General features: G+C 43.4%; 46 protein-coding genes and 1 other RNA gene (2 of these 47 running past the window's edge). 29 read left to right on the forward strand and 18 right to left on the reverse strand.

Annotated features, from left to right (window positions below):
• The 3 genes from ACXAFQ_RS13705 to ACXAFQ_RS13715 form a co-directional block, all read right to left on the reverse strand.
• Positions 1-764 carry the 5' portion of a trypsin-like peptidase domain-containing protein gene (locus ACXAFQ_RS13705; protein WP_474823650.1) on the reverse strand. It extends 238 nt beyond the left edge of the window, so the window shows 764 of its 1,002 coding nt (coding positions 1-764); its start codon is at positions 762-764; its stop codon lies off the left edge, out of view.
• Between the two features lie 239 nt (positions 765-1,003).
• Positions 1,004-2,374, reverse strand: coding sequence for a DegQ family serine endoprotease (locus tag ACXAFQ_RS13710; protein ID WP_474823338.1), 1,371 nt, complete (start codon positions 2,372-2,374; stop codon positions 1,004-1,006).
• 82 nt (positions 2,375-2,456) lie between these two features.
• A complete protein-coding gene (locus ACXAFQ_RS13715; protein WP_474823342.1) occupies positions 2,457-2,897 on the reverse strand; it encodes a ZapG family protein in 441 nt (146 codons plus the stop codon).
• A 391-nt stretch (positions 2,898-3,288) separates the two neighbouring features.
• Between ACXAFQ_RS13715 and zapE the strand changes: the two genes are divergently transcribed.
• The 6 genes from zapE (at position 3,289) to ACXAFQ_RS13745 (ending at position 9,496) form a co-directional block, all read left to right on the forward strand.
• Complete coding sequence (gene zapE, locus ACXAFQ_RS13720) at positions 3,289-4,389, forward strand: cell division protein ZapE (RefSeq protein WP_070123923.1); 1,101 nt, start codon at positions 3,289-3,291, stop codon at positions 4,387-4,389.
• Positions 4,390-4,713: 324 nt separating this feature from the next.
• Positions 4,714-5,436 (forward strand): YebC/PmpR family DNA-binding transcriptional regulator, encoded by a 723-nt coding sequence (locus tag ACXAFQ_RS13725; protein ID WP_474823349.1) that lies wholly within the window; start codon positions 4,714-4,716, stop codon positions 5,434-5,436.
• 127 nt (positions 5,437-5,563) lie between these two features.
• The gene (locus ACXAFQ_RS13730; RefSeq protein ID WP_474823353.1) at positions 5,564-6,106 is read left to right on the forward strand and encodes a hypothetical protein; all 543 of its coding nucleotides are present in this window, start codon (positions 5,564-5,566) and stop codon (positions 6,104-6,106) included.
• Positions 6,103-7,536, forward strand: coding sequence for a PepSY-associated TM helix domain-containing protein (locus tag ACXAFQ_RS13735; RefSeq protein WP_474823357.1), 1,434 nt, complete (start codon positions 6,103-6,105; stop codon positions 7,534-7,536). Before ACXAFQ_RS13730 ends, ACXAFQ_RS13735 begins: the two co-directional genes overlap by 4 nt.
• A 39-nt stretch (positions 7,537-7,575) precedes the next feature.
• Positions 7,576-7,925: RNase P RNA component class A (gene rnpB / locus ACXAFQ_RS13740), an RNA gene on the forward strand.
• A 233-nt stretch (positions 7,926-8,158) separates the two neighbouring features.
• Entirely contained in the window at positions 8,159-9,496 is a 1,338-nt protein-coding gene (locus ACXAFQ_RS13745; protein WP_474823361.1) for a PKD domain-containing protein, read from the forward strand.
• Between the two features lie 173 nt (positions 9,497-9,669).
• Here ACXAFQ_RS13745 and ACXAFQ_RS13750 read toward each other — a convergent pair whose 3' ends face one another.
• A complete protein-coding gene (locus tag ACXAFQ_RS13750; protein ID WP_474823364.1) occupies positions 9,670-11,013 on the reverse strand; it encodes an O-antigen ligase family protein in 1,344 nt (447 codons plus the stop codon).
• Entirely contained in the window at positions 11,010-11,711 is a 702-nt protein-coding gene (locus ACXAFQ_RS13755; protein ID WP_474823369.1) for a hypothetical protein, read from the reverse strand. Before ACXAFQ_RS13755 ends, ACXAFQ_RS13750 begins: the two co-directional genes overlap by 4 nt.
• 635 nt (positions 11,712-12,346) lie before the next feature.
• Here ACXAFQ_RS13755 and ACXAFQ_RS13760 point away from each other — a divergent pair.
• The 12 genes from ACXAFQ_RS13760 (at position 12,347) to ACXAFQ_RS13815 (ending at position 28,422) form a co-directional block, all read left to right on the forward strand.
• Complete coding sequence (locus tag ACXAFQ_RS13760; RefSeq protein ID WP_474823373.1) at positions 12,347-13,744, forward strand: undecaprenyl-phosphate glucose phosphotransferase; 1,398 nt, start codon at positions 12,347-12,349, stop codon at positions 13,742-13,744.
• On the forward strand, positions 13,745-16,381 hold the full coding sequence (locus tag ACXAFQ_RS13765; RefSeq protein ID WP_474823377.1) for an AMP-binding protein: 2,637 nt from the start codon (positions 13,745-13,747) through the stop codon (positions 16,379-16,381).
• Between the two features lie 6 nt (positions 16,382-16,387).
• Entirely contained in the window at positions 16,388-18,331 is a 1,944-nt protein-coding gene (locus ACXAFQ_RS13770; protein ID WP_474823382.1) for an acyltransferase family protein, read from the forward strand.
• Positions 18,332-18,432: 101 nt separating this feature from the next.
• Positions 18,433-19,842 carry a right-handed parallel beta-helix repeat-containing protein gene (locus ACXAFQ_RS13775; RefSeq protein ID WP_474823386.1) on the forward strand — a complete coding sequence of 470 codons (1,410 nt, stop codon included), beginning with the start codon at positions 18,433-18,435 and terminating at the stop codon, positions 19,840-19,842.
• Positions 19,843-19,856: 14 nt separating this feature from the next.
• Entirely contained in the window at positions 19,857-21,020 is a 1,164-nt protein-coding gene (locus ACXAFQ_RS13780) for a hypothetical protein (protein WP_474823391.1), read from the forward strand.
• The gene (locus ACXAFQ_RS13785) at positions 21,017-21,544 is read left to right on the forward strand and encodes a polysaccharide biosynthesis/export family protein (protein WP_474823395.1); all 528 of its coding nucleotides are present in this window, start codon (positions 21,017-21,019) and stop codon (positions 21,542-21,544) included. The genes ACXAFQ_RS13780 and ACXAFQ_RS13785 overlap by 4 nt, the downstream gene beginning before the upstream one ends.
• A 14-nt stretch (positions 21,545-21,558) precedes the next feature.
• On the forward strand, positions 21,559-23,763 hold the full coding sequence (locus ACXAFQ_RS13790) for a GumC family protein (protein WP_474823399.1): 2,205 nt from the start codon (positions 21,559-21,561) through the stop codon (positions 23,761-23,763).
• 214 nt (positions 23,764-23,977) lie between these two features.
• On the forward strand, positions 23,978-24,991 hold the full coding sequence (locus ACXAFQ_RS13795) for a hypothetical protein (protein ID WP_474823402.1): 1,014 nt from the start codon (positions 23,978-23,980) through the stop codon (positions 24,989-24,991).
• Positions 24,992-25,924, forward strand: a complete 933-nt coding sequence (locus ACXAFQ_RS13800) for a glycosyltransferase family 2 protein (RefSeq protein ID WP_474823405.1) — start codon at positions 24,992-24,994, stop codon at positions 25,922-25,924.
• On the forward strand, positions 25,914-26,369 hold the full coding sequence (locus ACXAFQ_RS13805) for an acyltransferase (RefSeq protein ID WP_474823410.1): 456 nt from the start codon (positions 25,914-25,916) through the stop codon (positions 26,367-26,369). The genes ACXAFQ_RS13800 and ACXAFQ_RS13805 overlap by 11 nt, the downstream gene beginning before the upstream one ends.
• A gap of 17 nt (positions 26,370-26,386) precedes the next feature.
• On the forward strand, positions 26,387-27,874 hold the full coding sequence (locus tag ACXAFQ_RS13810) for an oligosaccharide flippase family protein (RefSeq protein WP_474823415.1): 1,488 nt from the start codon (positions 26,387-26,389) through the stop codon (positions 27,872-27,874).
• On the forward strand, positions 27,874-28,422 hold the full coding sequence (locus ACXAFQ_RS13815; protein WP_474823419.1) for an acyltransferase: 549 nt from the start codon (positions 27,874-27,876) through the stop codon (positions 28,420-28,422). Before ACXAFQ_RS13810 ends, ACXAFQ_RS13815 begins: the two co-directional genes overlap by 1 nt.
• Here the strand turns inward: ACXAFQ_RS13815 and ACXAFQ_RS13820 are convergent.
• Both ACXAFQ_RS13820 and ACXAFQ_RS13825 read right to left on the reverse strand, forming a co-directional pair.
• Positions 28,419-28,916 carry a glycosyltransferase gene (locus ACXAFQ_RS13820; RefSeq protein WP_474823421.1) on the reverse strand — a complete coding sequence of 166 codons (498 nt, stop codon included), beginning with the start codon at positions 28,914-28,916 and terminating at the stop codon, positions 28,419-28,421. The two genes, ACXAFQ_RS13815 and ACXAFQ_RS13820, sit on opposite strands and share 4 nt — an antisense overlap.
• A complete protein-coding gene (locus tag ACXAFQ_RS13825; RefSeq protein WP_474823426.1) occupies positions 28,916-29,362 on the reverse strand; it encodes a hypothetical protein in 447 nt (148 codons plus the stop codon). The genes ACXAFQ_RS13820 and ACXAFQ_RS13825 overlap by 1 nt, the downstream gene beginning before the upstream one ends.
• A gap of 103 nt (positions 29,363-29,465) precedes the next feature.
• On the opposite strand from ACXAFQ_RS13825, the gene ACXAFQ_RS13830 reads away from it, so the two are divergent.
• Together ACXAFQ_RS13830 and ACXAFQ_RS13835 are read left to right on the forward strand one after the other, a co-directional pair.
• Positions 29,466-30,290, forward strand: coding sequence for a glycosyltransferase family 2 protein (locus ACXAFQ_RS13830; RefSeq protein WP_474823430.1), 825 nt, complete (start codon positions 29,466-29,468; stop codon positions 30,288-30,290).
• Positions 30,291-30,308: 18 nt separating this feature from the next.
• Positions 30,309-31,409 carry an acyltransferase family protein gene (locus tag ACXAFQ_RS13835; RefSeq protein ID WP_474823433.1) on the forward strand — a complete coding sequence of 367 codons (1,101 nt, stop codon included), beginning with the start codon at positions 30,309-30,311 and terminating at the stop codon, positions 31,407-31,409.
• A 9-nt stretch (positions 31,410-31,418) separates the two neighbouring features.
• Here ACXAFQ_RS13835 and rfbB read toward each other — a convergent pair whose 3' ends face one another.
• From rfbB to rfbA, 4 genes are read right to left on the reverse strand one after another with little or no spacing between them, the layout of a single operon-like run.
• Positions 31,419-32,504 carry a dTDP-glucose 4,6-dehydratase gene (gene rfbB, locus ACXAFQ_RS13840; RefSeq protein ID WP_474823437.1) on the reverse strand — a complete coding sequence of 362 codons (1,086 nt, stop codon included), beginning with the start codon at positions 32,502-32,504 and terminating at the stop codon, positions 31,419-31,421.
• A complete protein-coding gene (gene rfbD, locus ACXAFQ_RS13845) occupies positions 32,501-33,379 on the reverse strand; it encodes a dTDP-4-dehydrorhamnose reductase (RefSeq protein WP_474823442.1) in 879 nt (292 codons plus the stop codon). The genes rfbB and rfbD overlap by 4 nt, the downstream gene beginning before the upstream one ends.
• Before the next feature lie 9 nt (positions 33,380-33,388).
• Positions 33,389-33,934: a dTDP-4-dehydrorhamnose 3,5-epimerase gene (gene rfbC / locus ACXAFQ_RS13850; protein ID WP_474823447.1), complete on the reverse strand. Its 546-nt coding sequence runs from the start codon at positions 33,932-33,934 to the stop codon at positions 33,389-33,391.
• Positions 33,935-33,975: 41 nt separating this feature from the next.
• A complete protein-coding gene (gene rfbA, locus ACXAFQ_RS13855; RefSeq protein WP_474823449.1) occupies positions 33,976-34,857 on the reverse strand; it encodes a glucose-1-phosphate thymidylyltransferase RfbA in 882 nt (293 codons plus the stop codon).
• A 374-nt stretch (positions 34,858-35,231) separates the two neighbouring features.
• Here rfbA and ACXAFQ_RS13860 point away from each other — a divergent pair, with 374 nt between their 5' ends.
• Positions 35,232-35,879, forward strand: coding sequence for a PEP-CTERM sorting domain-containing protein (locus ACXAFQ_RS13860; RefSeq protein ID WP_474823453.1), 648 nt, complete (start codon positions 35,232-35,234; stop codon positions 35,877-35,879).
• A gap of 78 nt (positions 35,880-35,957) precedes the next feature.
• Here the strand turns inward: ACXAFQ_RS13860 and ACXAFQ_RS13865 are convergent, their stop codons facing one another.
• Together ACXAFQ_RS13865 and ACXAFQ_RS13870 are read right to left on the reverse strand one after the other, a co-directional pair.
• Positions 35,958-38,816 (reverse strand): ATP-binding protein, encoded by a 2,859-nt coding sequence (locus tag ACXAFQ_RS13865; protein ID WP_474823457.1) that lies wholly within the window; start codon positions 38,814-38,816, stop codon positions 35,958-35,960.
• A complete protein-coding gene (locus ACXAFQ_RS13870; RefSeq protein ID WP_474823461.1) occupies positions 38,813-40,018 on the reverse strand; it encodes an ABC transporter substrate-binding protein in 1,206 nt (401 codons plus the stop codon). The genes ACXAFQ_RS13865 and ACXAFQ_RS13870 overlap by 4 nt, the downstream gene beginning before the upstream one ends.
• Before the next feature lie 164 nt (positions 40,019-40,182).
• Between ACXAFQ_RS13870 and ACXAFQ_RS13875 the strand changes: the two genes are divergently transcribed.
• A complete protein-coding gene (locus ACXAFQ_RS13875; protein WP_474823464.1) occupies positions 40,183-40,695 on the forward strand; it encodes a hypothetical protein in 513 nt (170 codons plus the stop codon).
• A gap of 16 nt (positions 40,696-40,711) precedes the next feature.
• Here the strand turns inward: ACXAFQ_RS13875 and ACXAFQ_RS13880 are convergent, their stop codons facing one another.
• Positions 40,712-41,209, reverse strand: coding sequence for a hypothetical protein (locus ACXAFQ_RS13880; protein ID WP_474823467.1), 498 nt, complete (start codon positions 41,207-41,209; stop codon positions 40,712-40,714).
• 204 nt (positions 41,210-41,413) lie between these two features.
• On the reverse strand, positions 41,414-42,559 hold the full coding sequence (gene metK, locus ACXAFQ_RS13885) for a methionine adenosyltransferase (protein WP_474823472.1): 1,146 nt from the start codon (positions 42,557-42,559) through the stop codon (positions 41,414-41,416).
• 412 nt (positions 42,560-42,971) lie between these two features.
• Here metK and tkt point away from each other — a divergent pair, with 412 nt between their 5' ends.
• The 5 genes from tkt (at position 42,972) to ACXAFQ_RS13910 (ending at position 49,705) form a co-directional block, all read left to right on the forward strand.
• Positions 42,972-44,963: a transketolase gene (gene tkt, locus ACXAFQ_RS13890; protein WP_474823474.1), complete on the forward strand. Its 1,992-nt coding sequence runs from the start codon at positions 42,972-42,974 to the stop codon at positions 44,961-44,963.
• A gap of 25 nt (positions 44,964-44,988) precedes the next feature.
• Positions 44,989-46,002 carry an erythrose-4-phosphate dehydrogenase gene (epd, locus tag ACXAFQ_RS13895; RefSeq protein ID WP_070127508.1) on the forward strand — a complete coding sequence of 338 codons (1,014 nt, stop codon included), beginning with the start codon at positions 44,989-44,991 and terminating at the stop codon, positions 46,000-46,002.
• Positions 46,003-46,032: 30 nt separating this feature from the next.
• Positions 46,033-47,208, forward strand: coding sequence for a phosphoglycerate kinase (locus tag ACXAFQ_RS13900; RefSeq protein ID WP_474823481.1), 1,176 nt, complete (start codon positions 46,033-46,035; stop codon positions 47,206-47,208).
• 188 nt (positions 47,209-47,396) lie between these two features.
• Positions 47,397-48,296: a fructose bisphosphate aldolase gene (locus tag ACXAFQ_RS13905; protein WP_070127506.1), complete on the forward strand. Its 900-nt coding sequence runs from the start codon at positions 47,397-47,399 to the stop codon at positions 48,294-48,296.
• Positions 48,297-48,544: 248 nt separating this feature from the next.
• Positions 48,545-49,705 (forward strand): GGDEF domain-containing protein, encoded by a 1,161-nt coding sequence (locus ACXAFQ_RS13910; protein WP_474823487.1) that lies wholly within the window; start codon positions 48,545-48,547, stop codon positions 49,703-49,705.
• A 245-nt stretch (positions 49,706-49,950) separates the two neighbouring features.
• On the opposite strand, the gene ppx is transcribed toward ACXAFQ_RS13910, so the two are convergent.
• The 3 genes from ppx to ACXAFQ_RS13925 form a co-directional block, all read right to left on the reverse strand.
• Positions 49,951-51,501 (reverse strand): exopolyphosphatase, encoded by a 1,551-nt coding sequence (ppx, locus tag ACXAFQ_RS13915; RefSeq protein WP_474823490.1) that lies wholly within the window; start codon positions 51,499-51,501, stop codon positions 49,951-49,953.
• Between the two features lie 5 nt (positions 51,502-51,506).
• The gene (ppk1, locus tag ACXAFQ_RS13920) at positions 51,507-53,576 is read right to left on the reverse strand and encodes a polyphosphate kinase 1 (RefSeq protein ID WP_474823494.1); all 2,070 of its coding nucleotides are present in this window, start codon (positions 53,574-53,576) and stop codon (positions 51,507-51,509) included.
• 82 nt (positions 53,577-53,658) lie between these two features.
• Positions 53,659-54,165, reverse strand: coding sequence for a glycine cleavage system transcriptional repressor (locus ACXAFQ_RS13925; RefSeq protein ID WP_070127499.1), 507 nt, complete (start codon positions 54,163-54,165; stop codon positions 53,659-53,661).
• 175 nt (positions 54,166-54,340) lie between these two features.
• Between ACXAFQ_RS13925 and ACXAFQ_RS13930 the strand changes: the two genes are divergently transcribed.
• The gene (locus tag ACXAFQ_RS13930; protein WP_474823502.1) at positions 54,341-56,500 is read left to right on the forward strand and encodes an ABC transporter permease subunit; all 2,160 of its coding nucleotides are present in this window, start codon (positions 54,341-54,343) and stop codon (positions 56,498-56,500) included.
• Positions 56,493-57,671 carry the 5' portion of a phosphate ABC transporter permease PstA gene (gene pstA, locus ACXAFQ_RS13935; RefSeq protein ID WP_474823506.1) on the forward strand. The gene runs 396 nt beyond the window's last position, so 1,179 of the gene's 1,575 nt are visible here — the first part of the coding sequence; its start codon is at positions 56,493-56,495; its stop codon lies off the right edge, out of view. The genes ACXAFQ_RS13930 and pstA overlap by 8 nt, the downstream gene beginning before the upstream one ends.

Consider the following 57,671-nt stretch of genomic DNA (forward strand, 5'->3'; position numbering starts at 1 on the left):
CGATTTTCTTGCCCCACAAAGCCCAGCTGACCACGAATTACTTTCCCGTTCTGGATAATATCGGCCATGACCCGTTTTGCCAGTTCATAGGGCACAGCGAAGTTAATGCCGTCTACGTTACGCACGCCGTTACGGGAATCGCGCACCTGGAAGTTAGCATTGGTGATGCCTACCAGCGTACCGTTGCTGTCGACCAATGCGCCGCCAGAGTTTCCCTGATTAAGTACCGCATCGGTTTGAATAAAGTCGACATAGTTCGATAAGCCATTTCGTCCTGCGCGACTCACAATGCCGTTGGTAATGGTTTGGCCTAAATCGAAGGGATTACCAATGGCCATCACCACGTCGCCCACATGCAGGTTTGATTCATCAGTTTGCGGGATCACGTGCAGGTTGTCGGCATCGACTTTCAGTACCGCGAGGTCGGTTAGGGCATCGGTACCCACAATTTGTGCTTCCAGCACACGGCCATCTTGAACCGCAACAAAAATACTGTCGGCATCAGCCACCACGTGGTTGCAGGTAAGCAGGTAACCGCTTTCGGTCATGATCACACCCGAGCCCAAACTCGCACGTTCGCGGGCGCGATTACGGAATAACCCGGTGTCGTTTTCAATGCTAACGCTATAAATGTTTACTACGGCAGGCGCAGAGCGGCTAATGGCTGAATAATGGGATTCACGGGGAGGCAAGCCACTATTGGCAGAGAACAGGTATTCGCTGAATCCTGCACCGTTGCGTAATGCTGGCATGAATAAAAGCATCAGTGCCGCTACAACGATACCGAGAACAATAGATTTAATAACGAATACGATGAATTGCTTACCTGCCACGCCGGTCTATTCCATGTTGCCTCAGGAACGTCCTGCGAGGCGAATTTTGAAGAATGTTAAGGATATCATTTTAACCCTTTAATACCAATGCGACGGAGAATTTAACAAAAAAAGGCCGGAAAAATTTCCGGCCTTTAGAAGTTATGGTATTGCGGCTTGGCGAATGCTTCTTATCGAATAATCACTGCCAGCGACGCTTTGCCACGTTTGATATCGAGTACCAGTACGTCGTCACCGGAATCGTCAAGCTTATCGCGGAACTCAACTACCTTGGTTACGCGCTGACGGTTAACACCAACGATCACGTCGTCGGGTTGCAGACCAATGCGGGCAGCGGGTGTGTTAGGGGTAATTTCTTCCACTTTCACGCCATCGTTACCGTTTTCGTCTTTTCCGTTCACCAGCGTTGCACCTTCAAGTGCTGGGTGAATAGTGGCAGCGGTTACTTTGCTGTCGGCAGCATCGTCGAGCACAACGTCTACGGTTTTCTCTTTACCGTCGCGAATAATGGTTAATTCCACTTCAGCGCCGGCGCCCATGCTGGCAATTTTCGCTGCCATTTCACGGAAGCTGTGCAGGGCACGACCATTCACTTCGGTAATGATATCACGGGCTTTTAAGCCGCCTTTTTCAGCCGCAGAATCTGGCGTTACTTCTCGTACGAAGGCACCACGGTTAGCGCTTACGCCCAAGGCTTTAGCGATACCGGCGTCTACGTCGCTACCGGTAATACCCAACAGGCCACGGCGTACTTCACCAAATTCAGCAATCTGATCAACCAAGTTTTTCATCATGTTGCTAGGAATAGCAAAGCCAATGCCCACGTTCCCGCCGTTAGGGCCAAAGATAGCGGTGTTGATACCAACCAGTTCACCACGCAGGTTTACCAGTGCGCCACCTGAGTTACCACGGTTAATTGCCGCGTCGGTTTGAATGTAATCTTCATATCCACCAATATTCAGACCAGAGCGGCCCATGGCAGAAATAATCCCTGAGGTAACGGTTTGCGACAGACCAAAAGGGTTACCAATAGCCACCACGTAGTCGCCTACACGCATGGAATCGGAATCTGATACCGGCAGGGCGGCTAAGTCGTCTGCTTCGATTTTAAGCAGTGCAATATCGCTTTGCTCGTCAGAACCCAGCTTTTTCGCTTTAAATTCGCGACCATCACTAAGTTTAACGGTAATTTCGTCGGCGTTGTCGACCACGTGGTTATTGGTCACCACATAGCCTTTATCCGCATCAATGATGACACCGGAACCTAAGCCGCGGAAGGGACGTTCCTGCACTTGTTCCTGTGGACCGCCGAAAAAATAGCGGAACATTTCAGGCACACGCTGGGTAGCAGTTTGTGTGCCTTCAACAGAAATGCTCACCACCGCTGGCATTGCTTCTTCAAGCATGGGTGCCAGCGAAGGCATTTCCTGTTTTTTGTCATCGCCGAAGAAAGGTAACGCAGCACTCGCGCTAGCAGACATACCCATAGTACTGGCGACAACACTAGAGACAACCAACATCTGGCGTAGAGATTTCTTCATATTCGCTTACACTCCTCATGTTTCATGCGATTATGTTTACTTTCACTGACAGACTCAGACGAACGGGTAAAAGTTCCGAATTCTACTCTTTTTCTGCGGTAGAACGACCGGATGAACCGACAAACAGGCCGGAACCTGCATTTGCAAAATCCCGTGGCTGAGTTTCGGCAACCGTTACGGGTTTCGTCTTTTCTCTGCCTTGAATGTTATTACGTAAATACGACGTAGCCTGTTCACCGTAAAAAGGCACACTCGGCGCGTCTTCATCATCACCCTGGTTCAGCAAGGTTTCATAATCTGCCACTTGCTGCTTCAATGCCTGGCACTGCTTCTCAATAGAATCAATAGCCTGGCGGGTTTGATGAATATGGTGAACAGCCTGTTGCGACATCAATTCCTTGAGGTTCTGCTCTGCCTGCTTCGATGAGTTTGAGGCACCATCCCGGGAACTCATAAAACGGGCTACGAAAAAGCCGATGATCAAACCAACAATCAACAAAGCAACGGGAATTAAAACGTCCATTCATTTCTCCAAAACGCTGCGCCGGGTAAAAGTGGCGGCGCAGTAATACATATACTCAATGAGACTATAGCAATTTCTGAATGTGAATGCCCTCAGGTATTTACTCAAAGCTTTTTAATTTTCTGTAACCCAGACATAACGCTGATTTTTTCAGCTTTTTGTGGGTTATCCGCGATGTAAAACCTTATCTGACTTTCAGCATTGCTATATAATCGTGACTCATTTGAAGTAATACGGTGCTCGGCTGGTAGTCGACCAGTTTCACCTCGCATAAGACACAGCGCTGCGATTCTACCTGTATTTATTCGGAATTTAAGATCGGAATCTGATTTTTCAAGGAGGTCGGTGCAGCGGACCTTCAATTTATCTTGTATCGGGAGTAGTTTCGGCGATGACGCCCTGGGAAAAATATCAGCAAGACCTGCAGTTGCCCACGTTTAAACACGATCCTGCACAGGAGAATGCGGTTAAAGCACTGCAGCGTTTATACGATGACCTTACCGCGCAGAAAGCGCAAAGTGGCGGTTTAGGTGCCAGCCTGAAAAAACTGTTTGGCAAGCCAGCAGCGAAAGAGCCAGTAAAAGGCATTTATTTCTATGGCGGAGTAGGGCGGGGTAAAACCTATCTGGTTGACACATTTTTTGATTGTTTGCCGTTTGACAAAAAATCCCGGGTGCATTTCCACCGATTCATGCACCGTGTGCACGCCGAACTTAAAACTTTAGACAACCACTCCGACCCACTGAAAATAGTGGCAGACCGTTTGGCCGATGAAGCCAGGGTGATTTGTTTTGATGAGTTCTTTGTTTCCGACATCACCGACGCAATGATTTTAGGCACGCTGATGGAAGAGCTGTTCGCCCGCGGCATCACGTTGGTAGCCACGTCGAACATTGTGCCAGACGAACTGTACAAAAACGGTTTGCAGCGCGCCCGATTCTTACCGGCCATTGCGTTAATCAACAAATATACTGAAGTGATTAATGTAGATAGTGGCATTGATTATCGCTTACGTACCCTTGAGCAAGCGGAAATTTTTCATTCGCCGTTAGATGAAGATGGCGACAAGCACCTGCACATGTACTTCGATCAGTTGGCGCCTGAAAATCGTAAAAGCGGCGAAGACATTGAAATTAATAACCGCAAAATTCCCACGCGCAAAAGCGCCGAAGGTGTACTTTCTATTGAATTTGCAGCCTTATGTGAAGGCCCTCGCAGTCAAAGTGACTACATTGAGCTGAGCCGCTGCTATCATTCTATTCTGCTGGCAAACGTAAAACAGATGGGCGAAAAGAACGACGACACCGCGCGACGCTTTATTGCCATGGTGGATGAATTCTACGAGCGTCATGTAAAACTCATCATGACAGCCGAAGTACCGCTAGAAGAGCTGTACACCGATGGACGTTTAAGTTTTGAATTCCGCCGCTGCTTAAGCCGCCTAAAAGAAATGCAGTCGAGAGAATACCTGGCGCGAGAACACTTGCCGTGAGTTGTATGCAATGAGCGAGCAAGTGCCTTCCGGTCAGAAGCGGGGGCTCACTTCTGCGGACTTTCAGGCGAGCGCTGCAGACGGGTAAGCTTATCGCAAATGAAACCGTCTGCCGCAGGGAAGCGGCAGCCGAGGCCCCATGGATGGGTTTACGCCGTGTTTCATTTGCGATAAGCGTCCCGGCAAGGAAGCGCTGCCCTGCCTCAAGTCACGCAAAACTGTTAACTCACCGGCAAAGTCGGTAAACTGCACAGCAATTTTTAAACTGTGCCTGTATTTTTTCCGCGGGCATCGTCAAGTAAAAGTAAGATACAGAGACCTAAGATGGGCAGAGCATTTGAAGTAAGAAAGAACGCCATGGCCAAAACGGCTGGCGCTAAAACCAAGGTTTATTCTAAATACGGTAAAGAAATTTACGTGTGCGCGAAGAACGGTGGTCCGGATCCGGATACCAACCTGTCGCTGAAGCGTCTGATGGAAAAAGCCAAGAAAGATCAGGTTCCAAGCCACGTAATCGAAAAAGCCATCGACAAAGCCGCTGGCGGTGCCGGTGAAGATTTCGTACCAGCACGTTACGAAGGTTTCGGCCCGGGTAACTGTATGGTTATTGTTGACTGTTTGACCGACAATAATAACCGTACCATTACCGACGTACGTAATTGCTTTACTAAAACTAACGCGAAAATTGGTGGTCCGGGTGCTGTAGCGCACATGTTCGATCATCAGGCCATTTTCCAGTTTGCCGGTGACGACGAAGACACCGTGCTGGAAGCATTAATGGAAGCCGATGTAGACGTAACCGAAGTGGAATGTGAAGACGGAAAAGTTACTGTTTACGCGCCGCACACCGAATTCTACAGCGTAAAAACCGCACTCACTGAAGCTTTCCCAGACATTTCTTTGGATGCAGAAGAAATCAGCTTCATTCCACAAACCGAAGTGGAAATCAGTGAAGAAGACATGCCTATGTTTGAAAAATTCATGGACATGCTGAACGATTGTGACGACGTGCAAGACGTTTACCACAACGCGATTACGCCAAACTAAGCGTTATTCTCCTGTGCAGACTTGCTGAATTGTCGGCAAGTCTGTCTTTTCCCGCTGTTTTTTGTTCTCTTGCGTGGTGTTTTTCTTTACCATGCTACTTTCTCTTACCATTTCTTAAGGTTTTCAGGTGCCCTGGAGCAGTCTTGCCTGTTTGCTGGCGTTCGTCAGTGTTTTCGGGCTGTATCTACAATGGAAGACCCGCCGCAAAAGTCCGCTAAAGAATTTACTTTTCTGGACCGCTTTTGTGGTGAGCGTGTATTGCTGGGTGTTACTTGCCGGCGCTGAATTTGGCATAGTGTATGGTTTTGCCGTGGGAGGGCTGCTGGCGATAACCGTGGCTGTGGCTACCGCCGACTACAACAACATTCGCGCAGATAAACCAAAGCTGCCTAAAAACCTTTCCGTGGGCAGGCATGTCTGGCTCAGAAACCTCGCTTATGCGCTACTCGCCGTGCCGCTTGCTGGCTACGCCGCAACAGTATCCACTACCTGGGTGAGTGCGTTATTCCTCCGGAATCCTACCAACCACATCGTTTTTTTGTACCTTGCGGTGCCAGTCGTGTGGGGCGCACTAGCCTTTGTCGCCTGTAGCTATCGCAATATCTTTCGTGGGGCAGCGTTGCTTGGCCTGTTCGCTGTTATTCCTACCGTAGGGCTGATCTGGTTATGAGTTTATTGCCATCTAAAACCACCTCGCAAAAAGCCCTGCTGAGTCATAGTTGGCTAGGATTAGCCGCCGGTGCGCTGATGTATCTCATCTGCTTATCCGGTGCTTTAGTGGTGCTTAACCCGTTTATTGAACGCTGGGAGCAACCCGCGGTAGAAGAATACAGCAGCATCGACATTGAAAAGCTGCAACACGCCTATGAAAGCGCGCTGTCGAACGAGCAAGCCCCTGCAAATCATTTATTTATTATGCTGCCCACAGAGCAGAGTCCGCGGGCTAAAATTTCGTCGGGCAATGGCAGCTTTTATGTCAATCAGGATGGCAGCTTGGGGGAACAGGTTTCTCATGGCTTCATGGACATCATTACCCATCTTCACGTGTATCTGCACTTGCCTTATAACTGGGGCATGATTGTAGTGAGTGTGTTTGGTGTGGCGTTGTGCGCTCTTGTCATATCCGGCTTCTTTGCACACCGTCGGCTAATAAAAGATGCGTTTTCATTTCGTGTAAATGGCAGTAAAAGCAAACAGCAAACCGATATCCACAATCGTTTAAGCGTGTGGCTTTCTCCTTTTCACCTTATGTTTGGCGTTACCGGCGCGTATTTTGGCTTGGCTGGATTACTCGCAACCTTTTATGCAGCCGTTTACTTTAATGGCGATGAAGGCGTTGTTAAAGATGCCGTTTACGCTGCCGAACCTAAACTGGCCCAGCCAATAGCGCCTGCGAATCTAACCGTAGCCATAGCAGAGCTTGCAAAGGTGGCGCCAAGTGCAAAGCCTTTTTATATCGCACTGGAAAAATTCGGCACACCCAGCCAGTACATGCTGATTGGCGCAACACTGCCAGAGCGATTGATTTACGCTGAACAATACCGCTTCGACAACCAAGGCAATTACTTAAGCAATGTGGGTTTCAGCGACGGTGAACCAGGGCGTCAGGCGGTGTTCTCGGTGTTCCGGTTGCACTTTGGGCATTTCGGGCCGCTTATAGTCCAGCTTTTCTATGTCTTTTTAGGTATCGCACTGTGTGTTATTTCGGTAACTGGCGTGAATATGTGGTTGGCGAAACGCAGTGGCAGTGATTACATCAACCATTTATGGACAGGCGTTGTGTGGGGAACACCATTGGTGATCATCACCTGCGCACTTATCGACCTTATCACTGGGTTCTCATCAATCTGGTTATTCTGGGGCGGGCTTGCGTTTACCTCATTTATCAGCTGGCGCTTTAAAGATCACCCGCGCAGCAAATGGCTATTTCTAGTATTAAGCTTTATTCTGGCCCTCGCGCTGGTGGTAACGCACGCCGCGCTGTTCGGTGCCAACGCCTGGCGGGGAGGCGCGCTTATCGTAAATACAGGCTGGGTTTTCTCCGCCGTGTGCTTCGCCGTCCTGGCCTTACTGGTAATAAAAGCCAGTCATCGCCTTTAATTGTCGCATCCGTTAACGTTCGCTGCTAGAATGCGCGCCGGAGCTGGCCTGGCAATCGCTGCTTTCGCAAGAAAGGGGAGGAAAGTCCGGGCTCCAAAGGGCAGGGTGCCAGATAACGTCTGGGCGGCGCGAGCCGACGACCAGTGCAGCAGAGAGTAAACCGCCTAAGCGCTTTAAGCGCCGGTAAGGGTGAAAGGGTGCGGTAAGAGCGCACCGCGCAACTGGTAACAGTTTGTGGCACGGTAAACTCCACCCGGAGCAAGACCAAATAGGCCTTCTATACGTGCGGCCCGCACGGAAGGCGGGTAGGTTGCTTGAGCCTGTGAGTAATTGCAGGCCTAGAGGAATGATTGCCCACGACAGAACCCGGCTTATGGCCAGCTCCCACTATTTTATTCTGTTTGCAGAATCTCCACTTTCTTATCTCTTTGATTTCCCGAAATAACTCTTCCTGCTAATAATAAAGTATTAGTTAAGATAATAAATCTTTGTAGAGAACTAATACAATTCAGGGTTTAATACGTACACAAATCGGTTAAAAAAATTGCACGTTATGCCCTGCATACAATATGCTGGTGTACCGGCAACACTCACAACAAGTATTTACCCATAAGGAGATCTAATGGGACACGCTAAGTTAAGTATTCTTGCGACCGCAGTGGTAATAGGATTAACCGGCTGTGGTGGCGGCTCCAGTTCATCGGTTGAAGGTAACGTTCCTCCTGCGAACACGGCGCCGGTAGCAAATGCAGGTTCAGCTCAGACGGTAGCGCTGGGTGAAGAAGTTACCGTTTCCGGTTCTGCCAGTTCAGATGCCGACGGCGACGCGCTTACCTACGCATGGGAAATTACCTCTGCGCCAACTAACAGTTCAGCGGCATTGAGCAGCGCTACAACTGAATCTGTTACCTTTACCCCGGATGTTGTGGGTGATTACACCCTTGAACTCGTGGTAAACGATGGAACAACATCAAGTACTGCAACGGAAGTAGTGATTACTGCTGAGTTTGTTAACACTGCGCCAACGGCTGAAGCCGGCGTTGATCAAGAAGCACAGCTTTCTGAAATGGTAACACTTGATGGTTCTGGCAGTGACGACGTAGACGGTGACGAAATCACTTATTCATGGTCGCTAACTACGACGCCAGACGGTAGCTCTGCAGCACTGATTGATGCTGATTCAGTGATGCCAACGTTCACACCAGACGTAGCCGGCGAATACGTGGTTACGTTGGTGGTTAACGATGGCACTGACGACAGTGAAGCGGATACCGTAACCATCACGGGTGTAGTCGGTAATACCGCGCCAGTTGCAGACGCAGGTACCGACCAAAGCGTGCTAATTGGCGACACTGTTCAGTTAGTCAATAACAGTACTGATGCCGACGATGACACCCTTACCAGTCAGTGGACACTTACTGTACCTTCAGGCAGTACTGCCGTACTGAGTGACGAGACCGCAGCAGCACCTACCTTTGTTGCAGATGTTGAAGGCGAATACACCGCTTCGCTGGTAGTGAATGATGGCACCGTAGACAGCGCTGCTGATACGGTAAGCATCGACGCTATCACGCCAGAGCTGCTGTTCTTCCGTAAGAGTGGTTCTACAGATAATTACTTCCCACTGGCGCTAACCAGTACTGTGGGTGGTAATATTGAAGTGGTGATCAGCGAAGACCCAACACCTGAGTCGTATGCTATTCGTACCTATAGACTGCAAGCCATTGGCGAAGACTACACCATTGTAGATGTCACTGCGTACGACCAACAAGACGTTGTTGTACCGTTCTTCGATGGCCTTGAAGACGGTCAAGTAATTGAAGCGGGTACAGAAGTCACGTTCTCTTTAAGCTCACCGTTAACGAACGGCGAAGTGACGACACCTACTTACACGTTCACGGTTGAAGAAACTGGCGAAACCTTTACAGCATCGTTCTCGTTCAGAACTACGGTAGAGTAATCGTCTAGCGCTCTTAATAAAGGGCGCTTAGCTGTGTGAATATATTAAAATTGAAAGCGTGCTTTTCTAAGCACGCTTTTTTTTATGTTAAAAAACGGTGCTTAGTCAGATGAACTGTTAAGCGTGGGGATCTCGCTGAACAAAAAGCCGTATCATCAGTGAAAACGCTTAAATTAGACGTGTTTAGTGAAACCTGAGTTTCTGATATTAATAACAAACCCAAGCGATAACACAGTAATAAACAACACCGGTAAAAAGAAAATACCTGTGTTGGTATCGAAAGAGGACTGAATTAAAAACGTTAAAATCGCTACTCGTATCCCTATTAATAAGCCATCTGCTTCATTATTCCTGTTTCGAAAAGTCGCCAGCAATAACAATCCCACAGGCAAAGCGAGCAATGTGAAGCCGATGATGCCCGTACTCGCTAGCGTTTCCAGGTAATCGTTGTGCGCCCGCTTCGACATCTTAGAAATACCTAGCTCCATTGGCTTGTACACGTGCTGGATAAAAGGATAGGTGCCAGGGCCTGAACCGGTTAATGGATGATCGCTAATCACTCCCATCGCTGTCTGCCGTAAATAAGTGCGACCGTTATCCTCGAGCTGCTGGTTGGCAAATCGGTCGTAAACGGATGATTGAGAGAAAGCAAAACCAATAACCACAAAGAGAGCTAAAACAGAAACAAGCAATTTAGCGGTAAGAAAACGCTTAACGTATGCCCGGTTTCTGTAAATAAATAACAGAAATGTAATTCCCGCCCCGCCTACTAACGAAACTATGGCACCACGACTACTCGTATTAATGAGCGTTACCGCTAAAAGCAGTAACTGTATGGTTAGGAGCGTTGAGTATTTGCGATTACCTCTACTGACAATATTTTGCGTTAACAAACCCGCAGCCAACGCCATGCAAAGGGCGAGATACATAGCGTACTGATTCTTATAGCTAAAAGTACCGCGAATACCGTCTTTCCAAGCTAAATCCCATGGCTGAATGCTGCCGACAACTTCGTATGCGCCATCACTCGCAAAATTGATAAGAGAATAAATAGCCGTGATAGTGCAGCCTGCGACAATGGCATTAGCAATAAAATAAAGCGTACGTCGAGATCTCACCAGTAACCAAATAGTCCAGAAGAGAACCGGAATTGTGAGGAATTTAAACCATTCAATCAGCGAGGCTTGGCGATAAACCGATAAGTAATAGTCTGATGCCTTACCGAGGTTATACCAATACAGCGTTTTCGGTGAAATGAACTCCAGAACAGAAGCAGGCAGCTTTAACAGGTAGAGCGCGCACCACGCTAGCCAAACCAGAAAAGCGAGGGAAGTCCGCTTAACCAGTCGGTCATTCCCCATTTTTACTGTTGCGATACTCACAGCAAAAAGCAACAAAGTACACCCAGCAAACAGCAACTGCTCCCACGCTAAATCAAGGCCATGTAGCCAGGGAAGCACAATAAAAAAAACGGAGAAACAACATATTAATGGCGTGTGCAGGCGATTAAGCGTCATTCGGTTATATCCACATTTTGTAGCAGCGACTTCATTGCCTCAGATGTTTTTCGGTTCGGCGATAACGACATAAAAGGAGCGACATTGCCAGAAGACGCCATTGCATCTAGTAGCACCTGTCGGGTTGGTGCCTGCCGTAAACCACTTTGGAGCATGGGCAAGCTCATCGACTGAATATCCTCTGGAAGCACGTTCCAGTGATGAATTATGTAAGGGCCAACATAGCGTTGCGTTTCTTCTTCGTGAAGCCCTAGTGGGAGTCGCGCTCTTATCGTATTGAAAGTGGATGAAGGGGGAACCCCATTCACTTCAGCTCTGAGCACTTCGAGAGGTAAGGCCAAGTAACCCGTTGGTTGTATGTGATAGATTTTTGTCAATGCACCAAAATCTTGCTCTGCACCATTTTGGTTATTATTCGACGCACCATTGGATAATGCATTTAGGTTGTTTTTTAACCTAATTATGGTTTTATCAAGTTCCTTTTTATTCGTAGCAAGTGAGTCGTCCGTAGAAACTATGTTCGCATCATCAGAAACGCTTAAAAGGTGATTCGGGAGCGGTGCTAGCTCACTTTTATTAGGCTCTATATCGAAATCGATGCCATAAATTTTTAGTGACGACTGCACACAAAACAAGCCAAAGCATACAGCCAATATAGAAATAAGTATCTGAAAAACCTTATTTACTTCGATTCTCATTTGCCCGCCATTGTCAGTATTTCTGTAACAGTGTTGTGAGATGGTATGTCATCGCATCATCATGCATAAAAGTTAATGCTCAAAACCGAAAGCGAAACGTGTATCCTCTTTTTGTCACGATAATTTACATGTTAATTTTGATTATGATCTAGTCGAAAATAAATTTGGTTCGATGCAATACTTACTAAGTTATTGTTTTTTATTGCTAATAGATAGTGTAGTTACAGAAGCTAAGTTTATGCGTTATGAGTGTGCATGCATTCCAAGCAAATAATGTAATAAGTAATTTTTAATGCTGTGATCTTAATGTAAATGGTCTGACCATGAAGTGTAAAAGTGTCAATTTTCTTTACAAAAAGACAAATGAAGCAAGAATATGCTTCTAGTAAAAATTAATGATGTATATTGTCGATTAAGCAGATTCTTATGGTAAAGTTGCGGAAAAGGTTCACTTGTCAGTGAATTTTTTTAGGTTTCTGTAAGAAAGTTACAACGGAATGTACAAGAGTAATCGGCAATTTAAAGTTGGTATTGAAATTGCGTTAGTGCCTTTGAGATGAAGCGGTGCACTAACAAGACTTCAAAAGTAACCCACTTTCAATTATCAATCACTCACTATTCAAGGATGGTAAGTCATGGGAAACGGTTTCGTTAGAAACAATATCAATCAATTCGCTGTTGTATACCGTTTTGTTGATTTCTTAATTATTCAGTTAACGCTGCTTGCCGCTTGTAGTGTTTTCGGTATCGCCATCGATGTGCATTATCACCTACTCGGTTTAATTGGCAGTACTACCTATCTTCTTTCTGCCGAACTATTCTGGATCTATCGTTCTTGGCGTGCGGGTACTTCAAAAGAGTTGCTCTTTTATACCGTAGTCAGTTGGGTGGTCAGTGCGGTGATCGTCCTAATCTATCTCTTCCTAACTAAAACCTCAGAAGACTACTCCCGCATCGCTGTTGTTGGCTGGTTGTTTGTTGCACCAGTATTCCTTTGTGCATGGCGAATGGCAATGCGCGCGTTTCTATATCAGGTTCGTGCTAAAGGCTATAACAGTCGCTCGGTTGCAATTATCGGCATGAATGAAAATGCAGTGGCACTTGCGAACGAGTTAAAACGAAATCCACAAACAGGTTTTATGCTACGTGGTGTATATGATGATAGAGAAATCGATCGGTTAGCGATTCCTGACGGTATGACTGTCGAAGGTAATATTAATGATGCTATTAAAGCCGTACAGAACGGTGAATTTGATCAAGTGTTTATTACCCTGCCCATGACGGCGAATAAACGCATTGAACAAGTATTACACCGATTAGGCGACACAAACGCAGAAGTTCACTTCGTTCCAAATTTCTTTATGTACAACATGGTTCACTCTCGTTTGTGTAACATAGGGAGCCTTCAAACAATAAGTGTGTTCGACACGCCTATGCGTGGCGCTACAACAGCAATAAAACGCGCAGAAGACATTTTTCTCGCAACCTGCATTCTGGCAGTTATTGCAATTCCAATGTTAATTATTGCCGCAGCCGTGAAGTTCACGTCCAAAGGGCCAGTTATTTTCAAGCAAAACCGTTACGGTGTTGATGGTAAGAAAATCAAAGTCTGGAAGTTCCGTTCAATGTCCGTGACTGAAGATGGAGAAAAAGTTACCCAGGCTACTAAGGGGGATACACGAATAACAAAGGTCGGGGCCTTCCTTCGACGTACATCTCTCGACGAACTTCCTCAATTTATTAATGTATTACAAGGCACAATGTCAGTTGTTGGTCCGCGGCCACATGCCGTCGCACATAATGAGATGTACCGAAAAACAGTTAAATACTACATGCTTCGCCACAGAATTAAACCTGGCATCACAGGCTGGGCACAGGTCAATGGCTGGCGTGGTGAAACCGATACGGTAGAGAAGATGCAAATGAGAGTGCAATACGACCTTGAATATATACGAAATTGGTCTCTGTGGTTAGATTTTAAAATTGTTATTTTTACTTTTGCTAAAGGTTTTGTTGGCAAAAATGTTTACTAAGTGATTAAAAAGGGAAGCGAAGTGGATTTTTTTTGGAACCTGCCTGATTCAAACCAAATAGCGTTAATTGAAAAAAGAAATGAATATACATATTCTGATTTAAAAGAGCTCGTAAAGAAGCAGAAAAAAAATATAGAAAAATTAATCGGCTCAAGTAAAAAACTAATAGCAGTAGAATTAAGTCTTACTGTTGACAGTATATGCACATATCTTGCAGCTCTTTCAACAAATCATGCTGTACTCATATCCGAACCTGGAACAATGGAGAAGGGTAACAAAGTATATGATTACTGGAATCCAGATTTAGTAATAAAATATGAAAATGAAAGTGGTACAGCTAATTTAATTTCAAATAGTTCTACAACGAAAAAAGATATTGATCAAAATGTAAAACTATTGATGTCTACGTCTGGATCAACGGGTGATCCTAAACTAGTCATGCTTTCGAGCGAAAATATACAAAGCAATGCTAAATCAATTGCAGCATATCTATCAGTAACTGAAGAAGACAAAGCAATTTCTTCATTACCACTCTTCTATTCATATGGGTTATCAGTTTTACATAGTTATTTGCAGGCGAATGCAAGTTTCGTATTAACTTCAAGCTCGATAGCGGATGATTCTTATTGGGATATCGTTGATAAAGAAAAAATTACTAGCATGGCTCTAGTACCTCATCAGTTTGAAATTTTAAAAAATTTAAATATTGATTTTTCTTTGTACGAAAATTTACGCTATGTCACACAAGCAGGTGGAAAACTAAGCGAAGACAAAATTCAATATTTTAATACTCTATTCAAGAAAAATAATATTGAACTGTTTGTAATGTATGGCCAGACAGAAGCATCTCCCCGTATATCCTATATCCCACCAAATGACCTTGAAAACAATGAAGATTCAATTGGGATTCCAATACCTGGTGGTGAGCTAAGTTTAATTGATGATGATGGAAAAATCATAATTGAGGAAAATGTTTCTGGGGAACTTGTTTATAAAGGTCCCAATGTGATGTTAAATTATGCTCAAAACTTTGAAGATTTGAAAAATTTTGAAAAGACATCATTACTCAAAACTGGTGACATAGCTATAAGAAAAAATAACGGTTTCTATAAAATAGTTGGTAGATCAAAAAGATTTGTCAAAATTTATGGGAAAAGAATAAATCTAGATCAAGTCGAAAATTATTTAAAAAACGAGGGTTTCAAGTGTAACGTAACTTCAACTGGAGAATTAATTGCTATTGTTAGATACGAAGATTCATCTAACGAAAGTGAGATAGTTGCAGAAAAATTTGGAATACTTACTGACAGAATATTAGAAATAAAAATTGATAAGACACCACTACTTCCAAGTGGGAAAATAGATTATAAAAGATTAAAAGAGATAGCTGACGAGAATGCTAGAACAGTAGCAGAAGAGAATTCGAATAAATTAATAAATTTGAATTTTATAGAATTTATTAAAAAAGTAACTAAGAAAAATAACATTGATTTGACTAAATCCTTTCGAAGAAACGGCGGTGATTCTTTAGCGTATCTTGAAATTCAACTTTACTTAGAAAAGAATTTGGAAACTGTTCCTGAAAAATGGGATGAAGTGCCCTTAGTTTCTCTACAACAGCAAATCGCAAATGATAAAATAGAAACAAGTCAAAAAAAATCAAATAAATCACCATTGAGTTTGAGTGTCATTTTAAGGGTACTAGCTATAACAATGATAGTCGCACAACATGCGACCTCATATCCTTTGTACGGTGGCACATGGATTTTACTCATACTAATGGGGGCTTCTTTCGTCAGTTACCAGCGTGTACTTTTCGAAGAAGGTAATGCATCTCAAATATTAAAATCAAATCTCATACCAATTATACCTATGTATTTTGGTATGGTGATAATTTACAACGCACTTAGAGATGAAGTTCCATGGCAGTTTTATTTACTGATTGGTAACTATAGATTGCCCGAAGGCGGGTGGCTATTAGGTCCCCTCTGGTACGTAAGTCTTTTCTTTCAAATTGTATTATTTGTTGCACTACTATCAAAGATAAATATTGCAAGATATTTTATAAAAAATAATGTTTGGAACAGTTTGATTGTAACAGCAGTATTTTTCCTGATTTTAAATATTATTCTTAGAATGACAATTTACTCAAATGAAGAAATTCCATATTACACAAGTCGAGGATTTATTGAGTGTTTTCAGTTCTTTATATTAGGAGCATTAATAAAAGAAGCTAACAATTTTAAGAAAATATTTTTATCGATAATAGTAAGTTTAGCAATCCTCACTACTGTAACTACCTATCCAGGAGTAAAAGGCACATTCGAAATCTCAATGTCTTACAAGATACTTATATCCGTATTACTTTTATCTTTTATACAATATATATATGTTCCAAAGACTATTTCACTGTGGGCAGTAAAATTGAGTTCAGTAACATTATACGTTTATCTGACACATCAAATAATTGTGACGTTTTTTGCATATTCCGGAATTATAGTACTACCTGAATACCTTGCTATGATTATGAGTATAATATTTTCTTTTGCATTTGCACTTGTAGTAAAGTGGATCTACGACAACATGTTCATAAGCAAAGTTGTACCAATTTTTCAAAAAAAAGCAGTAATGAAGTAAGTAAAAATGGAATATAGAACTGATATTAATGGTATAAGAGCTTGGGCTATTTTATTGGTTCTTCTATTTCATTTTAAGGTACCTGGGCTGACAGGCGGGTTTGTTGGAGTAGATTTATTTTTTGTTATTTCTGGTTATCTTATGACTGCTATCTTAAATACCAGAAATTATACCATATACACGATAACCAGATTTTATCTGAACAGGATAAAACGAGTCTATCCAGCCCTTTTAACTATGGTTAGTGTCATCTGTTTAATTGGCTGGTTTACGTTACCAAATGTATATTTAAATAATTTAATAGATGAAATACTAGCAGCCCTAAAATTTACTTCTAATTTTAAATATTGGCAGGAATCAGGATATTTTTCCGATTCATCGGAAGAGAAATGGTTGCTACATTCGTGGACTTTATCTTTAGAGGCGCAATTTTATCTCCTATATCCTTTGTTTTTTTTATTAACACATAAATATAAAGAAAAGAGCAAAGCTACTTTATTAGTTTTGATAGCGTTATTTTCTTTTGCTTTAGCAATATATCTTTCTATAAATAAACCAACTACATCTTTTTTCTTGCTACCATCGAGAACTTGGGAATTTTTGATGGGTGGGATTGCATATTATTTAAGAAAGAAAGTAGAACTAAATAACTCGCTAATATCAAGATTATGTATTTTAACAATAGTTATTTTTTCTATATTCATCGACACAGAAACATTGTGGCCAGGATATCTGACACTAGGTTTATTATTGCCTCTATTATTAATTTTAGTTCAGAAAGAGAATACTTCAGTATTATTGCAAACATTTTTTATCCAATGGACCGGCACTCGATCGTACTCTATTTACCTATGGCATTGGCCAATAATTGTATACATGAATACAATAGGTATAAGTCAAAGTTTTTTGTCTATATTACTAGGGATTTCATTCTCCATTCTGCTAGGCCACATATCTTATGAGTTAGTCGAAAATAAGTTAACAAAATTCATTTCTAAAAATAAAAAAAGATTAATATCATCACTTGTTATTGTATTTATTAGTCTAGTTATTACTTTAAACATGATAAAGAAAAATGAGTTGAACAATGACCGGGTGAGATATGAGTTAAATTTAGCGGCTAATGAAAAAAATAACTATAACGAAACTCGTTTTACTTGCTTGAAAAAAAATGCAAGTTCGAATAGACCTAAATTGTGCTTAGACAAGACCGATATTAATAATCTAGATTTTTTACTAATTGGCGATAGCCATGCTGACGCAATATTTTCAGCATTTACGCAAGCAGCAAATGAGAATCATTTGAAAGTGGATATGATTGCTCGTTCTTCATGTCCTACTGTCCCTAATTTTGTTACTACTGAATATGAAGCAACTAGAGGTTGCGAGAAATATAACGACCGACTTTTTAATTTACTTAAGTCACTCCCGCCGTCTGTAAATTTGATATTTGTCAATAGAATTAACCGGGCTCTTTATAATGAGAATGAGGGACCTCTAGAGTATGTTGGTAAGCCTAGAATAAGATTTTTAAGATACAACGAAGAGAGCATTGTTAATGCCTATGAGGCGAATACCAAAGAACTTCTGTGCGACGTCCTTGGCGATAAACACATAACACTATTTCAACCAATTCCCGAGATGGGGGTATCTGTGCCAAAAGAAATGGTAAAAAGGTTTATGACAGAAGATACGGTATCTGAATTCTCGATAACATTGGATGATTACTACCAAAGAAGTGTTGAAGTTAGAAGAGCTAATACTAAAATAGCGAATTCTTGTGGGATAACCATAGCTGATCCGATTACATCGTTTTGTGATGAGAAAAATTGCTATGGAACAGATAACTTAAGGCCACTGTATTTTGATGATGACCATCTTAGTGAATTTGGTAACAAAAAACTCAAGCCCTTGTTTATCAACATTTTTAATAGCAAAGTAGATCATTAAGGTATAAAAAATGAGAACTCATTATGGTACAGCAGATTTTTGATAAAAATATCTTTGCTAATCTTGATGGCGTCAGTCAATAACCCATTAAGGTGTCACAAATGAAAGCTTCGGTACTTATATTTACAACGTCTATGTGTTTTCTATCAGGAAATGTCCTAGCAGATACATTCTATTTGGATCCGGTAAATGGTTCATTAAGTGGAGATGGTTCGATCGAGAATCCTTTCCCCTCGCTTCAAGAGGTGTTAGAGAACGATTTGGTATCTACAAATAAGTATAAATTACCTTACAACTGGAACGGTAACAATGAACTAATTCTTAAAAACGAAAATGCGCCAATTAAAGCTGGAGATACATTAGTATTAAAAACTGGTAATCATGGTGATTTAAAAATGTACAACATGGTAAATGCCGAGACTATTTATATAAAAGCTGCCAGTGGAGAAGAACCTATAGTTGGGAGCTTATCTATGATCGGTGGAAAAAACTGGTCATTTGATGGAATAGAATTTAATTATGATTATTCTTCACGGAGTAAATTGCGCGGCGGGTATATAGTGTTTTTTGAAAAGCATTCATGGCAAGGCCCAGTAAAGAATATTACAATCAAAAATTCCGTAGTAAAAACAACTGATTCTACAGAATACTGGGGTAAACAAGATTGGTTGGATAATGTAGTTGACGGTATTCGTAGCGAAGCAACAAACTTTGTGGCCGATGGAAATATTCTTAAAAATATAGGTTTTGGAATATCTGCTGAAGGCGAAAATTCTGTAGTAACAGATAATTCAATCTACAATTTCTCTGGGGATGCATTGCGAGGACTTGGTGATAATTCGAATTTCGAATATAACTTTGTAGCTAACGGTTTCAAAATAGATGGAAATCACGATGACGGCTTCCAAAGTTGGGCTGGAAGAAGTGGTCAAATAGAGAATTTAGTAATTTCTCACAATACATTTATCAGCGATTATAATCACCCAAATCCTGGATTAAAGAGTGAATTTCAAGGAATTGGTCTTTTTGACGGTTTTTTTAATAATTTTCGAATTGAAAATAACCTGGTTATAACGAATACATATAATGCAATAACTTTACTTGGAAGTAATAATTCTATTGTTGCAAATAATACAATAATAGATCCTATCGAGGATAACAAAAGACCATGGATAAAAATCAATCATCATAAGAATGGTACATTCGGAACAGGAAATAAGGTAGTTAATAATATTTCCAAGGTAATTGAAGCAAATCAAGGCGTATTTTATTCCTCAAACTATCAAGTCGATTTTGAAGATTATTATACTTACTTCAAGGATCCGGATACTTTCAACTATGAACTAAATCCTAATTCGAGCTTGGTTGATGCTGGTTATTCAGATCAGTCACTGAACCTAAGCCCGAACGACATTAGAGGTGCTAGACGTGACAGCAATTTTGATGTTGGTTCATATGAATTAATCCAAGAAGAGCAAGATCCTCAACCGGTAATCTGTTCAATACAATGAATTGTAAAACCATTATGACCATGAAAAATGAAAAGTATAAGAGTGAAAAAGCTCTTATACTTTCCCTTTGTTTTTTCAGTACGTTTACATTAGCTCAGGAACGTGTAACTACTCAAATTAACATAAATACAGGTTACACCGACAATGTATTAAGATCTCAAAATTCAAAGTCGGATTCCTTTTTTACAACAGTATCTCCGAAAATAAATGTTAATCCTAGCTTTTTTGAACGAAAAATGTTCTTTGACCTATCCTTTTCAAAGAGATTTTATACTAGAAGTTCTGATTATGAATATCTAGATACTTCTATAAAATTAGCTAGTAAAATCATTGATCACAGCAAACATAAAGTTTCAATTAACTTCAGTAATAACAATAGTCATAATAATATTGGAACTGGTATTTCCCAGTACCTAGAGAGAGCTATTGAACCTGTTACTTTTAGAACTAACAATTACACAATAGATTATTCCTACTCAAGAAAATCGTCTACAGTAGGTTTAATAGCAGGGATAGATTCAACTTTAAAGAAGTACACTAATCAGAGAGAAAGATTTAGTAGATTAGATAATAATAAAAATACAATAAGACTAGGTGCTTATTTTCCATTAGGTAGCGAATCGGAGATAAGAACAGTAGTTAGTTATCGAAATACGAACTATAGAAGTATTGAAAGTACCTATAGAGACTCGAAAAGCTATAACTTTAATATTTTTACAAACTTAAAATTAATAAATGAATTTTCAGTAAGCGGTAATATTGGATATAAGAGTAAAAAATTTGATAATACCTCGACCGGTTTCGACGGCCTTACAGCTGACATAGAAATTAGAAAACCGATTTCAAATTTTTTAGATTTCAATAGCTCTTATAGTCGCGCAATCATAGAGTCAGCATTTGCTAATAGTTACCGACTTTCAGAAAATACCTCGATTGGTTTACGATGGAAGTCATCTGATTATCAAATCAATCTAAGTTATAGTCTACGCCAGGACGAATTACGTGGTCAGAGTTTGAATTCACAAGACATTAATACATATTCTATTAGTTTTAAAAAGAATCTTAGTGAGAGACTTAACTTTGGCACATCTTATGTTGTGAAAAATGCTAATGGTTTCACAATGCTGAACACATACAACTTAAATGAAATTTATATCTCCATGGAATACAGATTATGAAAAGAATAGTAATAACAATCTTTTTTCTTCTTGCAAATTTATACATTGGAATTGCAGAGGCTAACGATTATCGAATAGCCAATGGAGATGTAATCAAAATTACTGTGTTGGGAGAACCAGATTTAACTTCTGAATTTAAGATCGGTAATAATGGATATATAAGCTTCCCATTTATTGGTGAAGTAAATTTAGATGGTCTGACATTGAGGGATATTGAGTTGTTAATTTACAACAAGTTGAAAGGGGACTATCTCATTAAACCTGAAGTGTCGGTCAATATTATCAGTTATAGACCTTATTTTATAATTGGTGAAGTTACATCTCCAGGTCAGTATGAGTTTCAGCCAAATATGTCTTTGACCCAGGCTGTTGCCAGAGCCGGTGGCTATAGTTTACGAGCAAACACAGACAATATAAAAGTTGAGAGAGTTGAAGGTGGTAAAAAATCAATCATTAAGAACGTATCTGCCGATTTTGTATTACGCCCCAGCGATACTGTCATAGTTGCCGAAACTTTTTTTTAAGGTAGTTATAAATTATGAATTCTGAGACAAATAACTCTATTGTACAAACTAGTTTCGAAATGACTGACTATATTAGGTCTTTGAAAAAGCATTTTTGGAAAGTTCTTTTAATTTCAACTATCTTGACATTGTTTGTTGCTTATTTAGTGCTGAAACTTCCATCAATCTATTCGGCTACTGCATCAATTCAACTTGATGCACAAGAAATAAAGCCCCTAAGTATGGTTGACCCTTTTACTTTAGATAGATCAGAAAGCGAGTACATGAATACTCAATTTCAGATCATGAAGTCAGATAGAGTTTCACAGCAGGTAATAGATGATTTGAAATTAAAAAAGCATCCATTCTTCAATGAATCTGCTGGTTTAGGCTATAAAATAAAATCATTAACCAAAAACTTTATTAAATCAATTCTTTCAGATAATGAAAATAAAATTAAATCAACTAATCTTGATAACAATCTCTTCTCTCAATCTGTAGCTGAACAAAAACTTCTAAAAAAGTTTAAGCAGAATCTTACGCTGTCATCTGTAAAAAGTTCCAATGTAATTTTAATAAGCTATGAGTCTGATTCCCCTCAACTTTCTGCTCAAATAGCAAACAAAATTGCTGAGTTATACATTGCACAACAACTAGCATACAGGGTCAATAATACTGATAGAACCGTTTCTTGGTTGAAAGAAAAGGGAATAGAACTTGCGAAAGAACTAGAGATTTCTCAGACCAAGTTAAATTCCTTTATAAAAAATAAAAATTTGGTAGATTTAAATGACAATATCAATATTAGTCAATCCGAAAAACTAAAATCATTAATTGAGAGTAAAAATCGATTAGAAAGTGAAGTTTTATTAGTTAAAAGCCAATTGAAGTCGGTTGAGGAATTAGATTTAGAAGATATTTTAAGTAATAATAATCTAATTCAATATAATTCTGTTTTACAGACATTACGAAATACTAAAATCCTTGCTGATAATAAGTTATCGGTTCTACAGGAGAGATATGGCCCTAAACATCCAAATATCATAGAAGCGAGAGCAAGTGTTACTCAAATTGATAAAAATATTAAAAATGAGATGTTTAAAGTCAGTGGCGATCTTGAATTTAAGCTTAAGTCACTTCAAGAAAATCTTTCAAATGTAAATTCTGAATTAAACACCACACAAAATGCATTTCAAGATATTAGTACTGTTGAAGATCAGTATATCCGACTAAAGTCAGAAGTTGAACGATTGAAGGTGATGATTGGTACGGTAGATACACGATTTAAAGAGCTTGATATTGCAAGTACTTTTACTAATGAAATCGCTCGTATAATTGATTATGCTCAGGTACCTTACGACCCAATTAAGCCTAAGAAATCGTTAATTGTCTTAGCTGCATTTGTTCTTTTTATCCTTGTGGGTACTACATGTATCTTACTGATGGTTTTCTTGAATAATTATTACTTAAATATCGATTCTATAGAGACAGATCTTCACGCAAAAGTTCTGGGTAAGTTGCCTAATGACAAGGTTTCAGATGTACTAACTCCATCATACTATTTTGAAAATGATAATCCGTTTTATACCGAGTCACTGCGTTCTATTAGAACTAACTTTTTACTATCTAACCTAGCATCAAAAAGAAAAGTTATTTCGATAACGTCTGCCTTACCTGGTGAAGGCAAAAGTTCATTTAGCTTGGCTTTCGCATTATCGTTAGCACAGATGCACAGAGTATTATTAATAGATTGTGATCTTAGAAATCCAACGCTTTCAAGAAAAGTGCTAGCAGATCCCGCTAAACCAGGATTAACTGATCTAATTGCTCGTACACACGATGTCGAAGAAGTTATAGTTAAGTTAGAGCAGTACAATTTGTCATACATTCCGAATGGTCAATTTTCTGAAAACTTACTTGAGCTTCTATCGTCTCAGGAATGTGTAGAAGTTATTGCAAATTTAAAAGAGAACTTTGATTACATTATTCTTGATACTGCCCCAATAAATTTGGTAAGTGATTCATTAGTACTGTCAAATTCAGTCGACTGCTGTGTTCACGTTATTGATGTTGAAAACACTAAAAAAGGGCATGTCAGAAAAGCTTTCTCATCAATCAGAAATAGTAAAATTAGAGTGGATGGTATCGTTGCTAATAAAGTACCTGACTATTATTTTGATGAGTATGTTAAAGATTATCCAGACTACTATAGTAGTCCGGTGAAAAAGGCTAGTATCTGATTGGTACATATTCGTGAACTATATTAGATTTTGTATATTTTATTTTTTGTGCCTGGTTATACCAGCTGAATTTTACTTCTTACTTGGAGAGGTTAGATTTGAAATATACAGGATATGCCTAATTATCTCTTTTTTTATTGTTTGCAGGTTTATTAGGGATATTCGTCCAGGATTTGTTGAATATTTGCTATTAGCTTATTGCTTATGGTGTGTAGTGTCTTTTATTTATGTTAAGGGCTCTTCTGGCATACAAAGCGGGTTGATTCTTTTTTTAGAAGTTTTCGTATCTTTTTACCTGGGAAGAATTGCTTTAGAGAAAAATTATGTATCTTTCAAATCTTTTATCACGGTTGTTGCATGTATTTTTCTTTTCCTAGCACCCTTCGGGATAGATGAGGCTATTACAGGCTATCGTTATTTCCATGTTTTTTTTGGTGAATTGGCAGGTAGTGAATATTTAGAGCAGCTTTCTGATTCTTATATAAGAATGAATATGCATAGAAGTAGTACGGTCTTCGCACATCCAATTTTATATGCAATCGTTGCTGCAACATTCGTCCCATTTGTTTTTTTATACTTTAAGGGGTGGCGTAGATTATTGCTTCTTTCAGGCTTACTCACTGCAGTTATAGTGGCTGTAAGTTCCGTTGCGTATCTTATGTTGTTGATGCAATTTGGATTATATTTACTTGAAAGAATTAATACACTGTTACCTTTTTTTCGTAAATACGTTTTCGTTATTGCATGTACGATACTTGCCGGCTTGCAACTCTTTACTGCGAAGGGCGCATTACTATTTCTAATATTGAATGTAAGTTTAAACCCACACACTGCGTACTATCGCTACTTGCAATGGTTTCATGCATGGGATGACGTTTTAAGGTATTCTTTCTTTGGCATGGCAAGTAACTCAAAGTGGACTAGACCTTGGTGGATGATTCAAAGTGTCGATTCTTATTGGTTAAGTGCTTTTCTGATGAACGGTTTATATTCTACATACATCTTACTGTGTGTTTGGATATTAGTTTTAGTAAAAGTTTTTAGGACTTATATTAATACTGGAAATAAACTAGCTATGACCTTTTATTTTAGTTTCGCATCTTTGCTTTTAGGGTCGGCAACGGTAGATTTCTTCGATCGAGTGCATCCAATTACATATTTATTCATTGGCTTCATAATTGGCTTAGTAAATGTGCACAATAAAAACTTATCAAGGACGGAAAAATAGATGCTCTCCATTATACTCGTTTCATATAACACTCTAGAACTAACTCGTAATTGTCTTAAGTCACTAGTAAATAGTAATTTAGAAGAAGATTACGAAGTAATAATTATTGATAATGCTTCCCCGGATAATTCTTATGAAATACTGAAGGATGAATTCGAAGAAATGGAACGCATATTTTTTTATCTATCTCCAGAGAACTCTGGTTTCGCAGCAGGGGTGAATCTAGGTGTTAGTAAATCTCAGGGACAGTATATCCTCTTACTAAATCCCGACACGTTAATACTAGATGACGCTGTATCGCGTTTACTTGCCTTTGCCCGGTCTAATCCGGAAAATAATATCTGGGGAGGGGTGACCGTCGAGGAAGATGGAAGTGTTAACACTCAACACGCGTGGCATCATCAAAACACGCGCGATCTGCTCTTCTCTGCACTTGGCCTTTCGTTACTATTCAAAAATAGCGCTTTTTTTAACAGAAATAATTATGGTGGATGGAATAGAAATTCCGACAAGACTGTAGATATCATTTCTGGCTGTTTTTTCCTTACCACCAAGAAATTGTGGAACGAATTGGGGGGCTTAGACGAGTCTTTCTTTATGTACGCAGAGGAGGCGGACTTTTGCTATAAGGCGAAATTATTAGGCTTTCGTCCCAAAGTTTGCTCAAATGCCAAGATTATTCATAAGGGGGGAGCCAGTCATTCTGAGTTTTCTTCAAAGTTAGTCAAACTTATGAAAGGGAAGTCCGAGCTATCGCTCCGTTATGATAGTAAATTTGCGCGAAAGGTAAATATTAACCTTTTGAAATTTTATGTTCTCAATAAATATTTGCTTAGTTTATTTAAAGGTTATAATTCTGCAGCCTGTAAGCAATGGAATAAGGTTTTAAACGAACGTTCAGATTGGAGCAAGGGTTACAGAAGTGAAAAATAAATTCTCTTGGTTAAAGAACAAAATGTGGTGGCTTTTAAATGTAACAATTCGATATTTTATTCTTGATATTCGAATATTTTTTCTAAGAAAAATATTAGGTATGACTATCGGGGAGGGTACTAAAATTTCTTTAAAATCGAATTTAGATAAAACAAATCCTAAAGGTGTTGTAATCGGGAATTATAGTTATCTAGCTTTTGGTTCTACTATACTTACACATGATATGGCGAGAAATCTTCATAGCTCGGTAATCATTGGTGATTGTTGTTTCATAGGTGCAAATTCACTAATTTTGCCTGGTGTCAATCTAGGCAATAATGTGGTTGTTGCCGCGGGGGCAGTCGTGACTAAATCTTTCAGTGATAATGTTCTAATTGCAGGAAATCCCGCTAAGATTATTAAACCTGTTAGTACCGGTAAACTTGGCATTATTAAAAACACATAATTGGAATTTAATGTTTTATGGAAAAAGCCTTACCTGCATGGACTCAAAACTCATTAACAAGATTAAATGGGAATCTTGCGCTTCGAGCTTCTGTAAATGTAGTATCTGGTGCAGTCAGACTAATTGCTAGCCTTAGTACAGCTATAGTACTAGCTCGTCTTCTTTCTCCGGAAGATTTTGGTTTAGTAAATCTAGTCTTACCATTTGTAGCTTTTTTCCTTGTATTTGCTGATGTAGGAACAACTTCGTTCATACTTCAAAAAGCAAAAATAGACCATCTTGAACTTTCGAGAGTTTTTTGGTTCAGCTTACTTTTTATTGTCATTGTTGGACTTATTTTCATAGTTTTCGGAATAACTTTGGGATTTTTCTACGGACATCCCGAGATATTTAATCTAAGTTTATTTTTATCCATTGCTATCTTTCTCACAAGTTTCACTATTTGCCATAATGCATTTGTAAAAAGATATCATAGGCAAGATTTTTTTGGTATTTCCGAAATTATAGCTGCAACTTGCGCTTCAATCATACCTATAGCATTGGCCTACTCTGGTTTTGGTTACTGGGCTATCGCATCTATACCCGTTGTACGGGTATTTGCCCATTCCGTTGCTATCAACCTAATTTCAAAATGGAGGCCGTCTCTTCCTGAGTTGGAATTTAGTAAGTACAAATTCATAATTGATTTTGGATCTTCTGTAATTGTTTACAGAGTTATAAATGTACTTTCTAGAAATTTTGACAAAATTATAGTTGGTATATTTTTTACTACCCAAGATTTGGGGTTTTATAGTATGGCGGTTAGTATTATGTTTTTGCCTGCCATTCAACTTTTGGCGCCTGTTGCTGGTGCGATTATTCCTTTCTTATCGGATAAAATTAGAGATCAGTCCGAATTTGAGAATAGTTTTTTCAATATATTATCTATTTTGACAATTATTATAACAACATTTATGCTCTTTGCTTCCGTTTATGCTAATGAACTTATTTCAATAGTCTTAGGAAATGAATGGCTTCCGGCGGCATATTTTCTTTCGATACTCTCTCTTGTAAGTATTACATATGCATTAGATTCTGTATTTGAATGGGGAGTTTTAGGCTCTGGTAAGCCTCAAATGTTAGTCAAGTGGTCTTATGCTAGTTTTTCAATACTTTTATTGTCAGTCCTTATTGGTGCAAGTTTAGGCCTAGAATTTGTACCAATCTCTATGTTTGTAGGTTCTTTTATTTATCATGTGCTATTTTCATTTTCCGTTTTAGGCTATCTGAATTTAAGTAAACGTAGATATCTTAAAGTGATATCCCAACTTTATTTATTCATTTTTTTATACGTTGTGACTACTTTTTTGTTCTATAGCTTTTTAAGTTCATATACTGATTCTGATATAGTCAAATTACTTATGGGTTTCATTTTTTGTACAGTCACCTCGCTATTTTTGTTGGCTATGATATTCAGGTCGCACTTTATTAAGGCTGTAACGATATTTAAATCGAGATTACTTTAATGTCATCAATTCTATTGCTTATTAGAGATATAATTAAATTCTTGTATTGTTTCGCTATTCGTTTACGTGCTCGCTTTATGGTTGTTCGTCGTGGGAAAAATTCTATCTCATTAAAAGCAAGAATTGATAGCGTTCCTAAAGGTTCTAAACTTTATTTATCTGAGGGTTGTTTTATCGAAGATTACGCCGTCGTGAATACTTTTCACGGTGACGTTGCACTCGGTTGCAATTCTAATCTCGGCATTGGCAATATAATTATTGGTCCAGTCAAAATTGGAAATAATGTTCGGTTCGGTCAGTATTGTTTTCTAACTGGTGAAAACAGGGTGAGGGAGTCTGATGGTACTATTGTTGACTCTTCCGTCAGTGTAGATTGTAAGCAAGTAGTAATTGGTAATAATGTTTGGTTAGGAACAGGTGTTAAAGTTTTACCTGGGGTTGAAATTGGTGATAATTGTGTAATTGCTGCAGGTTCTGTAGTCACAAAGTCTATTACTAGTAATACAATGGCGGCTGGCGTCCCAGCCAAAATTATAAAAAAATTCTAAGCAAGGATTTTATTTTCATTATCTATGATGTTTTTTATATAACTTAAAATCTTCAATCTATTTTTGTTGCAGATTACTTCTGCTGGCTTTAGCTTATCTACATTATTGAGTAAAGAAATCAATTCTGATTTTTCATAAGCAACATAGACGCCATCTGTATTTGTAAATTTATTAGCTGTAGCTATTTGGTGGTCATTTCGATGTTCATTTAACTCATATCGACGTGGAAAGACGATTACTGGTATGTTATTTTCATGAGCGGAGATTATGGTTCCCATGCCAGCATGAGCAATTATTATATCTGTATTCTTGATTATTTCTTGATACCTACTAGGCGAACAAAAGTCGATTACTTGAATATTTTCAGAATTACACTCTGAACCGCACGTTTGTGCGATAATATTCACTTGTTCATTCATTGACCACTCATTGATTATTTCGATTAGCCTTACAAAAGGCAATTGAGTCCCTACAGTAACAAAAATATTGGTCATCAATAGATTCCTCCGTGGTAATTAACTTTTTCAGTTTTTAAATGTTCCCATTGAGTCAAGACTTCATTTGCTGCAAATTTTGCAAGTCGTCCAGCAAGTGACAGTTTTTCACTATTAGCAATACTATCTATCCAAATACACTTCTTTCTGAATATAATACGACCTATAAATATTGCGATGAGACCCGGAGCAGCTCCTGTGCTAATAATTATTTGTGGTCTTTCTCTTCTAATTATTCTATATATATTGAAAATCGTACTAAATGACTTGTACAAGTTTTCCTTGTTACAATCTTTAACAATTGAAAATGCAGATATTTTTTCTTGTTGCGGTAGTCCATCAATTGTTGTCACGTAATGTACATTTTCACCAAAAGACTCACTCAAAACCATTAACTGTTTCCAGTGACCACCACCTGACGCTACTGCCAATACTTTAATTTTCATATTTAAGAACTTTGTCTAGATATAATAGCTTTATTTTATTATTTAATATACAATTCATCCAGTAATTATTCACCTAAAAATTGATAAATATTTTGAGGTTTTTATGCCATCTGTTATTATCCCTGCCCATAATGAAGAGTCTAACATTTTACATTGTTTATCTAGTCTGGAAGGTCAAATAGATTTTTCTAATGTAATTGTTGCTTGTAATGGGTGTGACGATCGTACTTATGAGCTAGTCTTGTCAAAATATCCTAATATCAAATGCCTTAATATAGATAAACCGTCAAAAACCAACGCAATTAATATCGCTGAGACTTTCGTTACCGAATGGCCTGTTTTCTATCTAGATGCTGACTGCAGTCTTTCTGAAAGCGCAATATCTAGCACAGTGATGTTTTTTGAAGAAACTGGCAAAAAGCTTCTTTCTCCCTCACCTGTTATAGATACTAGTTTGAGTCCTCTACTTGTTCGTTGTTTTTATAATATATGGTTAAAATTGCCTTATGTTAAGCAGGGGGTTATCGCAACTTGTACCTACGTAATTAGTGAAGAGTCTAGAAAGAGATTTGATATTTTTCCCGATGTAATAGCTGATGATAATTTCGTTCGTAGTCAGTTTAAAGAGTCAGAAATTTCAAATGTTCCCAATGCTTTTGTTTATGTGAATGCACCTAAAGATATATGGTCATTAATTAAGATAAAGACTCGCTCTCGTTTAGGTACCATGCAGATTAGAGATAATTCACTTTATAAACATCTTCCAGTCGTTAATTATAAAAATTCTTTACGTCCTTTATTTTTGTCAAAAAGTTTTTTTTCTGCATGTATTTATGTTGCGTTTGTCGCTATTTTTAGACTACGAGCTAAGTTACAATACAAAACTATTGATAATTATAAATGGGAGTCAGATAGGTCTTCTCGATGATTCAAATGTATTTTTGCTATGGATAGATATTACTTTCTCGATTCTGCTCGCGCTGTTTTGATGATTTTGGGAATTCCATATCATGCAGCTCTAGTTTATTCTACTGTTCGTTGGTCTGTGAATTCTGATCAGAGTTATCTTTTATTCTCTTATTTCTGTGGGATTGTAAACAGTTTTAGAATGCCCGCATTTTTCATAATCGCTGGTTTTTTTTCAGCTCTTATACTGAGTCGGAGATCTCGAGAAAGTTGGATTAAGCAGCGGATTGTTAGGTTAGGTGTTCCTTTTCTTACCGGTGTACTAATACTTGTTACAATTCAAAACTTCTTTTTAAGTTTTATAGATTCAAGTTTTGAGTTATTTGTTTCTCACTTTTATGGGCTTATGACCTCCGGTGCAGGGCATAGTATTGGGCATCTCTGGTTCTTACCTCCGATCATTATGATGTCAATATTTTTAGCTATTTCATGGGGTTTTTTTTCTAAGCAAAAATCTCTTTCTTTTATGAAAATTAAAGTAACGAATACTTTTTTTTGTTTGTTACTTATCAGTATATTTATAGCTGCCTGGAAAATACTGATTTTTAATATAGGCCGGACAGTTCCGCTTAGTTTTTTTGGTAATTATTTTAGCCTTCGTAACTTTTTATATTATCTACCTTATTTTTTAATTGGTTTGCTTGTATGTGTGAGGCTTAAGTTACTAGAAAAGTTTCTGCGTTTTAATATTTTCTCTGCGACTTTCGGAGTCGTTAGCTCTCTATCTTATAGCTACCTTTTTTCTTCGCAGTCTACAGACTACAGACATTATTTACTAATTTTAGGTGCTTTTTCTTCAATTTTTATGTCCCAGACTGTCTTTTCTATTTTCAAGATTTATTTTGACAGGCCGTCTGGTGCCTCAAGATATTTCTCAAAAAATGCTTTTTCTATTTATCTGCTGCACCATCCAATTATCATTTGCGTTAGTGCTTTTCTGGTTAATTTTAGGCTTTCTGTTTTCTATCAATTTATCTTTATTTGTCTTGTTACTTTTCTTTTTTGTGTTGCTTTTTGTTTTTTCATTGAGAAATCAAATGTCTTAAGGTTTTTATTTGGTAGCTCCGCAAAAAAAGTATAGTTTAGCTATTTATGGCTTATTTGTTCCTAACCGCTCGCCTTGATAACTGCCATCTAGTACGGCTTTCCACCAGGCTTCATTGTTCAGATACCACTCCACAGTTTTGCGGATACCAGTTTCGAAGGTTTCCTGGGGCGTCCAGCCCAATTCTTTCTGAATTTTAGATGCATCGATAGCGTAGCGCATGTCGTGTCCCGGGCGGTCTGTTACGTAGGTGATTTGTTCCGCGTATTTGGTTTCTTTCGGCTTCACATCATCCAGAATGGTACAGATGGTTTTCACCACATCGATGTTCTGCTTCTCGTTGTGACCACCGATGTTGTAGGTTTCGCCGATTTCACCGTTCAGGGCTACCACGACCAATGCACGGGCGTGGTCTTCCACAAACAACCAATCACGGATTTGATTACCTTTTCCGTAAACAGGTAAGTCTTTACCAGCGAGTGCATTCAGGATTACCAGCGGGATGAGCTTTTCCGGGAAATGATACGGGCCGTAATTGTTTGAGCAGTTAGTCACCAGTGTTGGCAGCTTGTAGGTACGCAGCCAAGCGCGAACCAGCTGGTCGGAAGACGCTTTACTCGCAGAATACGGGGAGCTCGGTGCATACGGCGTTGTTTCAGTAAACAGTGGCAGTTCTGTGCCTGGCTCAACTTCATCCGGATGTGGCAGGTCGCCATATACTTCATCGGTGGAGATGTGGTGGAATTTGAAGCCGTCTTTCTTATCACCTTCAAGCTTTGACCAGTAAGCACGGGCTTGTTCCAGCAATGTGTAAGTTCCGACTACATTGGTCTGGATGAATTCACCTGGGCCGTCGATAGAGCGGTCAACATGGGATTCTGCTGCCAGATGCATCACGACGTCTGGCTGGTGAGCAGTGAAGACACGCTTTACTTCCTCGGCGTCGCAGATATCCACTTTCTCAAAAGCGTAACGGTCACTGTCTGACACGGTAGTCAGTGACTCCAGGTTACCGGCGTACGTCAGTTTATCCAAGTTGATTACCGTATGGTCGGTATCGTTAATCAGGTGACGGACCACCGCCGAACCGATAAAGCCGGCACCGCCGGTGACTAAAATGGTTTTGCTCATTGTTCGTTGCTCTGTTGTGCTTTCAGTGCATCCAGCATGGCAGACAGTTGCTCACGCCAGTGTGTGGGTCGCAGTGAAGAAAAAGTCTCACGGGTCAGGGTTTTATCCAGCACACTGTAGTGCGGTCGCTTGGCCGGTGTTGGATATTGAGACGACGGGATGGGCAGTACAGGAATTCTGCTTTCCAGCAGGCCTTTTTCAACAGCCAGTTGCTGTATGGCCAGTGCAAAGTCATACCAACTGGTAACGCCTTCGTCAGTCCAGTGGAATACACCCGCTGTTTTGTTTTGTGCCGCATACAGGCAAGCCTGTGCCAGGCCGCTAGCCAGCGTGGGCGAGCCAATCTGGTCATCAATCACGGTAAGCTGCGGTTTATCAGCCATCAGGCGCAGCATGGTCTTTACGAAATTATTGCCATGAGTGGAATACACCCAGGCAGTGCGAATTAAACAGCATGTATCCGGGATGGTGTTAAGAAGCGCTTTCTCGCCATCAGCTTTGGTTTTGCCGTACACGCCTTGAGGCTCGATGGTGTCATCCACCGTGTAGGGAGAACCTTTCTTACCATTGAATACATAGTCGGTAGACACGTGTACCAAAAAGATGCCGTTAGCTTTGCAGTAGTCAGTGAGATTTGCCACGGCCTGCGTGTTAATCAGCGCTGCCGCTTCCGGTTCGGATTCGGCTTTATCTACCGCGGTGTACGCAGAAGCATTGATGATGGCGTCAGGCTTAAGACTGTCCAGCTTTTCGGTGAGCGCGGTTGGATTCGTGATGTCAATATCATCACGACCCAGACAAACAATGTCATCACCGCCTGCCTTTTGCAGTTCATACGCTAACTGCCCGGACTTCCCTATCACTACAATCGTCATGGGCTTTCCTTAGAATGTCGGTGCGTCGGTAAAGGCAAGGCCATCCGTATCTTTTGCAGACAGCGACGGTGCCTCACCATTTACCAGAGGCCAGTCGATGCCGATAGTCGGATCATCAAACTTCACGGAAACTTCACTGTCTGGATGATAGTAATCGGTACACTTGTACACGAACTCAGCCGATTCGCTGGTCACATAAAAGCCGTGCGCGAAACCGGCTGGCACCCACAACTGACGCTTATTTTCAGCAGACAGTAACACGCCAACCCATTTGCCGAACGTCGGCGAGCCTTTTCGCATATCCACGGCCACATCAAAAACTTCACCGCTAACAACACGGACTAATTTACCCTGCGTCTGTTCTAGCTGATAGTGCAAGCCACGAAGAATGCCCTGCTTGGATTTAGAGTGGTTATCCTGCACGAAATCCACATCGGCACATTCCTGTTTGAACCAGTCAGTGCGGAAGGTTTCAAGAAAAAAGCCGCGCTCGTCACCAAAGACACGCGGCTCTATGATTTTGACATCCGGGATGTCGGTGGTTACTACTTGCATGTAATGCTGCTTCCAATTATTCAAAAGATGAAGGTGCGCGCTTAACTTTTAACCCGACCACTGATGATTTTCATTAGGTAATCGCCATAGCCGCTTTTAATAAGTGGCTTCGCTAGTTTTTCAACCTGCGCGGCATCGATATAACCCATCCGGTATGCCACTTCTTCCGGACAACACACTTTCAGGCCCTGACGCTTCTCGATAGCCGCAACAAAGTTAGCAGCATCAAGCAGGCTATCCAGCGTACCTGTATCTAGCCAGGCAGACCCACGGCCCATGAGTTCTACTTTCAATGAACCGTCTTGTAGATAAAGGTTATTCAAGTCAGTAATTTCAAGTTCACCACGAGGGGAGGGTTTAACTGCCTTGGCAAAATCAACAACACGGTTGTCGTAAAAATATAAACCCGTAACCGCATAGTTTGACTTTGCCTTTAGAGGCTTTTCTTCAATTGAAAGTGCATTCCAGTCGTTATCAAAATCAACGACACCATAACGCTCAGGATCGTTTACGTGGTAGCCGAAAACAGTTGCCCCATTTTGGCGATTTGATGCACTGTTTAGAGACGCTTTTAAATCGTGGCCGTAATAGATATTGTCGCCAAGAATTAGGGTGCAAGAATTGTTTCCGATAAATTGTTCACCGATAATAAATGCCTGAGCCAAACCGTCGGGAGAAGGTTGAACGGCGTACTCGATATTGATGCCAAACTGAGAACCATCAGACAATAACTCTCTAAATCGACCTTGCTCCTCCGGAGTAGTAATAATGAGAATGTCCTTGATCCCGGCCAGCATCAATGTTGCTACGGGGTAGAATATCATTGGCTTATCGTAAACCGGCATAAGTTGTTTACTTACGACTCGGGTTAGGGGGTGTAAGCGTGTACCAGAACCACCTGCTAGAATAATTCCTTTTCTCATAACTGCTCCAAAATGATTACATAAATACAAAATTTATAGGCTGGGATAATATACATCTGAAATGACATTTGAAAGAACATCAAATGGGTATCCTAAACTTTACCTATTTATATATATCTAGTAATCCATCAAATTCTGTTCCATTTCTCATTGAATACTAGATTTTCAAAGCGTAGTAATTTAAATATCACAGAAGGGCAATTAATCAGCTAGTTCTTTCCTCAACAACATTTTGTCGGCATTCTTTACACTACCGTCAAAAAGTATCTGTAAAATAATCCTATCTTGCTGATAATAATAGGTTTTGCCATTTGGCATTAAACCTGCTAATACTTTTTCAGTATAAAAATATTCATCATTAATTTGGAGTACTGATGAACAAGTTCAAGAGTTTAGTCGCCGTTGCGGCATTGGCTGCAGGTTTTAGCGCAAACGCTTCTATTATCGACGTAAATGGCACTCGTGTTGGTGCGTACGATATTGATGCTGCAGTGGCTTCTTTCGAAGATTTTTACGATTACAACACCGTAAATTCTGTTTCTACTGCGTTACCTTATGCTGAAGTAAACACGGGTGTGTTCTTTGTTGCGCAATTGGAATCTAGGCTGGCACTGTTTGGTTTGTTCGATGCTTATTCCGATACTGCTACAGGTGCGGGTACTGCTCGTTTTAACTACACCTTCAATGAAGGTACTGGCGCTTATGTGTTCCTTGATGATCCTAGCGACCGTGTAGTTAACTCTCAGGTTTCTTTCCGTTGGAATGAATTTTATGGCGACGGGTTTGTACTGGAGCTGGATACAACCAGCAATATCGACCTGGATACCATAATTCGTGGCATTACTGGCCTAGACAACGGCTTTAAGTTCCTGTCTTTCGACAGCAACAACCAAGCGACTGACATCGCACTGGCATCAGGCGATTTCAACCTGTCTGTAAACGTACCAGAGCCAACGTCGATCGCTATTATGGGCTTAAGCCTGGTAGGTTTGGCTAGCCTGCGTCGCCGCAAAGCGAAGTAAGCTGTTAGAATCTTTACTCTTCATGGCCGCTAGATTAGGCCCTGAAAGTGATAAATAAATTTGAAGGGCCAGTATGATTTACTGGCCCTTTTTGTATTTAGCGTTACTTACGGCTTTCAATAACTGCTTGGCAGTAAACGGCTTACTAATATAATCATCCATGCCTGCCGCTTCACAACGCTCTCTATCACCTTTCATGGCATTGGCCGTTAGCGCAATAATAGGTACTTCTTTATATCGCTCACCGGCTTCACCAGCGCGGATGCGCCGTGTAGTCTCAAACCCATCCATTTTTGGCATGTGGCAGTCCATTAAAATCACATCGAACTGCACTTTAAGTCGTTTCAGTGCTTCCAGCGCTTCTACACCGTTTTTGGCGGTTAGCGTTTTGTGTTCGCTTAAATGTTCCCGGGCGATAAGCTGATTAATTTCGTTGTCTTCCACAATCAGTATGTGGCTGGGTTGAAGCGTAACTTCTGACTCGCTGTGCTTAGTTGTGTCCGGTGTGACAATGTAAGCTTCGTAGGCGGGTCTGGAAACGGCCACGGTGAACAAGAATTTACTGCCTTCGTCTTTGCGACTTAGAACGGTGAGGTCGCCTTGCATAAGGCGGCAGAGCTGCCTACTGATAGAAAGGCCCAATCCCGTACCGCCAAATTTTCGGGTGGTTGAGGTATCTTCCTGCTGAAACACCTCAAAGATGCTGTCGAGGTTGCCTTCATCTATGCCGATGCCGCTGTCTTGCACAAAGCCCTGTAACTGCCATTGTTCGCTGGTTGTTTCTACAAGATTCATAGAAAGTAATATACTGCCGTTTTGGGTAAACTTAACCGCATTGCTCAATAGATTGCTCAATACCTGACGCAGCCGCACGGGGTCGCCTTGCACCATCACATGCTCGGCCAGCTCAGTATCCAAATTAAGTTGTAGCCCTTTTTCATCACTGCTGATGCTGAACTGTTCGTACAAGGTTTCTAGCAGCAAGGGCAGGTTAAACGGCACATTTTCCAGCTTAAGTTGTCCGGCTTCAATTTTTGAGAAGTCGAGAATGTCATCCACAATGTGCTGTAAGTTGCGAATGCTCTCATCGGCCAGGCCCACATAATGCTGTTGTGTTTTATCCAGCTCGGTTTTGCTTACCAGTTGCAACGCACCAGATACACCATGCAAAGGTGTGCGTACTTCGTGCGACATGCTGGCAAGAAAGCTCGATTTCAGGCGGGCAGATTCTTCCGCGCGTAAACGGGCTTCTTCGAGAAACTGCTGTCCTTGCTCCCGTTCGGTCACATCCTGGAAGAAGGCAACGAAGTGCTCCAGTTCGCCTTCGTTAAACACGGGGGTAAGTATTACCTGAATATACAGTGGCGTTTTGTTTTTGCGATAGCACAGCAAAGTTTCATCGCAAGCCGCACCTTGGTGCAACGCCGTTTTTATTTTGTTGGCTTTTTCTGGTTCAGCTTCCAATTCCCTCATCAGTAAAAAAGTATGGTGCAAGGTTTCTTCTTCTTTGAAACCCGTTACGCGGCTGAAATGGGGGTTGGCGTAAATAACGGGAAAGCCCTTTTTTTTGGCATCCGCAATAAGAATAGGCACCGTGGCCGCTTTAATGGCGTGATTAATCACGTTTATCCGCTTCTCTAACACTCGCTGCTGAGAAACATCGTTACCGACTAGAATGGTACCTACTTGCATGCGGTTGTCGTCGAGCAAGGGCAGGGCAGTCCAGTTAATGATAACCGGTGTTTTCTCACTGAGTGAGGCGTAGGTGCGTTGCAGGCTTTTTGTATTGCCCGAAAGCCGGTTCTTCACGCTCACGATCTGCGATTCGTTCAGGTCGTAATACAAGATGTACTGATTAAAAGCGCGGTTAGCGAGGATCTTATTGCTGTCTGAGTCCAATACCACCAAGATCTCTTCCAGCGAATCGATAGCGTTCGAAAATTGCCGGTTTGAAAGGGTGATGGAACTGATATTGTTTACCAACGCATTAAACGCTTCCCTGATTTCAGCCAGTTCCTGCGCTTCTTCAATTCTGTCTTCCGCTGATTGGGGGTGACGACGGGTGGCACTTTGCTGAATATCGTCGTGCAAACCGCGAAGGGTTGAGGCACTAAGACGTGCTGCTCGGTTTGTGGCGTAGTAACTAATTACAATTGCCATGCTTAAGGTGATGAGTATGGCGGGGATCAGCCACAAAACGTTGGAATAGGCATCTAATGCGGGCGCTTGGCTAATAAGCGTAAGACCTTGCCATTGGGTTTCCTGTGATGTCCAGTATTCGTATTTTTGCTGGTCGAAGTGAGTATTTACCTCGAAGAAATCTGGGTGGCTCGAAAACAGTATGTTGCCCTGGCTATCTACAATGAGTTGATACGCGGTGGTGTCTCTTTCGTAAATGAGTTCCTGAAATGACGGGATATAAAGGGCCAGTGCGCCCTCTGCTGCGCCTGCGATTAATACCGGCACGGCAATTAACACACCGTCGTCGGTAATTTGTCGAAAGGAAGTCGATTGTTGCAGCACGGATTCTTGCCAGCTGTTCGCCATTGAAGCGGGCATCGGCTGGTTACTGTGGGTTTCGATGAGCAAAGTGCCATCAAATTCGAAAAGCCCTAAGCTATAAACTTTTGCCCGGGTAAAACGCAGCGAACCAAAAAACACCGGCAGATAATTTTTGCGCTGCTGAATATCTATCAAGCTGTTAATCAACAGATCGTTGGCGGCAATGCCTTCCATTAACTGCTGGGTATTATCCAGGGTAATCATTAAATCCTGCTTGAGATATTGCAGGTTAGTTTGCTGCTCTGCTTTTATTTGATTCTTGGCAAAGTAAAAAATGCACAAACACAGAATGACGCTGATAACACTCAGCGCGGTTAACAGGCGAGGTAGAATATAACGTTGTAGTTGGTGATAAAGAGTCGGGCGCGCAGTCACGGTTGTGCAGACAAAGGAACGAGATGTCCGTTTTCATTAAAAGTTGTCATAAAATAATCCTCAGCCAGAAGCGCATCATGGAAACTCGGGGAGAACGCCGGCGCGTAACGTTTTACCGCGCCTTCTAACGGTGGCAGATTTTCCAGTGCATGTCGAATTTTATCTGGATCGGTGGTGCCCGCTTGCTCGCTGGCCTTGGCCAGCAGGTGCACTAAATCGTAGCTATGTGCCACGCCAACCACGGCGGGTACGGCAGATCCCGTCATTTCTCCGTTTCTGCGTTGGTATTCGTTAAATAGATAAGCCGCTTTTGTGTTCTTTTGCTGTAAAAAGCTAAATGTTTGGATAACCGAGATATCTAGTTGGCTTAGATTTTCCAAACCGGTTAGCGCAACAAAATCCCCGCCTGCTAAACCCCAGTGGGCAATTACTGGTAAGTGAGTAGCTTGCTTCGCAATGAGGGTTTTAGCAACGACGGCAGATTCAGGGGCATTGGCCACCAGAATAATTGCCTCTGCACCCGATTCGATAATCGATTGCACTTCAGTATCAAAATTATCCTGTCGCCAGTTAATCCACTGGGTATTGACGATATTCAGCCCGTATTCGCCAGCCGCTTTGGTTAACGAGCTTTGATTAGAGCGCCCCCAACCCGTACGTTCTAGTACCAGCGCTACCCGTTTTATGTTTCCCTCGCTGGCATGACGAATAAGCACCTGACCGGCTTCTTGATCACGAATCGATACGCGAAAAACATTATTGGGCGTGAAGTTGTTATCGACAATGGTTGTGCCGGCGGCCCAGGGGATCATGAACAGTAAATTGTGCTGATGAATCTTTTCCAGTTCAGCCAGGGCCACGGGCGTGTGTACGCCACCAAATACGGCAAGCAATTGCTTGTGATCTGCCAGGTTTTCGATGTTGCGAACGCCTCGTGCCGGATTCCCACGATGGTCGCGTAACACCAGTTCCAGTTGTTTGCCTAGCACGCCACCTTGCTGGTTAATTTCGTCAATGGCGATTTCAATACCCTGACGAATAGCAAAGCCACCTTCAACAGCCACGGCGCTTAAGTCGGCATCGAGGGCGAGTGTCAGTTTGTCGGTCGTCTCATTAACTGCATTTTCATTCGTAGCAAAGGCAAGGGTGGAGTATACCGTTAACGCAGCGATTAGCAGTAGAAGGGGGCGGAACGTGTTCATTGAAATCTAATAACTTTCTTCATTGGCTCAAGACACGCTAAATAGTAGTGGCTTGCTGTAATTCTGCAATTAGACAAAGGATGAGGGAATTTACAGCAATAAAAACTTGCACCTTTTCCCATAGGCACTTAGTTTTAAGGTATGAATAATCAATAACCTGAAGCGTGTCTATCATTCAGCCTCCTACCATTCTTGATGTTGAAGCCAGTGGCTTTGGCAGCGACAGTTTTCCCATTGAAATTGGTGTTAAGCGTGCCGATGGGGCACGGTTTTGTCGTTTGATTAAGCCGTATCCGGGTTGGCACCATTGGAGTGCCGAAGCTGAAGCGTTGCACGGTATCAGCCGCGAACAACTGGAGAAATACGGGCAATCCGGCACTGAGGTGTGCAAACAGTTAAATGCGTTCATGGGCAAACAGGTCGCCTATTCAGATGGTTGGGTAGTTGACTACCCTTGGCTAATTAATCTTTATGCTGAGGCCGGCGTGGTGATGACCTTCAAGCTCAGTGCGCTGGAATACATATTATCGGAAGTGCAGATGGAGCACTGGCACGCCACTAAGCAGGCGCTGATGAAAGCGAACAGTGTTTCCAGGCACCGCGCCAGCGTAGATGCAGAACTTATTCAGCAAACCTACATTTCCACAGCATCCCTGCCAGCCTTGGCAGAACGCTAGAACTGCTTAAAACGCTTTAGAAGTAATATTGCACGCCCAGTAGCAACGAACTGATATCGGTATCGCTCACTTCGCGATATTGTAATTCTACGGCCATTTTCACTGAATCAAGCTCGCCAATTTGCCAGCCCACGCTGGCTGCCGTACCAGCATTGTAAGGTACATAAAGCCACTCAGAATAGGCGGCCTGGGTATCGTTACTGGTTTGTAACGCGGCGAAAATGCGTTGAGTTGAGTTTTTCAGGATCATCCGGCTAGCGGAAACCCGCACTGAATCTACCGACTGAGAAGTGGTAATGCTGTCTACCCATTGGTCGTGATAAGGCATTTCGCGATTGTAGCGCACACCAAATTGCCATTTAGGCAGGCGCTTACTCTGAAAAGAAATCTCAGATTGATAGGGGGAAGCGACGAAGGCAGTTTTACTTTCTTTTTCTGCCAGCAACGAATCTTCCGCGGCCAGGGCGGACGCAGATAACATCATCAACAAACTCACTCGCCAGAACGTTTTCATGGCTGGGATTCCTGTGTGTGCCTGAGTCTGCTGCCCAGTTAAGAGTTGAAGTGTGAGTACTTTATACTTAAGTGTAGCCTTTATGGATGAAGAAAATAGTAAATTTGCTAAATAATCTTTAAATTTTTTTAGGACGGCTGATTTTAAATACAAAAAAACGAGTGTCAGAAACACTCGTTTTTTTCATTTAACAGGATGAACCGTTTAAACAGACGCTTTCAGGGCTGCTGCTTTGTCGGTAGCTTCCCATGGGAATTCATCACGTCCGAAGTGACCATAAGCCGCTGTTGGGCGATAAATTGGGCGCTCAAGATCCAGCATTTTGATAAGGCCATAAGGGCGCAAATCGAAGTGTTCACGCACCAGAGCAACCAGCGTTTTCTCATCAACCACGCCAGTACCAAAGGTTTCGATACTGATAGACGTTGGCTCGGCAACACCGATAGCGTAAGAAACCTGAATTTCACAACGCTTGGCTAACCCTGCTGCAACGATGTTTTTCGCCACATAACGACCCGCATAGGCTGCTGAGCGGTCAACTTTTGATGGATCTTTACCCGAGAACGCACCACCGCCGTGACGGGCCATGCCGCCGTAGGTGTCTACGATTATTTTACGGCCAGTTAAACCACAGTCGCCCATTGGTCCACCGATAACAAAACGACCGGTAGGGTTAATGTGGAACTGGGTGTCTTTTGTCAGCCATTCAGCAGGCAGAACCGGCTTAATCACTTCTTCCATTACCGCTTCGCGAAGCTGCTCGGTAGAAACGGTTTCGTTATGCTGGGTAGACAGTACAACCGCATCAATACCTACTGGTTTGTCGTTTTCGTAAACGAAGGTTACCTGGCTTTTTGCATCTGGACGCAGAAAATCAAGCTTGCCGTTTTTACGCACTTCAGCCTGTTTTTGTACCAAACGGTGAGCATAAGTAATTGGCGCAGGCATGAGTACATCGGTTTCATCGCTGGCGTAACCGAACATTAAGCCCTGATCACCGGCACCTTGTTCTTCAGGACGTGCACGATCAACACCCTGATTAATGTCGGGTGATTGTTTACCAATGGCGTTTAAAACCGCACATGACTCGGCATCGAAGCCAATGTCGGAGTGGTTGTAACCAATTTCTTTAACGGTTTGACGGGTAAGTTCTTCAATGTCTACCCATGCAGATGTGGTGATCTCACCACCTACCAAAACCATACCAGTTTTGACATATGTTTCGCAGGCAACCCGTGCTTTGGGATCCTGTTCTAATATGGCATCGAGCACAGCATCTGAAATCTGATCGGCAATTTTATCCGGATGTCCTTCAGAGACAGATTCCGATGTGAAAAGGCGTGCGGCCATAAATCCTCCGTTATTCTGGGGTTTACCAAATCATCTTTATAGTAAAGGTTGCTGATGATTGGTTGGGTATATTCAATTGCCCGCTGGTATGAAACGCAGTCGGACTATGATTCACATTGTACCGAGACTGGGTAAAAATACCATCTTTACTTCTGGACGTCTAAAAGTCTATTTGTTACGTTTCGTTGACAGCAATGGTTCGTTGTTACGTAAATTATGTTGATATCGATTCAAATAACCAGATTCGATAAGTATAGACGGCATAAAACACATTGAACTGGTTTTATGCTTAGGTAAGAATAGTTGCCACTATTTTATTCATTATCATTGGCAGCAGGACGACCACTCGTTTCCGGAGCGCGCTCCGGGTTGTCAAAAATTGTAGTTATTAGCCAATATCAAAGGAGTTAGCATGCCAACTCGTCGTGAACTCGCTAATGCCATACGCGCATTAAGTATGGATGCTGTTCAGAAAGCTAAATCAGGTCACCCAGGTGCCCCAATGGGAATGGCTGACATCGCGCAGGTTCTGTGGTGCGATTATCTGTCACACAACCCTTCCAACCCGAACTGGGCTAACCGCGACCGCTTTGTGCTTTCAAACGGCCACGGCTCTATGCTGCTCTACTCATTGCTGCACCTCACAGGTTACGAATTGCCGCTGGAAGAACTGAAGAATTTCCGTCAGTTACATTCAAAAACGCCAGGTCACCCTGAGTACGGCTATGCGCCAGGCGTAGAAACCACCACAGGTCCGTTAGGTCAGGGTATCAGCAACGCGGTGGGTATGGCGCTGGCTGAAAAAGTACTGGCTGCACAGTTTAACCAAGATGGTCACGACATCGTAGACCACTACACCTACACCTTCTTAGGCGACGGCTGCTTAATGGAAGGTATCTCTCACGAAACCTGTTCACTGGCTGGCACGCTGGGCTTAGGCAAGCTGATTGCGTTCTACGACGACAACGGTATTTCTATCGACGGTGAAGTAGAAGGCTGGTTCACCGACGACACAGTAAAACGTTTTGAATCTTACGGCTGGCAAGTAATTGCGGGCGTTGATGGTCATGATCCTGAGCAAATTCGCTCGGCAGTAGAAGCGGCCCGCGCTAACACTACCCAACCTACGCTGATTTGCTGCAAAACTGTCATTGGTTTTGGTTCGCCTAACAAGCAAGGTAAAGAAGACTGTCACGGCGCGCCGCTGGGCGATGATGAAATTGCATTAACCCGCAAAGAACTGAACTGGGATCATGGTCCGTTTGAAGTACCAGCAGACATTTACGCCGAGTGGGATGGCAAGGAAAAAGGTAGCGCAGCTGAAGCGAGCTGGAACGAAGCGTTTGCCGCCTACGAAAAAGCGTTCCCGGAGCTAGCAGCAGAATTTACTCGTCGTATTAATGGCGACGTGCCCGTTGATTTTGTAGAAAAAGCCGATGCTTACATCGCTAATTTACAAGCCAACCCAGATGCACCGGCTACCCGTAAAGCGTCGCAAAATGTGCTGAATGCCTACGGCCCGTTACTGCCTGAACTGCTGGGTGGCTCTGCTGACCTCGCCGGTTCTAACCTGACAATCTGGTCGGGTTCAAAAGGCGTAGATGCGAAAGACGCTTCCGGTAACTACATCTATTACGGTGTACGTGAATTCGGTATGTCGGCTATGATGAACGGCATTACCTTACACGGCGGCTTCAAGCCTTACGGCGCTACCTTCCTGATGTTTATGGAATATGCCCGTAACGCTGTTCGCATGGCAGCCCTGATGAAAGCGCCTTCGATTTTCGTTTATACCCACGATTCTATTGGTCTGGGTGAAGATGGCCCAACGCACCAACCGGTTGAGCAATTGGTAGCTTTACGTTCTACGCCTAACCTTGACAACTGGCGACCTTGTGACCAAGTTGAGTCTGCAGTGGCCTGGAAAGAGTCGATTTTGCGCAACGATGGTCCTACCACATTAATTTTCACCCGTCAGGGATTACCGCAGCAAGAACGCTCTGCAGCGCAGGTTGCCGACATCGCTAAAGGTGGTTACATCTTGAAAGATACCGACGGTACACCTGACGTACTGCTGATTGGTACTGGCTCAGAAGTACAACTGGCTGTCGCGGCAGCTGAGAAACTGGCAGAAAGCGGCGTGAAAGCTCGCGTTGTGTCTATGCCGTGTACAGATGCTTTCGACCGTCAAAGTGCCGAGTACAAAGAATCTGTTCTGCCAGCAGCAGTCACAAAACGTGTTGCGGTTGAAGCCTTGGCGAAAGACTCCTGGTACAAGTACGTCGGTTTCGGCGGTGCCATTGTGGGCATGGACACCTTCGGTGAATCTGGCCCAGCAGGCGAACTGTTCAAACACTTCGGCATCACTACCGATGCCGTTGTTGAGGCAGCACAGTCTTTATAACAGTTCGACAACAGGCGGTTTTTTTATGGTCCGAGTTGCCATAAATGGTTTTGGCCGCATTGGTCGTAACGTACTTCGCGCCCTGTATGAAACAGGGCGCAATCAGTTGATAAAAGTGGTTGCGATTAATGATCTGGCAGAACCGCAAGGTATAGCCCATCTGCTGAAATACGACACAACCCATGGTCGTTTCGGTTTTGATGTGCATCTTCATGACGATCAGCTTAATGTGGCCGGAGACAGCATCCGGTTGCTGGCTGAACCCGATATCAGCAATCTGCCCTGGCAACAGCTAGGCGTAGACATTGTGCTGGAATGCACCGGTGTGTTTTCTGATCGCGTAGCCGGTCAGGCGCATTTGGATGCGGGGGCAGGGAAAGTACTGTTTTCCCAACCTGGCAGCACCGATCTCGATAACACCATTATCTTCGGTACTAACGAAGAGTCTCTCACTTCTGAACATCGTTTAGTGTCTAACGGCTCGTGCACAACCAACTGCATTGTGCCGGTTATACAGGCACTGGATAATGCATTCGGGGTATTAAGCGGCACCATAACCACTATTCACGCTTCCATGCATGATCAGCAGGTTATTGATGCTTACAATAAAGATTTGCGCCGGGCGCGGGCAGCAAGCCAGTCAATTATTCCTGTAGATACCCGCCTGGCTGCTGGTATTGAACGAATCTTGCCGAAATTTGCCGGTAAGTTTGAAGCGATTGCGGTGCGCGTGCCCACGGTAAACGTCACGGCGATGGATTTAAGTGTTACGCTGGAATCCGAAGTAAACATTTCGGACGTAAACAACGCACTTAAAAAAGCGCGAGAGGGACGACTTTCGGGTATATTAGGCTATTCGGAAGCGCCGTTAGTCTCTGTAGATTTTAATCACGACCCGCATTCATGCATCGTTGATGGCACGCAAACCCGCGTGAGCCACCGACAACTGGTGAAAACACTGGTATGGTGTGACAACGAATGGGGATTCGCGAATCGGATGATTGATACCACGCTGGCCATGTACCAGTCGGGGTGTTGAGGAAAGTAACTGAGTTTTTAAGGGAAAACTATGGCAATTCCAAGCATGCAGGATTTTGCGCTGGATGGACAGCGCGTATTGATCCGTCAGGATCTGAACGTACCGGTAAAAGACGGTAAAGTCACTTCTGATGCCCGCATCAAGGCATCTATTCCTACAATCAAAGCGGCGCTGGAAGTGGGCGCAGCGGTAATGGTGATGTCTCACCTGGGCCGCCCTGAAGAAGGCAACTACGAAGCTGAATATTCACTGCAGCCTGTGGTTGATTACCTGAACGATGCCCTGGATGTGCCGGTTTCCCTGGTAAAAGACTATCTCGACGGCGTTGAAGTAAAAGCCGGTGAACTGGTTATTCTGGAAAACGTTCGCTTCAACAAGGGCGAGAAGAAAGACGACGAAGCATTAGCCAAGCAGTATGCCGCCCTGTGCGACATCTTTGTGATGGACGCATTTGGTACCGCGCACCGCGCCCAGGCATCGACCCACGGCGTAGCGAAGTTTGCACCGAAAGCCTGCGCTGGCCCATTGCTGGCTGCAGAGCTTGATGCGTTAGGCAAAGCCCTGGACAACCCTAAGCGCCCAATGGTTGCCATTGTGGGTGGTTCTAAAGTATCAACAAAACTCACCGTGCTGAAAACTCTGGCTGAAAAAGTCGACCAGTTGATCGTTGGTGGCGGTATCGCTAATACGTTTATTGCCGCACAGGGCCATAACGTAGGTAAATCACTGGTTGAAATGGACCTGGTTGATGAAGCGAAAGAGTTGATCGCCCAAGCACAAGCCAACGGCGGCGATATTCCAGTGCCTACCGATGTGATTGTTGGTACGGAGTTCTCAGAATCTACGCCAGCCACGTTGAAAGCGGTAGACCAAATCAGCGATGAAGACATGGTGTTCGATATTGGTCCTCATTCGTCAGCAGCGCTGGAAGAAATCCTCAAAAATGCCGGTACCATTGTTTGGAACGGTCCAGTTGGGGTATTTGAATTCGATCAGTTTGCATCAGGTACTAAGTCGCTGGCTCACGCCATTGCCGACAGCGATGCATTCTCAATTGCTGGTGGTGGCGACACCCTGGCTGCGGTAGATAAGTACGACATCGCCGATAAGATATCGTATATCTCCACCGGTGGTGGTGCTTTCCTGGAATTCCTGGAAGGCAAAACACTGCCTGCAGTTGCTGTTTTAGAAGAAAAAAACAAATAAGAAACAGCCACTGTGTAACGTAATCGCGTTACCCAATTTGTCGGCGAACAGTGACGTTTGCCGACAATATACTGAAGTCGATTCCGCCTTGTCCGCCCCATTACGTATTTCGGACGTTGCGGAACGCTTGAGTATTTTCCCAACCCTACAGCCGTTGTAATGACGGAAAATAAAAAGGAGTGTTGCTCATGGCATCACAAGCTCAGCAAGCTATGCTGGATAAAATCAAAGTGCAGAAAGGTTTTATTGCCGCGCTGGATCAAAGTGGTGGTAGTACCCCAAAAGCACTGAAACTTTATGGTATTGAACCGTCTGAGTACAGTTCAGATGAGCAAATGTTCGACATGGTTCACGCCATGCGTACCCGCATTATCACCAGCGATGTGTTCAGTGGCGAACGCGTTATTGGTGCAATTCTGTTTGAAAATACACTCGACCGTGACATTGAAGGTATCCCTACAGCGAAATTCCTGTGGGAGAAAAAGCGCATTATTCCATTCCTGAAAGTAGATAAAGGTTTGGAAGAAGAAGCAAATGGCGTTCAGCTAATGAAGCCAATGCCAGCGTTGGATGCATTACTGGCGAAAGCCGTGGCACAAGATGTGTTCGGTACCAAAATGCGTTCAGTGGTTAAAATGGCTAACCACGAAGGCATTAAAGCTATTGTTGAACAGCAGTTCACCGTGGGCAAGCAAATTATTGCTGCTGGCCTGGTACCTATTATCGAGCCAGAAGTCGACATTAACAGCCCGCAGAAAGCCGAAGCCGAAGCGCTGCTGAAGCTGGAAATTCTGACCCAGTTAAACCTGCTCGACGAAGGCCAGGAAGTCATGCTTAAGCTGACACTGCCTACGCAAGATAACTTCTACAAAGAGCTGGTGGATCACCCTAAAGTGATTAAAGTGGTGGCGCTTTCAGGTGGTTATAGCCGCGACGAAGCCAATGCGAAACTGGCAGAGAACCAAGGCATTATTGCTTCTTTCTCTCGTGCATTGACTGAAGGTGTATCGGCGCAGCAGTCTGATGCTGAGTTTGATAAAACACTCGATGCAGCCATAGAAGGTATTTACCAGGCTTCAAAATCTTAATTCAAATCAAAACCGACGTGTTCAGCGTCGGTTTTCTCTCTCCTTCCTTTGCTGTTTATTAAAAACATCCTATACTTTAGTTGTATAATTTATAAACCTATAACGTTAATATTTTACCTTTCTTTGCTATTCACAATGGAATTGACACACTTACATTAGATGTCTGTTGTTGCGGTGTGATCAAAAAAGTGATCAGTTAGGTGCGCTAGAAGGCGGTAAATCCCGCCGGAATTGAAGGATCAGTGGTAGTGAACACTTTTGAACAAATCTACTTTTTGATTGGCATTTTGAGCTTGCTGGTCGGCGTAGGTGTCGCGTTCACGTTTGTGTTGCCCGTTCCCTCACAGCGGGTAAAAGCCCAGAGCCCTATTTACGGCCGTCTATTCCTCGTTACGCTGTGGTTCGCTTTTCTCGGTATTTGCCTGCAACCATTAGGCTTTCCTCTTGCTAGTGCAGCAACGTTAAATCTCTGTGTGCTACTAGCCATGTACATGTTGTATCTCACGGTACTCAAACGTTACGGTCGGGTTTTAACCCACAAGCAAGTTGTGATGATCATTCTGCACCTAGCATTGTGCGAAGCCTTATCGTTATATTTCTATTTGGGCAATAACCAGCTTTTGATTCGTGAAATATTGGTGTCGGTATGTGTGCTTATTCCTCTTGGTTTAACCTTGCGGCTGATTTACCGGAATATCCCCGAAAGCAGAGGCGGCGACGAAATGATTTTTATCGTTGTTTCGCTTACCACCATTGGCGTGGTGTTTGGCGTACCTGTTTATCGCATGTGGTTGGAACCGGGAGAGCCGGTAGGTACGGAAGTGGCTTTTGTTGCCATATTCATGCTTTGCTTGTTGTTTATGCTTGGTTTTCCTGCCAGCCTGATGCAATCTTTATTTATTCGGCTGAGTACGCAGGCCTACATTGATGCACTTACAGGCGCTAAAAACCGCCATTATCTCTATCGCGAATCTGTTCGCATGTTAGCTCACGCTCAACGCCACGAGCAGCACTTTTCAGTTGTTGTTTGCGATATCGACTTCTTCAAAAAGGTGAATGATCAGCACGGTCACCCAGCGGGAGATGAAGCGCTAAAGCAATTTGCTCGCATCATCAGTGATTTATTACGCAGCGGCGATACGCTGGTTCGTATGGGGGGCGAAGAGTTTCTTATCGTATTACCTAACGCCGATATTCAGCAAGCATCTACTATGGCGCAACGGCTTTGCGACGAGGTAAGAGAAGCGGAGATCAAGGTAGAAAACACCACATTAAAGCTCACGGCCTCTTTCGGGGTAGCAAGCCTGAACGCAGATGACACTATCTTCGACGGCATCCGCCAGGCAGACGAAGCGCTGTATCGCGCTAAAGCCTCAGGCCGCGACCAGGTGAAACGCGCACAGAGCTAAGAAACCTGCGGCAGACCTGGCTCGCTTTCGGGGAGTATTGGTACTTCGGAAAAGGCGTAAACCCTTCTGGACAGGGGGCGGAATTGCCTTCGCGAACACGGCGTAAACCCATCCATGGGGCCTCGGCTGCCGCTTCCCTGCGGCAGACGGTTCGCTCAGGCAACACCGCCCCCTGTCCGCGGGTTTACTGTTCCGAAATCCCAATACTCCCAGGTAGTTCCGCGACTTTACAGCTTAGAATACTGCTACTCTGCAGCCGATTCCGCTTCTTCGATGTTCAGCGTTAAGTCTATGGCCTTCCAGTATTGTACTTCCTGTTGGAGGTCGGCACTCATAATGGGTCGGCTCTCTTTCCAGCCTGCCGGGAAGGTGAGGGTAAGACTGTTTTTACTGGCGGTTACGTTCAGTTCCGGTAGAAACGATTCCTGACGTTTTATGTTCAGCATAGCGCCTAAACGAAGTAAGGCGATGGCACGTTTTACTGCGTTGCTATCGAACAGCTGAAATTCTGGAATTTCTGCAGATTTAATTTTCTTGCGATGAAAACGCACCAGCGTCGCTAGCAACTCTTGCTGCTCCTGGGTGAATCCAGGCATGTCTACGTTCGACAGCACATAGGCCGAATGACGTTGAACGCCGCGAGAGTTAATTTGAATTCCCACTTCGTGAAGCAACGAGGCCCAACCCAACATAGCGCGGAAATCTTTGTTTTTAAACTTCCAGTCTCCTGCAACCTTGTCGTACAGGTTTAATGTAGTCGCCAGAACCATATTCGCCTGAGTGGTATCTACATCGTAGCGGGTAGCTAAACTTTTCGCTGTGCGCTCACGAATGTCAGAGTGCTTTAGCTCGTCTTCCATTTGGTACAGCACACCTTCACGCAATGCGGCGGGTGAGTACACCAGTTCACTAATGTCCAGCGCTTCGAAAATACCAATTAGAATAGCCAAACCACCGGCGATAACGCCTCGGCGATCTTCACTGATTTCAGGCATAGTGAGTTTATCGATATGACCCGCTTCGATGAAACTCTTCATCACATTACGCAGGCTTTTTAACGTGACCGGCTCGTCATGACCATTGGATTTATCGCGCTGGGCCAAATTGAACAGGGTTTTAATGGTGCCTGAAGTGCCAATGCATTGAGTCCAGCCAAGATGCTTGTAGCGGTTCTCAATCAGCTCCAGCTCCTGCTTCGCAGCTGTAATGGCGCGATTGAAGGTTTTTGCCTTCAGCTCGCCGTCGGCAAAAAAACGGTTGGTGTAGCTTACGCAGCCCATTTGCAGTGAGCGACAAATAAGCGGGTCGAAGCCCTCGCCAATAACGAACTCGGTAGAACCCCCACCAATGTCTGCTACAAGGCGGCGGCCGTCACTGTGATTAGTATGTGCCACGCCCGAGTATATTAATCGGGCTTCTTCCACACCGGAAATGACTTCGATAGGGTAGGGCAACACTTCCCGTGCGGCATTAATGAAGGTGCGCGCGTTAACGGCTTTACGCAAGGTATGGGTAGCCACAATACGCACGGAATCTGGTTCAAAACCGTTTAGGCTGGTCGCAACCAGCTCCAGCATTTTCAGGCCCCGTTCGATGGCTTCATCCGACAACACGTTATCTTCGCCAAGCCCGGCTGCTAGCCTGACTTTTTCTTTCAAACGGTGGAGAATTTGTACCGAGCCCGCATTAATGCGGGCTACAACCAGGTGGAAGCTGTTGGAGCCAATGTCCAGTGCCGCAACTTTGGTGGTGTCGCGGCTTTCTACAGCGTCAAAAACGGATTCGGTGGGGCTCAAATAGATTACTCATCTTCAAGACGCTTCAGGTAGTCATAAATTTCTATCTGTGAGCGTAGTTTTTTACGGTTACCTCGACGAACGTACTTATTCGTCTGGTCCTTGTCAATGATGCGTGCTTTTAGTGTATCTTTGAACTGCAGTTCCAGAATATCCACGATCTGCTGTTGTAAGCGTTTATCGTACACCGGGCAGCCTACTTCAATACGGTTATCCATGTTACGTGTCATCCAGTCTGCAGAGGAAATGAAGACTTTTCTGTCGCCGCCACCTTCGAACACCATCACGCGCGGGTGCTCAAGGAAACGGTCGACAATAGACGTAATGGTGATGTTTTCACTGATCCCCGGTAAGCCCGGCACCAACGAACACATACCGCGCACAATGCCGCGAATTTTCATACCCGCCTGGCTGGCACGATACAAGTCGTCGATGAGTTCTTTATCTACCAGGTTATTAATTTTAAAGGTAATTTGGGCTTTATGGCCCTCTTTAAGATACTGAATTTCTTGACGGATCAACGACTGGATCTTGGTTCGGCTGTTCAGCGGCGAAATTTGCAGATGCTGGAATTTATACCGGCGATACGGATATTGGATTAAATCAAATACGCTTGCCGCTTCTTCTGCCAGTTCCTGATTACGGGTAAACAGGCTGAAGTCGGTATAGATCTTAGCGGTTTTCTCGTTAAAGTTTCCGGTACCGAAATGGGCATAGTTCACCAGCGAACCGCGCTCTTCCCGGGCGACGATACACACTTTACTGTGAATTTTCAGGGTAGGTACACCCAGTACAACGCGAATACCAGCGTCGGTCATTCGGCGCGACCATTCAATATTGGCTTCTTCGTCAAAACGCGCGCGAAGCTCTACCACTACGGTTACTTTCTTACCATTATCAACCGCGTCTATCAGCGAGTTTACAATGCGCGAGTTGCTGGCTACACGATAAATATTAATGCGAATAGATTTAACGCTGGGGTCGAAAGCGGCCTGACGGAGAAACTCGGTAAAATGCAGGAAGCGGTGATACGGGTAGTACAACAGAATATCGTGCGCTGTAATGGCGTCGAACACGGTGTTGTAGCTCGAAAACGTTTTGGTATCGATGGCCGGTAATTTGGGGTTTTCCAAATACTCACGACCCACGTTGGGGAACCCAATGAAGTCTTTAAAGTTACGGTAATGCCCCGCCGCGTGCATGGTGTCGAGCTTAGTTACTTTCAGGCGTTTACGTAAATCCAGCACCATGTCTTCAGGCATAGCGTGGTCGTAAATTACCCGCACTGGCTCGGCGATAAGACGCTGTTTCATACTCTCAGACATCTTATCCATGTAGCTTTCATCAATTTCATCGTTGATGGAGTACTCGGAGTCGCGGGTCATTTTAAACGAATAGGCTTCCAGCGAATCGTATTTAATGAAACCGCGGAAAATTTCTTCCAGACACAGTTGAATAATGTCATCCAGCAGAATGATGTGTTTCTTTTTACGGCTGCGCTCGGGGGGAATAACCACGAAGCGGGAGGTTTCACTGGTCGGCACTTGCACTACGGCATAGCGGGTATTGCGGCCTTCACGACGAATGGCCACATAAAGATAAACCGACGTGCCGTTCAGACGACTCAGCAAGTCAGTTTTCTTTTCAATGAGAATAGGGGCGATGTGGCGCAGAATTTTGTTCACGAACAAGTTGCGTAACCATACTTTCTGGTAGTCGTTTAGTTCGTCTTTGCGCACGATGAAGATATTGTATCGCGCCAGCGCTTTTACCACATCTTTGTGGATCTCATCGAACTTGCTAGACAGATGCACCACTTTTTTCTGAATGGTTTCCATCAGCAACATCAGTTTAGATGCTTCTTCTTCACTGCCATTTTCTTCGGCAATGGTGATTTGTCTTTTTACATCAGCAGCACGAACGCGGTAAAACTCGTCTAGGTTATTAGAGTAAATCCCCAGAAAACGAATGCGCTCAACCGCGGGATTATTTTTGTCAGCCGCTTCCTGTAACACCCTTTCATTGAAGGCCAGCCAGCTAAGTTCTTTCGGGTAGTAGAGTTCGTTGTAATCCATACGTCGCAGTTTTTTCTATCTAAAAAATTTGCAAAGCCTGCCATTTATCCGTGACAACCATGTGACAGGCGGGGAAAGTGGGTTATACGCTGGTGGTGATATCTACCACTAAATCATTTGCAATACTTTCCAGCGAGGTTTGCAGTGCGCTGTCGTCGAAGTCTTCAGGTACCGCAATGGTCGCTTTGGCTTTAAACATCATGCTGCCCCAGGCCGGCGCGCTTTCACATCGGCTATCGAAAGACACAATATTCAGGTTGAACTGGTTTAGAATATTTGTCAGTTCCTGTACGATGCCGGGCTTATCGTTACCCATAATGGCAACACTTAAGGTTTCGCTGAAGGTTTTCTCATTGTCGGCCACCGATACCGATTGTACGGTAAGGTCGGGCAAATCATTGAGTGCAGATACCAGGGCATCGTGTTTGTCGGCCGGCACGTGCACTTCTACAAAACCGGTGAACAAACCCGCCATATGAGCAAAACTACTGCCCAGCCAGTTGGCATCGTGACGATAAACACATTTGGCAAGCGCATCTACCAGACCTGGTTTGTCCTTGCCCATGATGGTAATGATCAGAGGTTGCATATCGCACTCCTGTTTTTAATGATGGCACCCGGCAACGGTGCTGAAGGTTGAAGGCCACGGGGCCTGCGATTTTCCACTTGATTAGCAGTATTAAAATAACACATGATTGGCAACCAACCCTATCTGATCTTTGAAAAATCAGGCAAAAGTTGCTTTTAACAATATGAAGTCAGCTGTGGACAAACAAATCATAAAAAGGCAGCGCAAAGACAAGCGCCTGAAAGTCACCGTGACGCTGTTCGGCGCTCTGGTGCTTTTCACATTGGTGTTGTTAATTTCTCACCTGATTTCCCAGGCATTGCCGCTGGCGATGTCGCCGTCGTTATCGGAAGTGTCCTCGCCCGAATTTAATGAAGCCCAGAAAAGTCAGGGGTTGTCGGTACTGTCTGCCGGTGATCTTATGGAAGGTCAGCCACTGCTAACGCGAACAGAGGATTGTCGGGTTCGCATGCTGAATCTGAATAAGGCCGAATCGGGGTTTGCGTCGTTTCACGATTACATTCGGCCTTGCGACCACAGTACGGCAGTGGTCAGTGAAAAAGAACAACATTATATTGCTGACATCTCTGGTTCTGGCCAGGTGAGGGTGGTGGATGTGCAGTCTATCGCCATGACACAGTCGCCATTGCTCACCGGCGCTGAGCCGAAAGCTTTGGGCGCGGGCTTAATTAGTTTTGCGTTGCCCGAAGCGGTATGGCTGGCGAAGCAGTCCTGGCAGGTTTATCCGGGCGAACGCTGGATTGTGGCGAAGGTTGTCACCGACTCTCAAACGTTCGTTCGCTGGGTTAATCGGGCGAATCCTACCCGCATTATCGATTTCTCTTTCTCGCCCCGTGCCATGGTATTGCCACTGCCAGGCGCGGCATTAACGTTAACGTTTGAAAAAGGGTTACTTACCCAGCAGCCGCTAAGTGGCGTTGCCAACGATTCGCTCACCCAAGAAAGTATAGTGTGGTGGCAAAGCCTGCCTAAAGATCGCACGCTACTAACAGCATCAGACAATGGCCTGCTCACCCGTTGGATTTTACGCAACAACAACGGGCAAATGACGTTTTACCCTACCTGGACCATTCCCTTCGACGACTATCAAACGCCCGTCGATGTGAGTGTGCATGCCACGTCGGATGCTTTGGCAGTATTAACCTCTGCCAGTAAGTTAGTACTTATGAACCGGGTAACCGGAGAGGTTGTGAGTGCCACTAGCCTTGAGGTGCCGCGCAGTTCATTGAGTTGGTATGGACGTCGTTTATATCTGGCATCAGAAACTGGCGTTAGTATTCAGAAAGTAAACTGGCTAAGTGGCGTGACTACCTGGGCCTCGTTATTCCAGCCACAGGAGTACGAAGGCTATCAACAAGCCGATACCGTATGGCAAACCACCAGTGGTTCCGACTATCAGGAAACGAAATACAGTCTGGTGCCGTTACTCATTGGTAGTCTTAAAGCGTCGGTTCTGGCGTTAATGATTGCCATACCGGTGGCAGTTGGGGCGGCCATTTACTCGGCCTACTTCTCTGAAGCACGGTTGCGCCATTGGCTTAAACCTGCGCTGGAGATGTTAGAAGCCGTGCCTTCTGTACTCATTGGTTTTGTGGCTGCCATCTGGTTGGCGCCCATGGCAGAGCGGGTGCTGTTTTCTTTTGGTTTCTTTTTAATAGTTGTGCCGGTGATTTTGTTTGTCGCCGCGTTGTTTCAGTATCGTATCGCTAGAAAGTTCCCACCGGTAATGCGCCGGGGCACCGAGCTCATTGTGCTACCCTTGCTACTGCTCGCCTTGGGTTACGTGAGTATGCAGTGGGCGCCAGACTGGATATTTACTCTAACCGGTGTGGATTCCCTCACTGCGCTGTCTACTTCGTCTGAAACCCCCATTGGCAAAACCACCATCGTGGTGGCACTAGCACTAGGGGTGGCGATTTCTCCCACCATTTACTCGTTAGCAGAAGATGCCATCAGTGGCGTACCGGATTATCTGAAACATGCCTCGTTTGCACTGGGCGCAACCCGGTTACAAACGCTGCATCACGTGGTACTCAAAATGGCTATGCCGGGCATTCTCGCGGCCATTATGTTGGGCTTCGGCCGGGCGTTTGGCGAAACCATGATTGTGCTTATGGTTACCGGCAATACGCCCATCTCCGACTGGCACCTTCTTGAAGGTTTGCGGGCACTTACTGCCAACCTGGCCATTGAACTGCCAGAGACCGACGTAAACAGTGTGCACTATCAAATTTTGTTTTTTACCGCTTGTATTCTGTTTGGATTTACCTTTGTGGTAAACACGCTGGCAGAGTTATTACGCCAACGTCTCAGAGTGAACGCCCGTCATGATTAAAGCCAAGATTGAAGCCATCATGAACCCGGCGCAGCGGCAGTCGTTCGTCATCAGCTTTACGGCGTTTCTGTCAACCTTATTGTTGTTAGCGCTGGTGTCGGTGCTGGCACTGATCATTTACCGCGGTGTGGCTTATTTCTGGCCTGCGCCGGTGTATTCGTTAACCTTTGTGGATGACCAGACTGAGCAGGCGAAAGCCGTTTATGCACGGGTATTCAGCGAATTTCATGATCAGGGCGACGCTGTACGGTTAGTGGTGTACTCAAGCAGTGATGCGCCACACGGTACACAAGCCCTCATCGATGAAGACCGTATTCTTACGCTGGTAGAGTCGGTAAACGGCGCCGATATTACCTTGAATGATGGATTGTCTGTGCTGGGTGTTCCTGTACAAATTCGCGCTTCAGACAATGTTCGATACTCTGAGCAGGCCTATGTGTCGGTTGCCGAGAAGGTAAACAGTATAGAGCAGCAAATAGAAGATATCCGCACCCGTTGGCTAAGTGCTATTCACCAGAAGTTGTCTGAACTGGACGTGCGTGGTGTAGCCATGGATGCTCCGGCCAGAGAAAAGCTCAACGATGCGTTCAGGCAATGGCAGAACAAAATCATTCAACTGGAAAATCAGCGCGACAATTACACCCTTAAAATCGCCATGGCTGATGGCACAACTCTGTCGGTACCGGTGGCCAGCATTGAAGAGATTGTGTTTCCCGGACAACTTGGTGTGTGGGGGAAAGTTGGCGTAACGTTCGGTCACATCGGGCAGTTTCTTATTCAGTCGCCCAAGCAGGCCAATACCGCGGGCGGTGTATTTCCCGCTTTGTTTGGTACGGTGATGATGGTATTTATCATGACCATTATCGTTACACCGTTTGGCGTGCTCGCTGCGGTTTACCTGAATGAATACGCGCCTGACAACCTGCTTACCGCCATTATTCGTATTAGCGTGTCGAACATGGCCGGCGTGCCTTCCATTGTTTACGGCGTATTTGGTCTGGGTTTCTTTGTGTATGTGGTGGGCGGCAATATTGATGCGCTATTTTTTGCCGATACGCTGCCTGCACCAACCTTAGGTACACCGGGATTATTCTGGGCTGCCATGACCATGGCTATTCTCACGCTTCCCGTTGTGATTGTTGCCACCGAAGAAGGTTTGCGGCGGGTGCCG

The organism is Alteromonas sp. ABH2_165 (assembly GCF_056159945.1).

Bases quoted from the DNA above. Each gene is read 5' to 3' on its own strand.
- ACXAFQ_RS13725 (WP_474823349.1), top strand. From the start codon at position 4,714: ATGGGCAGAGCATTTGAAGTAAGAAAGAACGCCATGGCCAAAACGGCT.
- ACXAFQ_RS13870 (WP_474823461.1), bottom strand. From the start codon at position 40,018: ATGAACACGTTCCGCCCCCTTCTACTGCTAATCGCTGCGTTAACGGTA.
- ACXAFQ_RS13860 (WP_474823453.1), top strand. From the start codon at position 35,232: ATGAACAAGTTCAAGAGTTTAGTCGCCGTTGCGGCATTGGCTGCAGGT.
- ACXAFQ_RS13735 (WP_474823357.1), top strand. From the start codon at position 6,103: ATGAGTTTATTGCCATCTAAAACCACCTCGCAAAAAGCCCTGCTGAGT.
- ACXAFQ_RS13825 (WP_474823426.1), bottom strand. From the start codon at position 29,362: ATGAAAATTAAAGTATTGGCAGTAGCGTCAGGTGGTGGTCACTGGAAA.
- ACXAFQ_RS13770 (WP_474823382.1), top strand. From the start codon at position 16,388: ATGGAATATAGAACTGATATTAATGGTATAAGAGCTTGGGCTATTTTA.
- ACXAFQ_RS13715 (WP_474823342.1), bottom strand. From the start codon at position 2,897: ATGGACGTTTTAATTCCCGTTGCTTTGTTGATTGTTGGTTTGATCATC.
- ACXAFQ_RS13835 (WP_474823433.1), top strand. From the start codon at position 30,309: ATGGATAGATATTACTTTCTCGATTCTGCTCGCGCTGTTTTGATGATT.
- zapE (WP_070123923.1), top strand. From the start codon at position 3,289: ATGACGCCCTGGGAAAAATATCAGCAAGACCTGCAGTTGCCCACGTTT.
- rfbD (WP_474823442.1), bottom strand. From the start codon at position 33,379: ATGACGATTGTAGTGATAGGGAAGTCCGGGCAGTTAGCGTATGAACTG.
- ACXAFQ_RS13830 (WP_474823430.1), top strand. From the start codon at position 29,466: ATGCCATCTGTTATTATCCCTGCCCATAATGAAGAGTCTAACATTTTA.
- rfbB (WP_474823437.1), bottom strand. From the start codon at position 32,504: ATGAGCAAAACCATTTTAGTCACCGGCGGTGCCGGCTTTATCGGTTCG.
- ACXAFQ_RS13775 (WP_474823386.1), top strand. From the start codon at position 18,433: ATGAAAGCTTCGGTACTTATATTTACAACGTCTATGTGTTTTCTATCA.
- ACXAFQ_RS13760 (WP_474823373.1), top strand. From the start codon at position 12,347: ATGGGAAACGGTTTCGTTAGAAACAATATCAATCAATTCGCTGTTGTA.
- ACXAFQ_RS13790 (WP_474823399.1), top strand. From the start codon at position 21,559: ATGAATTCTGAGACAAATAACTCTATTGTACAAACTAGTTTCGAAATG.
- epd (WP_070127508.1), top strand. From the start codon at position 44,989: ATGGTCCGAGTTGCCATAAATGGTTTTGGCCGCATTGGTCGTAACGTA.
- metK (WP_474823472.1), bottom strand. From the start codon at position 42,559: ATGGCCGCACGCCTTTTCACATCGGAATCTGTCTCTGAAGGACATCCG.
- ACXAFQ_RS13750 (WP_474823364.1), bottom strand. From the start codon at position 11,013: ATGACGCTTAATCGCCTGCACACGCCATTAATATGTTGTTTCTCCGTT.
- ACXAFQ_RS13820 (WP_474823421.1), bottom strand. From the start codon at position 28,916: ATGACCAATATTTTTGTTACTGTAGGGACTCAATTGCCTTTTGTAAGG.
- ACXAFQ_RS13900 (WP_474823481.1), top strand. From the start codon at position 46,033: ATGGCAATTCCAAGCATGCAGGATTTTGCGCTGGATGGACAGCGCGTA.
- rfbC (WP_474823447.1), bottom strand. From the start codon at position 33,934: ATGCAAGTAGTAACCACCGACATCCCGGATGTCAAAATCATAGAGCCG.
- ACXAFQ_RS13755 (WP_474823369.1), bottom strand. From the start codon at position 11,711: ATGAGAATCGAAGTAAATAAGGTTTTTCAGATACTTATTTCTATATTG.
- tkt (WP_474823474.1), top strand. From the start codon at position 42,972: ATGCCAACTCGTCGTGAACTCGCTAATGCCATACGCGCATTAAGTATG.
- ACXAFQ_RS13815 (WP_474823419.1), top strand. From the start codon at position 27,874: ATGTCATCAATTCTATTGCTTATTAGAGATATAATTAAATTCTTGTAT.
- ACXAFQ_RS13780 (WP_474823391.1), top strand. From the start codon at position 19,857: ATGACCATGAAAAATGAAAAGTATAAGAGTGAAAAAGCTCTTATACTT.
- ACXAFQ_RS13905 (WP_070127506.1), top strand. From the start codon at position 47,397: ATGGCATCACAAGCTCAGCAAGCTATGCTGGATAAAATCAAAGTGCAG.
- ACXAFQ_RS13880 (WP_474823467.1), bottom strand. From the start codon at position 41,209: ATGAAAACGTTCTGGCGAGTGAGTTTGTTGATGATGTTATCTGCGTCC.
- ACXAFQ_RS13925 (WP_070127499.1), bottom strand. From the start codon at position 54,165: ATGCAACCTCTGATCATTACCATCATGGGCAAGGACAAACCAGGTCTG.
- ACXAFQ_RS13810 (WP_474823415.1), top strand. From the start codon at position 26,387: ATGGAAAAAGCCTTACCTGCATGGACTCAAAACTCATTAACAAGATTA.
- ACXAFQ_RS13785 (WP_474823395.1), top strand. From the start codon at position 21,017: ATGAAAAGAATAGTAATAACAATCTTTTTTCTTCTTGCAAATTTATAC.
- ppk1 (WP_474823494.1), bottom strand. From the start codon at position 53,576: ATGGATTACAACGAACTCTACTACCCGAAAGAACTTAGCTGGCTGGCC.
- ACXAFQ_RS13710 (WP_474823338.1), bottom strand. From the start codon at position 2,374: ATGAAGAAATCTCTACGCCAGATGTTGGTTGTCTCTAGTGTTGTCGCC.
- rfbA (WP_474823449.1), bottom strand. From the start codon at position 34,857: ATGAGAAAAGGAATTATTCTAGCAGGTGGTTCTGGTACACGCTTACAC.
- ACXAFQ_RS13800 (WP_474823405.1), top strand. From the start codon at position 24,992: ATGCTCTCCATTATACTCGTTTCATATAACACTCTAGAACTAACTCGT.
- ACXAFQ_RS13745 (WP_474823361.1), top strand. From the start codon at position 8,159: ATGGGACACGCTAAGTTAAGTATTCTTGCGACCGCAGTGGTAATAGGA.